Consider the following 56985-nt stretch of genomic DNA (forward strand, 5'->3'; position numbering starts at 1 on the left):
CAATCGGGTTGCGTTTTAACCATTAGACCGGACCAGATTTTAAGGACACCACTTTCGGGGGCGCGTGAAATAAAGGGAGGGGCATAGCCTTTAAGCTGGGGTGGCGAGTTTTTGTCGAAATGATCTGAAAAACCCGGATATTGTGCGGCTTCTAACGGAAGCCAACTATCCATATCCCCAAATTGCCAAAATATTTCTGAACCATTCCAAAGCACAGAAAAGTCCATGGGAGGAAATATGTACCAACCGAAAGCAGAAGCCGTTGTCATCGGTTCACAGTATCGGAATGCTCGGGTTGGGATTAATCCACCTGCCGATCTGTCTGCCCTTTGAGGTTTAGGAGTGTCCTCGATCATACGGTAAAATTTGATGATCGGCGAAGGTGACACCAGCGCGGAACTCCGCGCTAGGTCACTTTTTTCAATACCCTTTTGGATACCCATAATGTTTTTGATTAAACGCGAAAGGCAGGGCTCATATTTCCAAGGCGCACCTTGGCATTATCTTTTGTTTTTGTTTCTGAGATGTCAATTTTAAACACCGGGCTCATGTTCCCAAGGCGGACTTTTGCGCTATCTTTTACTTCTGTGTCAGATGTTTCTATTTTGAATGCAGGACTCATATTCCCCAGACGAACTGCTCCGGTGTCTTTTGTCTTGGCGTTGGATGTTTCAACTTTAAACGCCGGGCTCATATTTCCCAGTTGAACATTTTTTTTATCACTAACCTCTGCTTTCGCACTTTCAATCTTGAATGCAGGGCTCATATTGCCAAGGCGAACAGAACCACAATCTTTAGTGGAAGTTTTATTGGTTGAAACAGAGAAGGTACGAGTAAACATTTTAATATCCTCATCTAATACATATAAATACAGTTACTGCCCCCAAAACCGAGAGAGTGTTTTTTCTATTCCCATTTATCCATGATCTGGGAATAAAATAGACGTCAAAGTAGTGTTTGGTGACGTTCTGTGATTAACCGTAATTTTGAAGATCAGGATTGTAAAGTTGGGTGGCGCAATGGTTGTTTAGCCGAAATTTTAACAAAGAAAAATCAAACGTTTTTTTGGATCAAGTTTATTAACAGGTTGAAATAAAATATAAAAATTTGAACTGATTATAATTAAAGAGAGAAATATATATTTATTACTCTCTAATATAAAAGGGTGTCAAAAGATTTCATTAAGGTTAATTTCTGATGGCGGTTAACTATAATATATTGAAGATTAACAAGAATTAAATTCGTTTTTTAAGAGTTTTGTAATGAATAAAATTTTCGGATTATTTTAATAAAATTTGATTTAACGTATAATGTGATACACTAATGTAACAACCCTCACTAGTAGTATTTAAAATTGTTTTAATCTTATTGAGTTCGTAAGTTCAGATGAAAATGATGGAATTTCTTTCCTAATTGAGCGGGAATACTGCATTTCTCTAATTAGGCAGGGTCTTATAACCCAAAAAAACGATAAATATATTTTATTGCCGAGGAGAGGGAAAATGCCCGAATTCGCAGAATCACAGGCATTTCAATAGAACGGCAAACGTATTTAGAGTGAGGAATATTGAGAAAGAGTTGAAGCAAATAATTGTTGGTCCACATTACCACCGGATAATACGGCAACAACAACTTTTCCATTCACATCGATTTTGCGTTGGAGAAGGGCTGCAAAAGCGACAGCGCCACCGGGCTCAACTACCAACTTGAAATAATGGAATGCGGCCCAGATTGCTTGTTTTGCCTCCTCATCTGAAACTGTAACTCCGCTTGCTTTGCACGATTGTAGGATTGGAAATGTTAATTCTCCGGGCATGGGAGTGACAATTGCATCGCAAATGCTTTTATGTTCCGTTCCATTTTCTAATCGTTTTCCTGCGATCAAAGATCTGGTTGTATCATCAAAATTCTCAGGCTCCGCTGCGTATATCCGTGTATCCGGTACAAGGGTCTGTGCGGCGAGCGATATACCACTTAACAAACCACCCCCGCCACAAGGCGCCACTATAGCGTCAGCTTCAAGGTTCAGTCGTTTCAGTTGTTGAATAATCTCAATTCCAGTTGTGCCTTGCCCAGAAATGACATGGGGATTGTCATATGGTTTGATTAAAGTAAGGTTTTCCTGAGCCGCAATTTTAGCACCTATTTCTTCACGGGATTGCGTATAGCGATTGTAGGTTATGACCTTAGCCCCATATCCTTTAGTGTTGTTGAGTTTGATTTCGGGAGTGTCTTCGGGCATGAGAATTGTCGCTTTGATACCATGCATTTGAGCCGCCAAAGCGACTCCTTGAGCGTGATTTCCACTAGAGTAGGCGAAAATACCTCGATTTTTTTGATCCGTTGACAGCGAAGAGATAGCGTTAAAAGCACCTCTGAATTTAAAAGAACCTGTTTTTTGAAGCGTTTCCGCTTTTACAAACAGCCGACAACCCAGAAATTCATTAAGAGCTGGTGATTCCAGCAAGGGTGTTTTAACAGCCACAGATTTAATTGCTGTAGCTGCCTTTAAAATAGTCTCATATGTAGGTGTCATTTTAGTCCAGGTTATCCAGAAACGTTTTTATTGTGTTGATACAGGCGGGCTCTGTTAAAGTGGGGACGTGCCCTCGGTTGGGCAATGTCAGGGTCTGCATATGGGGTAATACAGTTTGCATTTTTTGAAAAGTCTCTTCACTTAACACATCAGATAATTCACCTCGAATGGCAAGCACTGGTTTGGAGTTGAGGGATTCAAAAAACGGCCACAAATCTACGGGATCTTTTTTGTCAAGCTGTTCACGTAACGCTTTTCCCAATGTCAGGTCATAATTTGCACGGTAGTTTCGGTCTTTTTCATCGAACACAAATCCAATACCAGCTGTTTCAAGCCAATATTCTTCTTCAACGTCAGGGTAAGCGGACCGATACATTTCTTTTTGCGCCAAGGCTGCATCTTCAAGGTTATTAAAACGAATATCTTTTCCAACATAATCGGCGATACGCGAGCTACCCTCTTCGGAGACTTCCGGCCCGATATCGTTCAGGATCAAAGCCTTTACAAATTGCGGGGCTAGTCCGGCCAGAGCGATACTGAGGATGCCGCCAAGTGATGTCCCTATGAAAATTGCATTCTTGATGCCCGCATGTGACAGAAATGTCAGGACGTCTGCAAGATAGGTTTGAGGGTCATAATTTTTATAGTTGCTATCCCAATCTGATTGACCCCGCCCGCGATAGTCCAGAGTGAAAATCTGCCGATCATTTGCAAACTCGGCTGCAAATCCTTCAAAGTCACCTGAGTTGCGTGTAAGACCAGAAAGACACACCACCGGTAAACGGTCACTAGTGGCACCATATTGACGGTAATAGAGATTCAGATCATCGTTAGATTTGTAAAAATGCTCAGTGTAGCTCATAGTCTCTGCCAAATTATGTTACTCCGACTATGGGGAACATTTGTGTCAGATTTTTGATCTGGCAATCAGGTGAAGAGGGCAGGCGCTCTGCCGCCTGATCGAACCGGTTACACCAAATTGTATTAAATCCGAAATCTTTTGCTGAATATGCGTCCCATCCATTGGAACTTTGAAAAGAAATATGCCGTGCATCCACACCAAGACGATCCACAGCCAATTCGTATACTTTGGGGTGTGGTTTAAAGACTTTTACTTCCGCTACCGAGTAGACTCCATCCAGCAAGCTTGAAATTCCAGCATTTTCGACCGCTGCTTCGAGCATCTGCGGTGAACCATTGGAAAGGATGGCGCATTTGATGCCGGCCTCCTTCAGTTTTTTGAGTGTTTGAGGAACTTCCTCATAGGCGGACAAAGTCAGGTAAAGATCCATCAATCGTGCTTTGAGGGCTTTGTCATTTAGATTTTCCGCCTCCATTGCAAAATCAAGGGCATCTTCCGTGATTTTCCAGAAATCCGTGTAATTTCCTTGCAGGCTCCTCAACCATGTATATTGGAGTTGTTTCAGCCTCCAAATGTCGGAAAGAGTTTTCCAGTTTTCGCCCAAGCGGTCTTTTTCCTGACGAGCAGCAGCATCTACATCGAATAAGGTTCCATAGGCGTCAAAAACACAGGCTTTGATGTCAGGGAAGCGGGTATCAGTCATAAATATTCCTAATTTTAAGGCGCCCCGTATTAGATTGGCAGGATAGAGCATTCCCCTGCCTGCCGACCAGTCAAAAATTCAGTTTGTTGGGTTTCCTCTCAAAAGGTCATCTCCCATTTGGACGATCTTGATCTCATCTTCGTTCAGGAGTTGACGATAAACCTGCAGGTTCTCCATAACACGCTGAACGTAATTCCGTGTTTCATTGAAAGGAATAAGTTCAATCCAGTCCAATGTATCAATCTCGTTCAGTCTTGGATCGCCCCATTCTTCAATCCAGTTTCTTATCCGGGAACTACCCGCGTTATATGAAGCGATTGCCAGTATGTAGGAGCCATCAAACCTGTCGATCAGGCTACCAAGATACGTGCTTCCAAGGAGTGTGTTATAGGCAGGATCATTTATCAGCTTTGATTTTCCGTAACTGACTTTGAGCTTGCGTGAAACAGCGCGCGCTGTTCTGGGCATGAGCTGCATTAAACCCCTTGCTCCAGCGGGAGAGATAGCGTCACTTGCAAAGGCACTTTCCTGTCTGGTAATCGCAAGAATAAGGGGTTTTTCAATAGGTGGATTTTCAGGAAAATAGGTATGAGTTGGCCAACTGATATCCGGTAACTCCGTTCCAAGTTGTGACGCTCTTTTTGCGACGGCGACCCCAAAATCTGGTCGGTTTATATCGCTTGCTAGTTTACCTAAATACACATAATCCTGCGGATTGGTTGCATCTTCAGTGAGTTTGAGCAAAAACGGTCTGGCATACCGACTTCGGTCAAGCTCCGCCAAATGCCGAACGATCATTACGAGTTCGTTTTTATCCAAGCGTTGTCGGGTTTCCCTGTTGAACGATGATTTTTTCTTGAGCTCGGGGGCTGATTCCAGGCCCAGTTCACTCATGGCGACCTGACCATAAAATGTGGAGCTATAGCGAGTTGCCTCCTCGAACCAGTATTTTGCAGATTTCTCATCTTTCATCGCGGCATAAGCGCGCGCTATCCAGTATGCACCGCGGGCACGGCTAATTGGATAACTGACATTTTCATACAAACGCGTGAAATGAACGAGCGCTTCGTCATATTCATGCAGGAAGCGCAAGGCTATCCATCCTGCAAGCCATTCAGCAGAAGCAAATTTGCCACCAGTTTTAAGGCCATGATACCGCGACAGGTTGTAAGCTTCGGTAATATGTCCAAGCCGCAAAAGCTTTCGAGCCTGAATTTCGCGCTCCGGCCACCAGATCTCGGGGTGGGGCACATCTTCTCCCATTTTGAGGAGCAGCTCTCTTGCTTCTTCGTGGCGGCCTTTTCTTCTGCGCCATTTGGTTCTGTCAAAGATAAGCCCCGGGTCGTTCATCAACTCTTGTGGTACCTGCCGTAGGCCAGCGTCAACATTTCGAGACATGCGCATCAGCGAATTCGGGCGATTGCAAGTTTTTTCTTGTCTGATGATACCCGATCAAGCATTCGGATCGCGTAAACTGCATCTTTTCTCCATAACAGGTTATCAAGGCGAATTTCATGATCAAGCTGACTTAAAAGGTTTTTGTGGCTCCTGATGAATTTTTTCTCCAGCCCTTCACTGAAACTTCCTTCATGCCAGGCGCGGCGGATCCACTCTGTTCCTTTCTCTATTTTGCCTTTTTGAAGTAAGCTTCGCCAAGACGCCACATTCCCATCCCGGTAAGAGGGGTGTGGTCTGTAAACCAAGCCAGTGTCCTTTCAGGTGAGATCGGGTTTACCAGTGCTTCCTCTGCCCGGCGCATCAGTGTTTCCCGGTAAGGCCAATGAGGATTATCAATTACAAAATTTGCAATCTGTTCAAAACTGGCCCCACCTTTATAAGCCCTTAACCAACGCCAATAGATGTATTTCGCGGGGAGTTGATAGGTCGCTTTTTCAGCATCCGCGATTGCACTCTTCCACTGAAAACGTGAAAGATGCTCAAAAGCTCTCTTATAATGGGCTCGATCAGTGTTGGAAATTAGGCCTGTCGCGAAAGGCGGAGGCGGGAGTTCAATACCTGTCGGCCTTGTTTTTGGTAGAGGAATGGAAGTCAGGTTGATTTTTTCTGCGGCAACAGGGCTGCTGGTATTTTCTTTGCGTCTTGGCTTGGGTGGGGTGGTAGCCGACACAGGAGTTATCTGTATGAGCTGTTTCTGACGGGGCAGAGGGATATATGCTTCTGCAGGAGCATTCATTGCTTTGTTAGCAGGTTGACGATCAATCTCGTCATCCTCCAGCGTCAGCAATTCATTGGCATAGACCGTCTGGCTGCAGACAAACAGGACCGCCACCCATTTTAGTAAATGGCGAATTGTAAAACCAGATATAGGGGGCAATTTAGCCAACATTGCTGCGTTCAACTTTCTAAAACCAATGACCTTGATAACATGTATTGCGTGAAAACAGCGTTAATTAACTCCTTCAAATTTAACCATCTCCCAAACTCTTGCTCGCCATTTCATATACGTCGTTGGAAATATTTTCGGTGTTTAATATGGCTTTCAATGCGTCTTTCATTTTGGTTTGACGATCATCATCATAGCGGCGCCATTGACCCAGCGGGCTTACAAGTCTTGCTGCAATTTGTGGGTTTATGCCGTTGAGTTTAATAATTGCATCTGTCAGAAACTGGTAACCCGCTCCTGTTCGGGAGTGAAAATGACGCGGATTAGCAGACGCAAATGCAGCAATTAACGACCTTACACGATTTGGGTTTGTATAGGTAAAGGCTGGATGGCCTAATAGCTTGCTCACATCTTCCAGTGCAGCATCACGGGAGGAAGTAGCCTGCAGAGTGAACCACTTATCTATCACGAGAGAGTCATTTTCCCATCGATTGTAAAAATCCTCCAGACATTCATCGCGGGCTGGGTGGTTTGTTACAACCAGACGTGACAGAGCAGAAATGCGATCTGTCATATTGGTGGCAGTTAAATATTGTTCTCGGGCCATTTTCAAAATTGATGGATCCTCAGTGCCACTCAAATAGAGAAGCGCCATATTTTTGAGCGACCTGTCCCCGTTATGGTCTTGGTTCTGATGCTGTTCATAAATGGCCATTAATTCATCTGAATAGGTTGCGCCGATTGTCTTGATTGCCTCTTTTCGGGCATTGTGAATGCCGTCAACATCAACCACGCTCATTTGCTGCCCGATAAACTGCTCCCCTGGCAGAGACATAGTAATGGCTTTGTAGGCCGGCTCAAGAGAGGCATCTGCAAGCAGGTCTCCAAATGCTCCAATGAAATCTTCGGCCAGACGATTTGCACCTTTTTCGGTTATGAGTTGCAACAGGCGTTGGGTCGCGAGGCGTTGTCCCGCTTCCCATCGGTTAAACAGATCCGTATCATTTTTAAAAAGCGTCACAAGTTTATCGTCCGCGGGACTAGCCCTTAGACGAACCGGCGCAGAAAAACCACGAAACAGGGACGGGGTTGGCCTTTCTTTTAACCCGTGAAATGAAATCTCTTCGACTTCCTTTTTCAGATTAATCAATTCCGTGCCACTTCCATCTAAACCTGGGATAAGATCCTCTCCGTTACTACCAAGCAGGCCAATTTTAAGTGGAATATGTAACGGCGGTGCATTTTTACCGGCCTTGGGATTATCCTGTCTGATCCGCAGGGTGTAACTACCTGATTTTTCGTCATAGTCGTCAGTTATGGAAATTTCAGGCGTTCCTGCTTGAATATACCAGTTCCTGAACTGGGAAAGGTCGGTTTCACTACCGTCCTCTAGTGCTTTTATAAATTCCTCTGTCGTGACCGCTTGGCCATCATGTCGTTCAAAATACAGGTCCATTCCTTTGCGAAAGTTCTCTTCGCCGAGGATAGTATGTGCCATTCGAATGACTTCAGCCCCTTTTTCGTAAACAGTAGCTGTGTAGAAATTATTTATTTCAACATAGCTTTGAGGCTGAATTGGGTGGGCGAGAGGGCCTGCATCTTCTGGAAACTGGGCGGCCCGAAGGCGTTGAACATCTTCTATGCGCTTTACCGCGGCACTGTTCATGTCAGCGGAAAACTGTTGGTCCCGAAATACTGTGAGCCCTTCTTTGAGTGTGAGTTGGAACCAGTCGCGACAGGTAATGCGATTGCCGGTCCAGTTGTGGAAATATTCATGGGCGATTACGCTTTCAATTCCGTCAAAATCTGCATCTGTTGCTGTTTCTTTTGAGGCAAGAACATATTTCGAGTTAAATACGTTAAGTCCTTTGTTTTCCATCGCACCCATGTTGAAGTCGCTGACGGCAACAATCATAAAGATATCAAGATCATATTCGCGGCCATATTTTTCTTCGTCCCATTTCATTGATTTTTTAAGCGAAGTCATGGCGTGATCACATTTATCTTCGTTTCCTTTCTCCACAAAAATCTGCAGTTTGATCTGCCGTCCTGACTGAGTGACGAAATGATCTTCAACTACCGCGAGGTCGCCAGCTACAAGAGCAAACAGGTAAGCAGGTTTTGGGAATGGATCGACCCAAAGATTATATTGCCGACCATCATCCAGATGACCGCTTTCCATGAGGTTTCCATTAGACAGCTTAACTGGATATTTAGTGCCATCTCCCACGATTTTAGTGGTAAAGCGGGCCATGACATCCGGACGATCCATGTAATAAGTGATTTTTCGAAAGCCTTCCGCCTCGCATTGTGTGCAGAAGTTGCCACTGGATTTGTACAGACCTTCCAGTTCGGTATTATCCTGAGGCTTGATCAGCGTAACAATTTCGACCGTAAACTCGTCTGCAGGCGCAGCAAAAGTGAGGCCAGTACTTGATAAAGTGTAATTTTGCTGATCAAGCAGTGTTCCATCAAGAGTGATGCTTTGTAGATCGAGTTTCTCACCGTCCAGATAAACAAGGTTACCGTTATCAGTTTGTCGTTTGATTTTCAGGCTTGAGCTGACCTTAGTGACATGTTCATCCAATTCAATAACAAGGTCGACATGTGTAATAGTGAAAGCCGGAGGTGTGTAGTCCTTCAGATAGATCGTTTTCGGTGCAGCTTTTGACAGTGACATGGTTTTCCTTTGCTAGACGTTCCTTACAAGGATAAACAGAAAAATAGTGGTTTCAAGGGGGGGACGAAACAGATAAAGCAACTAAACAGCCTGTCTCAAACATTGAACCATATGCGAGGAAATGCAAGTTACATCTTGCCAAGTCTGAAAGTCTGCCTATAACTCTGATTTCCGGCTTAAAGCATATGGAATAAGGAAAGCCGGTTCAGATCAATATTAATTTTAAGGATACTGTCATGTTTAGAGGATCAATCACTGCGCTCGTAACACCATTTAACGGTGAGAGTGTGGATGAAAAGGCGTTCCAATCTTTCGTGGACTGGCAGATAAAATCCGGAACAAAGGGGCTAGTCCCGGTAGGAACTACTGGCGAGTCGCCAACACTAAGTCATCCAGAACATGATCGGGTGGTGGAGCTCTGCATTGAGGCTGCTGACAAGCGTGTTCCTGTTATGGCGGGAGCAGGTTCCAATAACACATCAGAGGCCATACGTCTGAGCCAACATGCGCAAAAAGCTGGTGCAGATGCTGTTCTGGTCGCGATGCCCTATTACAACAAACCTTCGCAAGAAGGCATGTATGCTCATTATAAAGCAATTAATGATGCAATCGATATTCCCATTTACATCTATAACATACCGGGACGTAGCATTGTTGATATGACCCCTGAAACAATGGGTGAGCTTGCGAAGCTCAAAAATATTGTGGGTGTGAAGGATGCAACCGGCGATGTTTCACGCGTTTCACTTCAGCGGCATTTTTGCGGAGAAGATTTTATTCAGATTTCTGGCGAAGATGCAACGGCGATTGGGTTCAATGCACAAGGGGGTGTGGGTTGCATTTCAGTGACATCAAATGTTGCTCCCGCGCTCGTCTCTCAGATGCAGGAAGCAACATTGAGTGGCGATTTTGCCAAAGCTGTTGAAATTCAGGAAAAACTGATTCTTTTGCATAGTGCGATGTTCATGTATCCAAGTCCAGCACCTGCAAAATATGCGCTTTCACTGCTTGGACATTGCAAGGAAGATGTGCGTTTGCCTCTTGTATCTGTGCCTGAAAATACAAAATCAGTAATTCGCGCGGCAATGAAGCATACTGGATTAATTGACTAGGGGTATTTGAATACAGCAAATGGCTGATAAATTTATCGCAGAAAACAGGAAAGCCCGGCATAATTACTTCATTGAGGATGATTTCGAAGCCGGGATCATGCTGCTGGGTACGGAGGTCAAAAGCCTTCGTGCCGGCGGTGCCAATATTCAAGAGAGTTATGCTTCTTTTGAAAATGATGGCCTGTATCTGGTGAATGCTCATATTGCTGAATATGGTTATGGCAACCGCAATAACCACGAGCCGTCCAGACCGCGTAAATTGTTGATGCATAAACGCGAACTTGCAAAGCTGCATCAGCAAATTCAACGTGCTGGAAAAACACTCGTTCCACTTTCGCTTTATTTTAATGAGCGCGGTAAGGTGAAGGTCAAGTTAGGCCTTGCTGCGGGCAAGAAGAAGCATGACAAGCGGGAGACGGAAAAGAAACGTGACTGGAACCGGGAAAAACAACGCCTGATGAAAAACAGTCACCATTAAATACGGGGCTACTGCAGCGTGTAACCTTCTGGGAAATGAATCTGCGCCAGATTGACATCTTTTGTGAACGCGACCCCAATTGACTGATCCTTTTTCCAGACAATACGCCCGGTATACTCCGTTTCTGACAAGACTGAAGAGCGGAGCGTTACCTGCGTTCCAACAGGTTTATCCAACTGTAGCCAAACTCTCGCACCTCCTTCGCTGAAATCAATCACATTGCCGTTATAACGGCTCTGATCAACAAGAAGCGTTGCGGGGCAATTGACAGGGTGGCGGTCATGCCGTCTGCTGGACTTATGCAAGCTGTCCTGATCCAATGCGATCAATAGGCTGTTTGGAGGCAGACTTTCCAAAGCACGCGGTACATAGTCGGGATCTTTTTTCTGTTTTTCCAAAATTGAGTAATGCAGTTTTTCTGTTCCGGGAATTTGACTGCGGGAAAGATGCGTGTCAGCGCGGCCAATTTTTCGTAAATAGTCGCCGCCTCCCAATTTTGTGAAAACTCTATCGAGGAAATTGGCTTCCTGTAATAGCCCGTGCGCATCAGGTGTGCTCAGATCGTCAACTTTCTGGGTGTCAAACTGCAATCCTTCTTCACTCGCTTTGTTGAGCATCCAGCGAAAGGCAATATCGGAAAGGCGGCTGTCGCGTTGACCGCCGGTTATATTGGCATGTTTTCCTGCAAACCAGACCTGTTCAAGTCGTCGCAATTGTCCTGGTTTCACACCGATCCAGATATGCGGTTTATAGGCCGGGTTTGTCTCATCAATTGCCAGTGCGTGATAGGCTGATTGAACTGCGGGACTAACATTTTCAGAGAGATATTCTCCCCAAAGCATTGAAAAATGACGCAGTCCTCGCACAGGGACGCCATGTGAGCCTACAGTGTCCCAGCACCCCAAAAAGCGTATTGGGACTTCACGTGCTTCAAAGCTTTCCCGAAGATTCTGTCCTGAAGCCCCGCCGAGCCGTGCCCACCAGGCGGCTATATGTGTAGGCATTTTTAATTTGCGGGAGACTTTCTACGTGCAAAAGGCCGCAAACACTGATCATATAGGCCACATATTGCAACGCAAATGCACCTCTACCAGAACCAATAAGATAAATTTCATCGCCAGGCATGTAAGTGCGGGCTAAGAACTCGTATGCGTCAAAAATTTCCTGCCGAAGACCAAAGCCAAAGGTTCTGTTTAACCACCTTTTGGGCGCAAGGGTGTTCTGGTAGTCATTCTGCAGAAGGCTTATTTGTCGTTCACCACTTGAAGTCTGTTCAAGAAGGCATCGTTCCGCAAGAGTTGCGTTACCTGAGACAGGGCGACGCTTGCTGCGAAATTGTGGCCGTTGCCAACTATGATCATTAAAAACAACCAGCTTGCGCATGAACATTTATTCTCCCTTATTGGGATTCCCGACCAATATATTAGCATATTGTGAGCGGATTATCATCTCATATAGGAGAGCGGGAATTAATTAACAAATTGTAAACGCAAAAATGGTTCTAAAAAGTTACGCGGCAGTTTGTTATGGTTTTGTTTTCATTGACAAAATTCGTTTTCAAAAATGTCAGGCTCTCTCTTCGAGTTCTTCCAGTTCCTCAAAATCTTCTTCGTAATAATCATCTGCACGAGAATTGTTCGCACGATTGGTGAAGGAAGTCATGTCATTCAGGTCCATGAAGAAATCCGCCTGACGGCGTAACTCATCAGCTATCATCGGCGGGTTGGTTTTAACAGAGCTGACGACAGTCACGCGCACCCCTTTGCGCTGAACCGCTTCAACCAGCCTTCTGAAATCTCCGTCTCCGGAAAACAGGACGGCATGGTCGATTGAACTGCTAAGCTCAAGCATATCAATTGCCAGTTCAATATCCATATTCCCTTTGACCTTGCGGCGTCCCGCAGGATCGGTGAATTCTTTCGCAGGCTTGGTGACGAGAGTGTATCCGTTGTAATCGAGCCAGTCGATCAGGGGGCGAATGGGGGAATATTCCTGATCTTCAACCATGGCTGTGTAATAAAAGGCTCTAACCAGCCGTCCTTTGGCTGAAAATGCCTCCAATAGTTTTTTGTAATCAATTTCCAGATTGAGGGCTCTGGCGGAGGAATACAGATTGGAGCCATCAATAAACAGGGCAATTCGCTCTTCGGTATAAAAGGCCATAAGTAATCCAATAGTTTGTTTTTTATTCTTATCCCTTTAATCTACAGATAATTTGCTTGTAATGGCTAGTATTTTTCCATAATCCGGCGATAATTTTGCCATGACGTAACTGCAGTATGGAAAGTTATATGATCTTTATCGCCCTTGGCGCAAATTTGAACCACCCCCTATATGGTGATCCGCTAAATACTCTGCGTGCAGCTATTGAAGAGATCGAGCAAAGTGGTCTTGAAGTGGTCGCCAAATCAAGTTGGTACAAAACTGCACCGGTTCCCATTTCAGACCAGCCATGGTTTGTAAATGCCGTCATTCAGGTTCGGACTGCTTTGCCCGCTAAGGAGCTGTTAGCACTTTTACACACAATAGAACGTAAGTTTGGTCGAGTGCGGGAGATCCAGTGGGAAGCGAGAGTTCTGGATCTGGATTTGTTGGCATATGGTGATAGTGTTACGCAAAATCAGGATCAGCAGCTCGGGAAGGTTATTCCGCATCCCAGGATGCATGAGCGACGTTTTGTAATGGCACCATTGAGCGAAATATCACCCGATTGGCTGCATCCTGTAATCGGTAAAACGGCCAAACAAATATGTGATGGTTTGCCCTGTGATAGCGAAGTTAAGATACTGAAACAGGGTTAATGACCAGCATATGTAGCTGGACAGGAAAAAAAGTGAAAAAAATATAGAGTTTCTCTTGCTTATTGAGGCGCAAGCGAATATCTAGAGGGGCTAAACACAGACTATGGAGTATTGTTGATGGCTCGCGTCACCGTTGAAGATTGCGTATTGAAAGTTCCTAACCGCTTTGAGCTTGTGCTGTTAGCTGCTCGTCGCGCTCGGACAATTGCAGCAGGCTCAATGCTTACTGTCGATCGGGACAACGACAAGAACCCGGTTGTAGCACTTCGTGAGATTGCTGAAGATACTATCAGCACCGGAGAGCTGAAAGACAGCCTGATTGGTACATTGCAGCGTCGTGTTGAGGTGGATGAGCCTGAAGAAGACAACATGGCCGCTTTGATGAGCTCAAGCAGTGAATGGGCTGGTGTTGTTCAAGAAGACGCTCATGAGGAAACTTTTTCTGCTGAAGAAGTTGGCGCCTCTGACGGAACGGCTGCACCGAAATCCGATGATATGCCGGAAGATCCGTTTGCATAAAAATCCGCAACAGAATTAAAAAAAAGAGGGGCACTGGACATAATTGAATGTTGGTGCCCCTTTTTTTATATATACTCAACTGCCTATTCTGAATTGTCTGTTCCCGGGTTGGTAAATGTTACGTCAGGTTGAACTTGTTGAGCGAGTATTAAGCTATGATCCTCATGCGGATGAGGATCTATTGAACCGTGCGTATGTATTTACGATAAAAGCTCATGGTAGTCAGACACGGGCATCAGGCGATCCTTACTTTTCTCACCCGATTGAAGTCGCTGGTATCCTTACCGAGTTGAAACTCGATATGGCATCCATCATTACGGCGTTGCTGCATGATACAATTGAAGACACAGTCGCAACGAAAGAAGAAATTGAGGAAATTTTCGGTCAGGAAATAGCTGTTCTTGTTGATGGGGTGACAAAACTTTCGCAGCTGGAGCTGCAATCTGATCGCACCAAGCAGGCAGAAAATTTCTCCAAGCTGTTGTTGGCAATGTCCAATGATATTCGGGTCCTGTTGGTGAAGTTGGCTGATCGTCTGCATAACATGCGGACACTTCATTTCATCAAAAAGCCGGAAAAACGCAAACGCATTGCCACTGAAACCATGGAGATTTATGCGCCCCTTGCGGAGCGTATTGGTATTCAGAGTTTTCGCGACGAGCTTGAAGATCTCGCATTTGTCGAGCTGAACAACGAGGCGCGTAAATCCATTTTGAGGCGATTGGAGTATTTGCGGGCGGAAGGTGAAGACCTAGTAGATCGTATCGTTAATAAGCTCAAAGATGATTTGCACGAGGCAGGCTTGCAGGCGGAAGTTTCCGGACGCGAAAAACGGCCTTATTCCATCTGGCGCAAGATGGAGCAAAAGAATGTCACATTTGAACAGCTTTCAGACATTATCGCCTTTCGGGTTGTCGTCTCGAACGTGGAACAGTGTTATCATGTTCTGGGTAACCTTCATGCAAAATACTCAATGGTACCGGGGCGATTTAAGGATTACATATCCACGCCCAAGCGCAATAATTACCAGTCCATACATACGACTATAATAGGACCGGAGCGACAGCGTATTGAAGTGCAGATCCGTACGCGTGAGATGCATGAGACCAATGAATTTGGTGTGGCGGCGCACTGGCAATACAAACAGCAGATTGGCGAAAAAGTTCAGGACGGCCAGCAGTATCGTTGGTTGAGAGAACTTCTTGAAATTCTGGAAGAGGCGTCTGATCCAGATGAGTTTCTTGAGCATACCAAGCTGAATATGTATCAGGATCAGGTGTTCTGTTTCTCTCCGAAGGGGGATTTGATCTCTCTGCCTGCTGGAAGTACACCTGTGGATTTTGCTTATGCTGTGCATACGCGGGTAGGAGATACCTGCGTGGGATCCAAGGTGAACGGTCGTCTTGCACCACTTCGCACTATTTTGAAAAATGGTGATCAGGTGGAGATTCTCCGCTCTAAAAACCAGACCCCATCGCCAACATGGGAAAGCTTTGTTGTCAGTGGTAAGGCACGATCAGCTATTCGCCGTTTCATTCGACAGCAGCAGCGGGACCAGTATATTGAGTTGGGCAAGTCAATTGCTGAAAAATCCTTCAGAATGGATGGAAAGCCATTCACTGAAAAGGCATTGGCACCGGTTCTGAAAGTCTGGGATCTGGAAAATATCGAGGATCTGTATTATTCCTTGGGAGATGGTACCCATACGGGGCGTCAATTGCTGGAAGTTATTTTTCCCGGCGAAAAAAGCAAGGATGCGGACGAGAATGTCGTTCCCATTCACAGAAAGAAACAGACTGGCAAGCACAAGCATGAGCATGCAGTCCCTATCCGGGGTTTGATACCCGGAATGGCAATGCATTTTGCCGGTTGTTGTCATCCCTTACCTGGCGATCGTATTGTGGGTATTGTCATGACAGGGCGGGGCGTAACAATTCACACAATTGACTGCGACACTCTGGAGCAATATTCCGAAGTTCCTGAAAGGTGGCTGGATGTGTCATGGGACACAGACCAGCAAAATGAAACCTTGCAGGTGGGCCGGATCGGCATCGTCATGGCGAACGAGCCGGGGCGCTTTCAAGTGTGACTTCAACAATTGCCGCCAATAAAGGGAATATCAATAATCTTGTCATATCAAATCGCAGTCAGGATTTTTTCGAAATGCGAGTTGATATCGAAGTTCGGGATGTTCGCCATCTCACCAATATCATTGCAGCTTTGCGGGCGGATCCCGTGATAAGTTCTGTAGAACGTTCTAGCGGATAAGGATAGAAATACAAATGAAACCGGAAGAAGTGCTCGCTCATTTTCGCGAAACTGACGCCTTGCTGGAGGGACATTTTCTGCTGAGTTCAGGAATGCACTCAGACAGATATCTTCAATGCGCGAAAGTACTGATGCATCCGCAACGGGCAGCCATATTGTGTCAGGCACTGGCAAAAAAAGTTCATGATGCCCTTGGGAAAGGTGCGGTTGATCTGGTTGTCGCGCCGGCAATGGGTGGTGTTGTTGTCGGTTACGAGATGGCGCGCCAATTGGGTGTGCCGGGTATGTTTACGGAACGGGTAGAAGGACAGTTCACTTTCAGGCGTGGATTTGAGGTTCCAAAAGGTGCAAAAGTAATTATGTCAGAGGATATTGTGACGACCGGAAAGTCCAGCCGCGAATGCATCGAAGTGATTAAAGAGGCAGGCGGTGAGGTCGTGGGAGCCACCTGCCTTATTGATCGCTCAAACGGAACTGCAGATGTGGGCGTTCCTCTGTTTTCATTGATGCAGATGAACGTGAAAATCTATCCTGCAGATAAATTGCCGCCCGAGCTGCAGGCAATTCCGGCGGTCAAGCCGGGGAGCCGTAACCTGAAATAAAGATGATTTTTTGATGTTTAAGCGCCGCGAAAAACCCGGCATTTTCCGTCGGGTCCTTGATTTCTTCTGGCCCTCGATCGGATTCTCCAGATCCACTCGATATCTGGGATACCGTTTGGCCAGACTACCCGGAACGCCTTATTCGCTGGCGGCGGGATTTGCATTTGGCGCGGCAATTTCATTTACGCCTTTTGTCGGGTTGCACTTTATTCTGGGGGGACTGCTCGCGTGGGCATTCAGGGCCAATATCCTTGCTTCGGCGATAGGCACGGCTGTTGGCAATCCATGGACTTTTCCCTTCATCTGGGCATCCAGCTATCATTTGGGTTATTGGATGCTTGGGAGAAAAACTGGTAACGACAGTGGTTTCTCAGCAGGCACAATGGATCAGTTCTTTCACAACCTTATGGAAGATGGCTGGCAAAGTGTAACGGAAATTTTTTCAAACGTGATTTTTCCCATGTTGATTGGATCAATTCCGCTATCTATTGTGGTCTGGTTAGTTTTTTATTACCCGTTGAGCATTTTGATCCGTAATTTCCACCTTCGCCGTGCAGAAGCCTTACAGGCTGGAGCGCAGCGCCAAAGGAAAGCTGCTGAAATGAGTATGCTTCAGGTTTCAAAAAATAAGGATAACAGATGAGCTACCTGCGTTTGGGTGTAAACATAGATCACGTTGCAACAATTCGAAATGCAAGGGGAGGGATCCATCCAGACCCTCTTAGAGCAGCCGAAATCGCTGAACAGGCTGGTGCGGACGGTATTACTGCGCATTTGCGGGAAGATCGCAGACATATCGCTGATAAAGATATCAAGTTGCTGGCCGAGAATTTGACAATTCCGCTTAATTTTGAAATGGCGGCGACCGACGAAATGCTGGGTATAGCTTTAACTCATGAACCGCACGCCAGTTGCCTAGTACCAGAAAAACGTGAAGAGAGAACAACCGAAGGCGGATTGGACGTAGCAGGCTCTCACAACAAGCTCATGTATTTTGTAGATAGCCTAAAAGAAAAGAATATTCGGGTCTCTTTGTTTGTTGAACCAGATACCAAACAGATTGAGGCTGCCCGTAAACTTGGGGCAGACATTATCGAGATACATGTTGGCCGATATTGCGATCTGGAAAGTGGGGATCTTCGTGCCAAAGAGTTTGCGAGAATCCAGTCAGCAGCAAAACTGGCTGAAGAGTTGGATATTGAATGTCACGCCGGACACGGTTTGACTTATGATACGGTTGCGCCAATTGCTGCAATTCCCAATATGAAAGAGCTTAACATTGGTCACTTTTTGATAGGGGAAGCCATATTCGTTGGGCTCGATACCGCAATTCGCAAGATGCGGAAGCTGATGGACGAAGCAAGGGCGAGTTGAGTGATGATTATTGGGATTGGAAATGACATTATTGACATCCGACGTATTGAAAAAACGCTGCTCCGTTTTGGAGACCGTTTTATCAACAGAATATACACGGATGTAGAAATCGCAAAAGCAGAGCGACGCAGAAACCGCGTAGAGACCTATGCAAAAAGATATGCTGCCAAAGAAGCCTGTTCCAAGGCATTGGGAACCGGGTTTCGAAAGGGTGTGTTCTGGCGAGATATGGGTGTCGTTAATATGCCAAGTGGACGCCCGACGTTTAAATTAACGGGCGGGGCACTTATGCGATTGCAAGAATTGACGCCAGAAGGTATGGATGCGGTTATTCACCTTACGATTACAGATGAACCACCGCAGGCACAGGCAATCGTAATGATTGAGGCAATTCCTCGTAATTAGCAGATAAAAATTTGATTTTTCTTCACGCAGTTTGTGAGGATATTAGGGTAGGCAATTGAATATGAGTGATAAAGTGGAGAAGAAAGAAAGCTGGTTTGGCGAAACAGGCAAGACCATAATCTATGCGATCCTGATTGCAGTTGTCATCAGAACCTTTGCTTTTGAGCCATTCAAGATTCCTTCTGAATCCATGCTGCCAACTTTGAAAATTGGAGATTATCTTTTTGTCTCCAAATATTCATATGGTTTTAGCAAGCATTCCTTTCCCTTTAGCGCAGGACCATTTGAGGGACGTATTTTAGAAGATATGCCTGAGCGCGGTGATGTTGCCGTTTTCAAAAAACCAATTGGCGAACCTATTGACTATATTAAAAGGATTGTCGGGTTGCCGGGTGATAAATTGCAGATGATCAATGGTGTTCTATATATCAATGGCGAAGCCGTTGTAAAAGAGCGGATTGATGATTATGTGGACCGGGACTATTACGGTAATGTCCGACGTATCCGTCGACACAAAGAAACACTACCCGGGGGAAAAAGTTATATCACGATTGACATGAACCCGTCTGGTTCAGCCGACAATACCGAAGTGTATACCGTCCCTGAAGGGCATGTTTTTGCCATGGGCGATAACCGGGACAATTCAACAGACAGCCGGTTTTTGTCTCAGGTTGGATATATACCTTTAGAAAATCTGGTTGGCCGTGCAGAAGTTATTTTCTTCTCAGTGGAGGGGGATGTCTCCATTTGGGAAATCTGGAAGTTACCTTTTGCAACCCGATGGGAACGTCTATTCAATCTGTTATCATAAAATGGATATCGAAACCGATTTCAAGCCCCTGATGAAAAGTCTGGGGCACCGTTTCAAGAATGAAAGTCTATTGCATCAGGCGCTGACACATGGGTCCCTGATCAAGGGAAAGGGGAAGAAGAAGCGTCTTGCTGATTATGAGCGACTGGAATTTCTGGGCGACAGGGTATTAGGTATTCTAATCGCTGAGGAACTCTATAAACGCTATAAAGATGCTGAAGCAGGTCAGTTGTCCCGGCGATTTAATGCGCAGGTTCAAAAATCCACATTGGCAGATATCGCGAAACAGATAGACCTTCATAAGTATGTTCTGATTTCAGAAGAGTTGCGGGCATCTGGCGGAGCAAATAATCCATCATTGTTGGAAGACTGTATTGAAGCGCTGATTGCAGCGCTCTATCTGGATGGTGGCTTGAAAGCAGCGAAGACATTCGTTGTTAAATACTGGTGGCCCCGATTTGATGCTGAACATGCGGCGCGGAAAGATCCAAAGTCGGCGCTGCAGGAGTGGGCTGCAAAGGGTGGACGCGGGGTTCCCTCTTATGTAGTCGTTGAGGAAAAAGGACCGGATCACGATCCGGAATTTACAGTTGAAGTCAGTGTCGAGGGCTGCAAAAGCCAGACAGCTACCGGACCCTCCAAAAGACAGGCTGAAAAACTGGCGGCAAAGTTGATGTTGAAAGAAGTGAGTAATGGATAAGACAGACGCAGTCAGTGCAGAGACAAAATGCGGGTATGTTACGCTGATTGGAGCGCCTAACGCCGGGAAGTCTACCTTGCTGAATCAGCTGGTTGGGGCGAAAATCGCGATTGTCTCTCCTAAGGTTCAGACAACGCGCGCCCGTGTCACAGCTATCGCTATTGAAGGCAATGCCCAAATTATATTTGTGGATACCCCCGGTATTTTTAATCCGTCCCGAAAACTGGAAACGGCGATGGTCAATGCCGCATGGGAAGGGGCGAATGATGCAGATGTGTTGGCCCTTCTTGTTGATGCTAATCGGGGTGTGACTAAGGATGTCGAGCGTATTCTGGATGGGCTTGAAGCTTCTGGCAAGAAAGCGCATTTAATTCTCAACAAGATTGATATGATCAAGCGGGATAAACTGCTTGGCCTTGCGCAATCTCTGACTGATCGGGGACTGTTCAATGAAGTGTTCATGATATCTGCACTGAACGGGGACGGGGTTGACTATCTGCGGGAGCATCTGGCTACACAGGTGCCGGATGGCCCATGGCTTTACCCCGAAGATCAGTTGGCGATTGCTCCAATGCGTCAATTGGCTGCTGAAATAACTCGCGAAAAGCTGTTTTTGCGTATGAACCAGGAACTCCCTTATTCCCTGACTGTAGAGACGGAGAATTGGGAGGAGAGAAAAGATGGTTCCGTTAAAATTGATCAGGTCATCTATGTGTCTCGGGCCAATCACAAACCCATGATCCTTGGCAAAGGTGGGCAGACTATTAAGAAAATTGGGGCGATGGCACGCGAAGAGCTTGAAGAGGCGATGGAGCGCAGGGTGCATCTGTTTCTGTTCGTTAAAGTACGTGAAAAGTGGTTGGATGATCCGGAACGTTACAAAGAAATGGGCCTCGATTTTCCTAAATAATAGAAGATCACAGTTTACGCTTGTGCAGGGAATGAACCGCCCCATATAGTATTTGGAATGAATATTCCAATTAATGGCCTTCGCAGTAAGGAGACCTGCACATGATTGACCTGTACTTTTGGCCAACTCCAAATGGCTGGAAAACTTCCATTATGCTCGAAGAGCTGGGCATCCCCTATAACGTCATACCGGTCAATATTGGCAAAGGGGATCAGTTCAAGCCTGATTTTCTGAAAATTTCTCCCAATAATCGAATGCCAGCCATTGTGGACCATGACCCCTTGGACGGTGGCCCCGCGCAGTCTGTGTTTGAATCCGCAGCTATTTTACTTTATCTGGCGCGTAAATATGGAAAATTCCTCCCCAAGGATCCGCGCGCAGAAATATCGGTAATGGAATGGCTGTTCTGGCAGATGGGAGGACTGGGTCCAATGGCAGGGCAGGCGCATCATTTCCGGCTGTATGCGCCAGAGAAAATTCCATATGCCATTGATCGCTATGTGAATGAATGTAACCGCTTATATGGAGTGCTGAACAAGCAACTGGAAGGTCGGGATTACATCGCAGGTGAGTATTCTATTGCAGATATTGCCTGTTGGCCGTGGATTGCACGGCACGAACGCCAATTGCAGGATTTGAATGATTTTCCGAACCTGAAAGCCTGGTTCGAAAGGGTCGGTGAGCGTCCTGCTGTGAAACGGGGCTTTAACCTCAATGCGGAATTACAGCAACAAACCAGCCTTACCTCTGAAGATAGTCAAAAGATTCTGTTTAATCAAAAGGCAACCTAGGTATTTTTCGTTTCTATTGGCTGCTTTTATGTTCACAAGAGCCACGAATTTTTCAATTATTTCAAGATTGGCATTTTAAAAATTAGAAAAAAATAATTCAGGAAAGATTTTTTTAAGGATTTACTCCCCATCATAAACTTCTAGCAAGGGTTCAAAGTGACCAAACTAGGCGTTTATCTGGATGCTGTAACGAATGGAGGAGTATCATGGCAGAGCTGGATAGAGACTATTTATCAAAACTAACTGCGAAAGCTGACGCAGGCTCTCCTGAAGAGCAGTATCGCGCAGGACTACGTTTTGCGATGGGTGATGGGGTTCCTGTGGATCTTGTGACAGCGCATAAATGGCTGAACCTGGCCGCGATGAACGGTGTGGTGGAAGCCCGCGAGAGCCGCGCTGAAATTTCCATGGATATGTCTCCTCAGGAAATAGCAGTCGCACAGAAGCTTGCGCGTGAATGGTATCTCACTCACTAAGTTACTCTGACTGAATTTTGAAAATTTCGTTTCAGTGGCGTGATCAGGAAGCAATATCCTGATGCGCCAAAACTGTTCTTGAAGCTGGAAATTCTACGCGAACCGTTGTGCCTTTGTTGGCCATGCTTGTCACATTGATTTGAGCGCCATGGGCATCGCAAAACCGCTTTACCAGTGTTAATCCAAGCCCTGTTCCTTCACTTTTCAGATTTTGCGCAATCCGACTTCTTTTAAAGGCTGAAAGAGCTCTGGAATAAATTCCTGCTCAATTCCAACGCCATCATCTTTCACTTCCAGAATGATACGCCCCCGGCTACAGCTCCAGCTAATGTGTACATTGCCACCGTGATTGGAAAATTTGACCGCATTCCCCGCTAGATTAACCAATATCTGTTTCAATCTGATCGGATCAGCCTGAATATAAAGCTCGGCTGGTACAACAGATGTATGTACATTTATGTTCCGCTCACTCGCACGCGCGGTGAGCATCGTTTTGCAGGACTGCGTAATTTGGAAAAGGTCTGTCTTTTGCTCATTTAACTGGATTGCACCAGCTTCGATTTTAGCAAGGTCCAGCAATTCATTAATTAGGCTCAAAAGGTGGGATCCCGCGCCTTCAATATCCGCGGCATATTCCTTGTAGCGTTTGTCGGAATGCTCGCCGTAAACTTCAGTTGAGAGCAAGGAGCAAAGCCGATAATTGCATTTAGGGGGGTGCGAAGCTCGTGGCTCATATTGGCCATGAAATCCGACTTTGCCCTGTTGGCAAGTTCGGCATGCTCTTTGGCTTGTAAGAGCAGTGCTTCTTTCTCTTTCATGTCGGTAATGTCACTCTGGATTGACACTAAGCCACCGTTTGATGTGCGGCGATCAGTCGTTTTGATCCAACGTCCATCTTTGAGCTGAAAGGTAAATGATCCTTTCAACGTCTGACGATATTCCTCTTTTCGTTTGAGGTATTCTTTATCTGAACCAAATTCGTCACGGACGCGAACATTTCCGCGACTAATGTCAAACTCAACCAGTTCTTTGAAATGAACGCCAGGTTTTGCTTCTTCTTTGGAATAGCCGTAGAGTTTGCGAAACTTGTCATTGCAGGTAACAAGAAACCCATCTTTGTCATAAATAACGAAAGCTTCCGAGATATTATCGAGCGCGTCCAGCAGGATTTCCTCGAACTCAAGACTTTCACGCATAAACTTACCCCCCGAGGTAAACATATTTGGTGCTCTGGATACCCTGCCAAAGCGATAAAAATTGCGCTGAAACTCTACTTAGGTATGTTCACATTATTCTAATGTTTAAGTCTTAACACTTGATTAAGATTTAGATAAAATTAATTGTGTTAAGGTTTTAAATGCACCTTATAGTTGCTGTAATAAAGAATGTAAATTCAAGAATAATTGAAGGTGAGATTGGATTTAATCTTGAGCATGACTATCTTTGATCAAACAAAGAGCTCAAGGCCGCCATTTGCAAAGAGAATTATTGGGCGTTTCGGAAAAATTTATATTTTCCAAAAAAGGGGTTGCAACCAAAACAAAATCTGCCATATTTGCGCGCGACGGTGAAGTGGCCGAGTGGCTGAAGGCGCTCCCCTGCTAAGGGAGTATGGGGTTAATAGCTCCATCGTGGGTTCGAATCCCACCTTCACCGCCATTAATTACAGTTCTCTGTAAAGCGTTGAAAAATAAACAAAAATCAAAACGCCATTTTTTCAAATTTTTCCAAAACCGTACAAAAAACCGTACAAAATACAGTACATAGTTTGTTTGTGTTTGTCGCGGCAAATTTGTTCACTATATCAAGTTAGCGCAAGTCAAAAAGTTTGATGTCTTCGAGATATGCGAGGTTGGCTGATTTGCATAGAGCTTCGAGTGCTCTTTCGAGGTCCTTGAAACCAATGTTAGCGCTGATCCACCAGCCACTTTTTGTCTTTACTGTTTTTAGGTCAGGACGACCTGGATGAATTTTTTCCTGATTTCGCGAAACATATTGACGCGTTCGCGCTTTCTCAATTGCCAGTTTCTGCAGATATTCCGGTTTGGTTGTTGCTAGGTGATCAATGAGTTGACCGAAAATTGTTGGTAGGGAATTGTCATGAAAATGTGTACCCAGAAAAGTCAATTTGTACTTACTTTTTTTCTCATTGTTCAGTTGCGCTGTTGAAACAAATTTTGTTTTTGCCAATCTGTAGATAATTTCGTCTAGTGTTTGGTGCTTGCTTTGTTGATGCGTGAATAAAAGTTTTACAGTTTCTTCTTTGAGGTAAACGGCGACAGTTGATGGTTCGAGGCCGCAGGTCATTTTGTATCTCTTTCTTTTCTAAGCATCTGCTTTTGGTCTTCTTGTTGGGAGTGGTAACAGGTCACCACCGTTTCGTTGGCAATGACTATTCTTTTGCCTTTTAGTCTCTCTAGTTTCTGAATTTCGCGCTTTCGACGATTGATTTCACGTCGGACGTCTTTTCGGCTAAGGAAATAGCTGCCATCACACATTTCTGATGCGCAGCTGAAGATGAGATCCAGGTCGGAGCGTCTTAGTCCTCGTTGTTGCATGCGGGTAGAGGCATGATTTGATATGATAAGACCACTCATTAGCTGATTTCCTTGTTGTCATCGTATGTGAGGTCGATGGAGTCTAGGAAGTCGTGGGTAAATAGGTTCCTCTCATTTTCTGGGATTTGCTCCTTTAGCCATTGCACTCTTTTCGCTACAGCGTCGTCGGACCATAGCTCGTCAGGAATGTCACCGATCCGAGCGTGTCCACGTGTCAATGCATATGATGCTTCTGCGCAGCCTCCTGAAATCTGTTCCAAGTCATCAGCACAAATTTCAAAGATCGGGAAGTTTTCAAGTGGTCCATATGCTAGCTCGGTGTCGTCAATATCGACTATGCCTGGAGAATTGATTTCTCTTGAGTATTTGCGGAGAAAATCGGCAAATGGATTATTTTTGGTTTGATCGTATCCAAAATCAAAACTGTCTTCACTAACTTTTGTGCCAAACAAATCATTGTTTTGGATGGAGGCTTCTTCGCCTTTAACACCGTCTTCAATTCGACTAGCCGCTAGTGTAAAGGAGAGGTTCCCAACGCCTAATTTACTGAGTTGTTCTGCAGCTTCTTTAATGTCTTGTACTTTTTTTGTGCGTGACAAAGTGCTGTCCTCGGCTAACAAAGTGAATAAAAGAGGGGCTGCATTGAATAATGTTGTTGGATTTACTCCGTACCGCCGTTTAACGAGCGCGTAAGCTAAGCGTACTTCGGGCAAAAGCTGTGCGCTCACTTGTACCCTCTTTCCTGTTTCCATGCAGGCCCCGACTTTAGGTTTTGGCATGGGTAACTCATTCAGTAGAACGCCAGGTTCCACATTCAGTGCCTTTGCTAGTTTGTATAAAGTTCCCTCACGAACTGAGCGTGAAGTTTTTTCTAGGCGGCTAATTTGTCTCGGTGACATATCAGCGGCTTTAGCAAGAGTTTGGTGGGTAAGTTTTCTAAGTTTGCGAAGCTCGCGTAGTCGATTTGAGTTGATTTGCATAGCTAACTCTTTTCCAAATAAAAACGATAAAAGTAGTATGGTATTAAAAAATACATTTTAAAAGACGACAAAAATAGAAAATTTATAAGAAAATCTTGTTTTAAAATATATTATGTCATTTAATGTCTATTAAATGGTTAGTTGGGCTCTTTTTTGGGCGCTATTTTATATAACTTGCATGACATTAGAAGGCGGAGAGCCGTCTTAGAGTTGGAAGTGGTGGCAACTCAATCAAATTGTTGTGGATGATTCATATTCATGTAGTGTCTGATTGCTACCAAGTTTTAGCTATACGCTTCCTCAGGAGAGAAACCGAATTCAGTTGCGAGGTCATTCGCTGGTGTATGGCTTACAAATTTCAGAATTTGAATACCAATCGGGATCAGAGCTAGCCCTTTAAAGTCGCCTGTTTTGTAGCACAGCAATTCCGCGGCAACATTGCATAGGCTTTCATGTCCTGGCGCCTCAGATAATATTTTTTTACAATCTGAGCTTATAAATTGTGGGCTGCAATCCACAACCGACCCATCCAGCCTTGTATAATTAAGCGCACGAAGCTTGAACGTTACTTGATCCTCTTTTTCTTGGACGAATTTCTCTCTCCGGCACCAGAGCTTTGACAGAGCCAGAGGACTGATAGCTCCATGGCGCTCTTTCGCGACTTCCCCTATTTCTTTTACTTTGAGTTCTGCTTTTGACAAGGGGAGAGCCACATCGCACCGGTAAACTCCATTTGGAAACACAGAGCGATCAGGCTCTGAAAGTTGCGGTGAGATAAGCTTGCAGTGTTCAAATTTTATTTGGTGCATTTTATAAGTCAATTCTTCCTGATTGTTAGTCACCTGTCTAATATGAGAAAAAAAATAAAAAATAAAAATGAGGAAGAAAAAACCGGTATTTGGCGTCTCCTAATATAGATTCATGCGCGTATAGGAAAAAAATATATTTTTCCAACAACTTTATTTTACCTCAACTCGGAGGATTTTTTTTCATTTCTCCCAAATACCTAAAGAGAGACCAATAAACATAGAAGGAAACTCTTTAGTGAAAAATTATTTAAGTATGTTCTTTAAGTGGCCGCTTAGTGTGGGATTGTCTGCGCAAAAGCTAAAACAGATACAAACGGAAGCGGCAAACGATAACTGTAGCACCCTTCTTGCAAAACCGGAGGAGGGGCAGAGGAATGATAAATAATATTATTTTTATCGTCGTTGCCAGGGACCCCATTGTGCGCACTGATCATCAATTTTTTACGACATTCAGTCGTAGAAAAATTGGATCAGTCCTCCCAATGGACCTGGCCAAAGGGGGCCGAGCCCCCCTTGGAACCCCCCACGCATGTGCATGCGGAGGTGCCTGTGATGAGTGAAAAATACACAGAACGCCTCTTTGTTAAAGTTCGCCCTTCTGAGAAACAGCGCATCCAAACACGAGCCAAACTCGCGGGGATGAGTCTTTCAGATTTTTTGAGGCACACAGCCGTAACGTCGATAATTCGGCCACGTCGTGACTATGAGCGATTGATCCGCGCTGTGAATGCGGTTGGGAATAATCTCAATCAGCTCGTGAAGCATTGCAATGCGCACTCATACGACCCGTTTTCCCGTCCTATCGCCATCAGTGCGTATCATATTGAAGAAATGCTCCGGCGGCTTGTCTCACATATTGAGAAGAGAGGATGACACAATGCTTGTAAAACATCTTCGAAATGGACGCGGGCCCTCCTTAGAAATCTTAAACTACTTGCTGTCAATTTATGATGCAAAAGGGCAGCTTCGGGTGCCTGCACCGAAACTGGTGCATGGGAATCCGCATCTCGTAGGTGCCTATATCGACGCCTCCCCGCATCAGCTCAAATACACTTCGATGGTTCTGAGTTTCGCGCCAGGGGATAAGGTGCAGAAGCACGAATTGATTGAGCTTATTGAGGAAACTGAAAACCTGGCTTTTGCCGGTATTCCTGAGGAGTGGCGGCCGCCAGGTGTCTGGGTGCGACATACTCACACTGGAAGCGAGCGAGAAGAATACCATTTCGTTTATCCGCGGCGATTGATGGATCCAAAGGAGCGCTCCTACAACATCTATCCGCCCGGAGAGCATGATCCTTGAAACGCTTTTCGGGATTATTTCAACCATAAAAATGGTTGGGCTTCTCCGATGGAGCCAGGTCGGCGGCGGCTTTTCAAGCAACCTGACTATTTGCGCCACCTGTCTCCCGATAAAATCCCCCAAAGAGAGCAGCTTAGAAGCGAAATCCATCAAGGGATTTACGAGCTGGTTGTTGCGGGAGAAATTAATAATGTTGATGACGTAGTAGAAAGATTAAACGATGCCGGATTGGACATCACAAGACGCACAAAACGGACGATCTCAGTCCGACCACCAAACACAAAACAAAGCATTTGGCTCCAGGGCGCCGTTTTCGAAGAACAGTTCCGATCTCTCGAGCGCATTGCGGAGCCGCTCGACCGACCGAGAAGAGATGCAAAGGATAATCTCCGAACATTTCATGAGCTTCGAAAAACGCTTGAACAGCACATTGCAGCAAGAGCTGAAAGAAATCAGAAGCGCTATGGAGCCCGAAAACAAAATTCCACCGTTCTTCAGCCCGGACAGAGAGAAAAAGAAGCCGAAGAGAGAATTGTTTCCGAGCCTCAAATGGGGAGCGCTGATCTGTACCTTAGTTGGGATGCTGTCCGTCAGTGTTTGGAAGAGCCATCAAATGGTAATGACATCAGAGATGCAAATAGAGAGCCTGAAGGCAGAGATGGATCAGCTTCTGACAGCGAAGGAGATGACGACAATCATGTCCGACACCGCGAACATCCAGTACAGGATAGTGTTTGGGAAGACGTGGGTGCAAGTAGAGAGCAAGGATTCCTTGAGCAGGATGAGGGGCGAGCAGGGGTGGTGGATACCACTAGCGAGGAGATAGGGCATGGGCAAAATAGTCGAAGTGACAACACCTATTCAGGAGCAATTGCTCGAGCAGAACGACAGGTTGATCTCCGATATGGATTTGCGCCTGAGACAGCTGGAAGATTGTATCGACAAATTGATGAGTTGTGTCAACGTGTCAGAGGCGCGAATAGAAAATATGCAGACTTCACTCAACAACTGGATGAGGCATCAGGAGCAAGCGCTCGACGGTTTGAAGAACTCCATCAGTTCTTCGGTCGATGCATTGACAGAGCCAAGCAGATCCGAGCGCGCGCCCTCAGAGCTGTTCAAAGAGTTGGGGAATTCCGGTCAAACAACCGACGAAGAGCTCGAGAAAATCAACAGGTTCATGAACAGCCGCATCAGCTACGAAATCCCAAAGGAACAGAAATAACCGCACCTTCTGTGAAAAAGGAGCAGAAGAGGCAAATGCCCAAAAGGCGCGATTTAGGACCAGAGCTGTAGAAGAGGGGAGTGAGGAGAGGTTGGGCTGTGGTTTGTCTGTCCGGTGGACGGTTGTCCGGACAGACAAACCACAGCCAACTCAAAAAAAGGAAATTAACATGGTTATCGACCGTCAAGGTTTTACAGACGTTATCTATTTCAGCAGTCAGCCGCCTTCATACTTTATCGAAGCACTTAGAGGTGGTGACGTCACCCTTCAGCAATCCGAAAGCGCTTGGGAATTCTATCAGGAGCATAAGCGATTGATGAGGCCAAAGGGGATGTATCTCAGGAACATGCTATCAAGGCCGTTACTCACCGGAATGGTTTTGGACCTGTCATTATTTCGCGTCGTTTAGACGAACTTCTCACTCTCCCGCCAGCCCTTAACTAAAATGGAGTTCCCAATGACCCAGCAAATTTCTGTGAACAACACAAAACCGCTTTTTATTCTTCACTGCTTTACCAAGGAGCCCCCTGCCATCGTCAGGCGGGGGTTTTGTGATTTTGATAAAATGACACCGTCGGAGTTTGAAGAGGCCTCGGAGTTCAAAAGGTTATATGGCTTTGAGCTCACGGTAGATCGAGAAATATCCAAGGAAGAGATTATCAAGCTCTCGGGAGAAGCGGGTGGCGTCGACACCGTCATCGTTCAAAGTTTTTGTGACTATGTGGTGGAAAGGCAGCATTGAAGCTCGATGTTTGCAAGAAAGCAAGTGTCTGGCGCGAATGGGCTACGGAACAATATCAAGGTCTTGGGCTAATTCTTTCGGCTTTTACCGGTGATGTTCATATTTAGTGAATGGCGAGCCTACAAAGATATAGAGGCTTAACTTTTAAAGAATTTGGTCGCTGGGGGTGACCTCAGCGACCAAATTCTTTAAGTTTGTTCGAGAAGGAGGCTTATCAACATACTTGCTAGATATCTATCTAATTTCTGTTCCTGACTAAGCTTAAATATTCCGGTTGTTAAGCATTGTCGATACTCTTTGAGGTACGTATTTTCAGGGGCGTAGACTGTTAGTCTAGATATAGAGCTTTTCGTATTATTGCGTGGAATAAGATTTTCAATGTTAGTATTGCCATGTGTTAATGAAATCTTCTGTACCCTGCATTTGATCCGCCTAATTCCCTTGAAGATTTTGCCATTTTTTAAGTTATAAGCGGACGTAGAGTTCTTTTCGCATGAGGGTCTTGTTTGTAAATGTGGCCGCTTGTGCATGGGATGACGTAGATTGAAGTAAAAATTGAATTGTGTAACATCAATTCAACCCACTTGCTGGCGGTCGAAATAGCCTTTATGGTTGAAAGTGTATAAATAGTGCCGGGGCTAGTAACAACACGATGTTCGAACAAACTTTCAAAAATATTGATGATATTCTGCGGAAAGAGGCGGGCTGCGCGTCTGAGCTGGATTATACGGAGCAGACCTCTTGGCTTCTGTTCTTGAAGTATCTGGATACGCTGGAAACTGAACGCGCGATGGATGCAGAGCTTATCGGCGGCAGCTATACACGCATTATTGATCCTGAGCATAGCTGGTCTGTTTGGGCCGCACCCAAGAAAGCAGATGGAAAATTTGATCATGACAATGCGCTTGTCGGTGATGATCTGATCAAATACGTGGATGAAGAGCTGTTCCCCTACCTGAAAGGCTTCCGCGAGCGTACCGGCGATCCCAACACCATCGATTATAAAATCGGCGAGATTTTTGGGGAGATCAAAAACAAATTTCAAAGCGGATATTCCTTGCGTGATGTCGTCGAGGAAATGGATAGCCTCAGCTTTAACAGCAGCGATGAAAAGCACGAGCTTTCCCACCTTTATGAAGCCAAGATTAAGAATATGGGCAATGCGGGCCGGAACGGGGGGGAGTATTACACACCCCGGGCGCTGATCCGTTCTATGGTGAAAGTCGTTGATCCGAAAATTGGCGAAACCATTTATGACGGTGCGGTTGGCTCTGCGGGTTTCCTGTGTGAAGCGTTTGAATATTTACGCCCCAAAGCGACCAAAGCCGCGGATCTTGAAACGCTGCAAAAACGGACTTTTTACGGCAAGGAGAAGAAAAGCCTCGCCTATGTAATCGCGATCATGAATATGATCCTGCATGGGATTGAGGCGCCAAATATCATCCACACCAATACGCTTTCTGAAAATATTATGGATTTGCAGGAAAAAGACCGTTTTGATGTGGTTCTTGCCAACCCGCCCTTTGGTGGGAAAGAACGCCCAGAGGTGCAGCAAAACTTCCCCATTAAAACCAGCGAAACCGCCTTTCTATTTTTGCAACATTTCATCAAAAGCCTGAAGGCGGGTGGCCGCGGTGCAGTTGTTATTAAAAACACGTTTCTAAGCAACGGCGATAATGCAGCAATAGGCTTGCGCAAAGAGCTTTTGGAAAGCTGTAACCTGCATACGGTTCTCGATTGCCCTGCAAAGACGTTTCTGGGGGCCGGGGTGAAAACGGTCGTGCTGTTTTTTGAAAAGGGAAAACCCACTGAAATGACATGGTTCTACGCCCTTGATCCGGGCCGCAGCCTTGGTAAAACCAATCCACTGAATGATAAGGATCTCGCAGAATTTGTGGAACTGCAAAAAACCTTTGCAGAGGGTGAAAAGTCATGGGTGATAAACCGTGCTGATTTAGATGAAGCCACATTTGACCTTTCCGTCAAAAACCCAAATACACCCGAAGAAGCTCCATTACGCGATCCAGCAGAGATCATCGCTGAAATCGCGGCGCTGGATGCTGAAGGCGCCAAAATCCTGAGTGAAATTCGGGAGATGCTGTGATGTGGTCAGAGGTAAAACTCGGAGATGTAGCCGAAGTCACAGCCGGTAATCCAGCTCCCAAGAAGGATAAATTGTCAGTTAATGGTGATTGCTCCTTTGTCAGAACCTCGGACGTTGGGCAAATTCGTTTTGGTGTGATAAATAGTTCTCGAGATAGGATAAATCACAGCAGCGCTGAGGCTCTGTCGCTCAAAGCTGCAGGAACAATACTGCTTCCAAAAAGTGGGGCATCGACTTTTCTCAATCATCGAGTAATGCTGGGCCAAGATGCTTATGTCGCAAGTCATTTGGCTACGATTAAAGCATACAGGGAAAAGCTTTCCGACAAATTTCTCCTATACTTACTTTCAGTAATTAAAGCCCAAGACCTAGTTCAAGATCACGACTACCCCTCTTTAAGGCTTTCTGATCTAGAAGAAATTCAGATTTCTATACCTTTAATCGATGAACAAAAGCGGATTGTGGCGATATTGGATAAGGCCTTTGCGGGGATTGATCAGGCCATCGCCAACACCGAAAAAAACATCCAAAACGCCAAAGACCTGTTCGAAAGCTACCTGAACAACATCTTCTCTAAGCATAATGATCAAGCCACATTATTAACAGTTGCGGAGTTGGCGAAAGAAGAAAAAGGTTCGATAAGAACAGGCCCTTTTGGCAGCCAGCTCCTCCACAATGAATTTGTCGATAAAGGTATCGCTGTTCTAGGTATCGACAATGCTGTTAAAAATACTTTCCAATGGGGCAAACGACGTTATATTGCAGAAGAAAAATATAAAGAGTTGTCGCGATATACTGTTAAGCCTGGTGATGTTTTGATCACGATAATGGGTACCTGTGGTAGATGTGCCGTCGTACCCGAAGACATCCCGCTTGCCATCAATACCAAACATTTATGTTGCATCTCCTTAGATACCAACAAGTGTCTACCTGATTTTCTTCATATCTATTTTTTGCATCACCCTACAGCTATTCAATTTTTATCTAGCAGAGCGAAGGGAAGCATAATGGCAGGATTGAACATGGGTATCATTAAGGAACTACCTGTACTTTTACCTTCGATGGTTGTGCAAAGCGAAATAATAAACGCTTTCAAGGGTGCAGAATACAAAACACGAGCACTTTCAAAAATACACCAACAAAAGCTTTCCGCTCTTAAAGAACTCAAACAATCCCTACTGCAAAAAGCCTTTGCGGGTGAGCTGACCTCTGACATGCAGGAGGTGGCATGACGTCTTCATTCAAGATGTTGCAAGATTGCATAGACGATATTGATGGACTCCCAGAAATGGGGACGAGAACTCCATATTCCTATTCAGAGTACATTGATGCTGCTTGGTTTGACAGGATAAATAATAACCAAGAAACAAATAATAAAGAGGATTTGTTTCGACTAGCTAGAGATATGGCTTCGGAACCTACAAAAGATATTTGTTTAAGAATACTGGCGTGGGGCGGAATGCGTGCAACGTTTCTTGGAAGGGTATTTAGAGACGCAAAAGAAACAAAGTGGCTTGAATTAGCGCATAAAATAAGGTCAGGGCAGTATTCGAGAAAAGAAGCCTACAGAAAATTTGTAGAATTGCGCTCAGCTAAAGATGATCCGCTAAAAGGAATGGGGCCTGCTTATTTCACAAAGTTGATATTTTTCTTAATGCCGGAAAATGTTGATAACCCTAGAGGCTATATAATGGATCAATGGGTTGCTAGCTCTGTGAATTTACTGTTCGAACAGAATGTTGTCTTAATGGACAAAACCTGTAAATGGGGTCCAAATAAACAAATTGAAGTAGGCCTTACTGTATCGGGTGTAAATGACGAAGTTAATTACGAGAATTTTTGCCTGAAAATTGAATGTATAGCCGCTAAAATTGGAAAAACGCCTGAGCAGACGGAACGGATATTGATGTCAGAAGGTGGCAAAAAACCGCATACTTGGCGGAAATATGTTCGCGACAATCGCAAGGTCTTTGATGCCTAGAAATGAAGCTCAAACCCGAATGGATTTGATTGATCCTGCCATTAGGGCGGCAGGTTGGGGCGACGTTGAAGGCAGCCGTATTGTTGTTGAACATAAAATCACCGACGGCCGCTTGGTCGGCGGCGGCAAACGGGCACGATCCTTATCAGCAGATTTTGTTCTGGTTTATCGTAATAAAAAATTGGCGGTGATTGAGGCCAAAGCAGAAAAATATTCGGTATCAGAAGGCCGCGCGCAGGCCATTGATTACGCCGAACGATTGCAGGTGCGTTTTACCTATAGCACCAATGGCAAAGGCCTATATGAGATTGATACCAACACAGGCAAAGAACGGGAACTGAGTATCGGTGACGTGCCGAGCCCGGATGAGCTGTGGGCGCGCACCTTTATGGCCGAAAATGCCTGGCGGGATCGATTTGCGGCCATCCCCTTTGAAGATCGCGCCGGCACGTGGCAGCCGCGCTATTACCAAGATAACGCGATCGAGCGGGCGCTGGACGCCGTGGCGGCGGGTAAAGAGCGGATCTTACTTACACTTGCGACGGGTACAGGCAAGACAGCCATTGCCTTTCAGCTTTCATGGAAGCTATTTCATAGTCGCTGGAATTTGTCGCGAGAGCCGAACCGCCGTCCGCGTATTTTATTCCTCGCCGATCGTAATATCCTCGCCGATCAGGCTTATAATAGCTTTTCGGCCTTTAACGAAGATGCGCTCGCGCGTATTGATCCAAAAGACATCAAGAAAAAGGGGCGTGTGCCCAAAAATGCCAGTGTCTTTTTCACGATCTTTCAAACCTTTATGTCGGGCCCGAATGAAAGCCCGTACTTTGGCGAATATCCCGAAGATTTCTTTGATTTTATCATCATTGATGAGTGCCATCGGGGCGGGGCGAGGGATGAAAGCGCTTGGCGTGACATCCTCGAATATTTCTCTCCTGCGGTGCAGCTGGGGTTAACCGCGACACCCAAACGCAAAAATAACGTGGATACATACAGCTATTTCGGACTGCCTGTTTACGAATATTCCCTCAAAGAAGGGATTAATGATGCTTCCTAACGCCGTTTCGCGTGCGCCAGATTGCCACCACGATGGATGAGTATGTCTATACCGCAGGCGATACCGTGTTGGAGGGGGAGCCGGAGGAAGGCAAGCGGTATACCGAAAGCGATTTTAACCGCTCTGGCGGTATTGTTATCAAGGAGCGCGAGGCCAAGCGGGTTGAGATTTACTTAGATGAAGCCAATCAAAAAGAAAAAGCCATTGTCTTTTGTAAGGGGCAACCTCACGCGGCGCTCATCCGGGATTTGATAAATCAGATGAAGGATAGTGACGATCTTCATTATTGCGAGCGGGTAGGGGCCGCCGATGGCGCTGGGGGCGAGAAGTGGCTGCGCGTCTTTCAAGACAATGAAAAGACCATCCCAACCATTTTGACCACAAGCACCAAACTTTCAACAGGTGTGGATGCCCGAAATGTCCGCAACGTGGTGTTGATGAAGCCTGTCAAAAACATGATCGAGTTTAAACAGATTGTCGGGCGCGGCACCCGTATGTTTGATGGCAAAGATTATTTCACCATTTATGATTTTTGCAAAAACTATGAAATGTTTGAAGATCCGGAATGGGATGGTGAGCCAATAGAGCCCACAGACGGCCCGGACCGCCCGCCAAAACCCGAAGACGGTGAGGGCGATGATCCAAACGAGCCTAATGGCGGAGATGATTGGGAAGACGAGGAAGAGACAAAGAAAACCCTCGTCATTAAGCTGGCCGATGGTTCATCCCGTAACATTCAGCATATGGCCTCGACCAGTTTTTGGGGGCCAGATGGAAAACCCATTTCACCGGCGCAGTTTATTAAGCGGTTATTTGGGGATCTGCCAGCTTGTTTCAGGATGAGGATGAACTGCGGGAGCTTTGGGGGAAGCCGGATACGCGAAAAACGTTGCTTCAGGGCTTGGCAGAGCGTGGCTATGGGGATGATGAACTTAACGAGATCGCAAAACTGATTGAAGCGGAAAATAGCGACCTCTTTGATGTGCTCGCCTACATCGCTTATGCCCAATCGCCAATCACAAGACTAGAGCGTGTGGAGACCCATAAAGAACAAATTCTTGAAGGACATGACGACAAGCTGCAGGCCTTTATTGAATTCGTTTTAGGACAGTACGAAACCGAAGGCGTCAGCGAGTTGGACCAATCTAAACTACCAAGTTTGTTAGAGCTGAAATACCACTCCACTGCCGATGCCGCGGCGATATTGGGCGGTATTCCAAGAATACGCGACGCCTTCGTTGGTTTTCAGAAGTATTTATATGAATAAGGCTTGGTTAAGCTAAGGCTTGTGTGAAAGTTTTATTTTGGTCGCCGTCTTTGCTAAGAGGGCGTAATCGGTATTTCTTATGGTCATTAGTAAGCGACCTAGAACATTTCTGCCTCTTCCTTCGCATTCTCCCCAAAAAGTATCGTTCCAATCGTTTCCTTCTATTAAATACTTGTCTCCTGTATTTTTTAAACGGTCGTAGAGTGTTTTTTGTGAAAATTTTTGTATCAATAAATCAGTCATGATATCAATTTTTACATTGTCCCAGTCTTTCCTTACGTAACCAAGTATGCGTAGTTGGTTAGCGGCAACTTTAGAGGTTCCAGCGGTTAGGGATGGATCTGTAAAGAGCGTAGGTAATGATGCATGTGAAATAGAGGTGTTTCTTTTTTGTAGATGATGATTGATATGTTCAATATGCTCATCAGATACTGATTCCAGCACTCCATCTTCAAATTTCATTGCTTGGTAAGCGTGTTCTACTGAGCTGAAATGTTCCTTTCTATAAAACACCTCAACCTCATGAAAGTTAGATAGAAAAGTCTTCCGAAAACTACGGATAGTATCACTGTCTTTTAGTTTATCTAACATAGCTTCAGTCCGATTATTAATTAGATCAATATAGACGGCTCCGACTAATGATTTGGGAACACTGTTAAAGTATCGTGACTTTATGCATCTGATCATTTTTTTCTTTTCAAACAGTTCTCTTAAGTCTGTTTTTGGATATCTAGATTTTGATACAGGTAATATATTTACCGAATATTTATAGCACTCCGTCGTTGCTATATTTGGTCTATTATTATCATTTTTTGCAATAAAACTCCTAATAACATCAGCCTCAGCAATCGCAACCTCAATATTATTTGGTTTTTGAAGTAATATCGCTTTATTTACCATTTCTACTGTTGTGCCGGTCGAGCTATTGTCATCGATGATAACTACGTTTTTATCTTTGAAACTCTTAACATGGTGTTTTGTAAACCTTGATAAGTCTTTCGGTTTTGCACTCTGGTTATCAAAATCGTGTTTTATTGAATGAAGTGAAACAGGAAATAGAAGAACGTTACAGAGCCTACGGCTGATTAAGCGTTGCGCTGTAGCATGCGCAAATGATAATTCAGTCGATCCTGCAGGTAACCCCACAATTGTGTCAGGCGGAGTTTCACAATTCAAAGCATATCTAATAGCTGCAGAGGAAATTACAAGAGGATGAGCAGCTTCTGGCCTTGTAATATGTCTTGAAGAAAAAGTACCTTTTTCATACTCTGAAAGAATGTGGTGAAGTAGTTTATCAAATGTCCCAGTGCGTTCAGATATAGCACGAAAGCCGTCATTAGATAACTGTTGTGCCTTGCAAATTAACCCATAGAAAAAATCTACTGCAGCTTGAGCTATAATTTGACCTTCTTTTCTTAAAGCCTGGTAAGTCAAATTTTCAAACTTGTATTTTCCAACTTTCTCCTCATACAAGAAACTATTGTAGAGTGTTAAAATAGCGTTCTTTATATAGTCAGCAATTGCAATCTGGAATTTGTGAGAATTTGTATTCTTTATAGCGTCCAAGCCGTCATAAAAATCTTCTTTGAAGGTATCCAGCTTTTGTCGTAGTTCAAATGTAGGGTTAGCAGAAATAGTGTAACGTACACCTCTTAAATGATACTTTCCCCTGAAATAGACTGCCCGACGAGACTTTTTGAAATAGTCGGGTGTAGTATTTGTAAACTCTTCGTTACTTGAAATAACGGAGCCATCTAAGGAGAAAAAGCCTTTTGTTAATACCGCCCCCAATTGTCTGGAAAATATCGTATTTGCATATTGCTCAGTGTTGTTTCGTGCGCTTGCAACTTGTTTTCTAATGTGATCAAAATCAAAGCATGGGTCGTCCGTATTTAATAAGCTTTTGTCTGCTGAGTAGAGATGATTAGTAGAAGTTTTTTTCATGCGCTTTTCGTAGAGGTGGTTGGGATTTTAAAAGAGAAAACAAGTTGTTTAAGATATACTGAAGTAGATATTTTTAAAAGTACAATTCTATTACAGAGAGTGTTTTTGCAATGCCTCTGCTTAAAAGAATATCTTTTTGCAAGGAGTATCAGTAATTCACTTTCTCTATCCAAGCTAAGCGGTCCTTAGTTTTCGCTGGGTCCGCATATAAGCCATAAGTAATGCCAAGCTTTTTGTTGTTGTTCCGCTCGTGCCCAAGGATATCCGCAGCTATGCCTTCCGGGCAGCCTGCGCGTTCCAGTTTTCCTGCGACCGTTGCGCGGAACGAGTGAAAGTCGCAAACTCTATTTGATGTCCCTACGATATCAAGCTTTTGCCTTAGGCGGTTAAACCGTTTGCCAATATTTTTACTTCGGGAATGTCCTTCAATTCGCTCACCATTCACGTTCAGCGCGCTCCAGGTGAGATTGTCGAGCAGGTATTCATTCTTTGATGTTTCCATCAGTTTCCGGACGAGCGGTTCAATCGCGCTCACAATTGGCAGATGGCGAATGCCTGCCTGAGTTTTGGACACATCGACGAGCATCGTCATTGTTTCCAAGTCCACATGCTCTTTCTTGATCCGGGAAATTTCCTCAATTCGGGCACCTGTATACATTCCCAGAATGGTGAGGTGTTTGAGGATCGGATCTCGTTCAGGGATATGTTGAAGAAGTTTTTCTACTTCTTCATTTGTAAATTCACGATGAGGTTTTTCGGTGTTTTTCTCTTTGTTTGGGGATTTAGGAAGCTCTACCAACGCAAATGGATTATCCATTTTCTCAACAAGGCCACGCTTGATTGCCCAGGCGAAGAATTGCCGAAGTGCCGTACGCCATCTTTTAATTGTGGCCGGCGATTTATTTTCCTCGATGATCGGTTTCACCAGGAAATTTGACGCGTCCTTGAGAGTAACTTCCTCCATGACAGGATTGAGAGCGGCAAAGTCATTTAAGGTTGCCAGATAGGCTTGCATGGTTTTTGGCGCTAGATCTTGGTGCTCTTGCACAAACTGATCTTTAAGCGACAGAATTTCGGTCGCTTGATTATGCGCTTGTTTATAGAGGGTTTGGGCTTTTGCTGCGGCTATACTGGTTGGACGGTGTGGGGGATTAACGGCGTCCACCATATCAAGCAGAGCCTCTTGAGCCGCCCTATAATCTTCATCATTAGCAGCTGTCTTAAGAGCTGTTCTGATTTTAGGTAGTTGGGGGGTATGCACTGTTCCATTCTCAAGTTCTTGAAACTGCTTCTTGAAGCTGGCGGCTAGCAGTAAAGCTTTTGGACGTGCGACTTCCTCACTGTCAGTTCTTAGAGCCTTGGTGATCTCTTTCTTGCCATCATAGTAACTTTGAAATTCGCTCGGGATCGAGATCGTGAAATAGAATTTCTTTCCTCGAAGCTTCAGATAATTCGCCATTTTCGCCCTAAAACCGTACAAAAAACCGTACAAAAACCAGTACATATTTTGTATATAATCCGAAAAATAATAATTAAAACAAATGACTATGAAGAAATGGGGAGGAATCCCACCTTCACCGCCATTAATTACAGTTCTCTGTAAGGCGTTGAAAAATAAACAAAAATCAAAACGCCAATTTTTCAAGTTTTCCCAAAACCGTACACTTCAATCTAGGTATTGGCTATTACCCAGCTATGTAACTTCTAGTAAATATACTCCTTTTATTTTATTTGTGGCTATGGCCAAAAACTGAATAATGTTTTAGACGGCATGACACTTAATTAATTAACAAAGTTAATTGGACCAAATGTTGTCAGTTATATCGAGTTTTCACAGTGAGTTTTCGGTGTTTCATTTCTGACTTCATGTTAAACTTTTTAGAAAATTGTTAGGTAGAAAAGATCTTGCAATTAGTATTACTGCCGGGAATGGATGGTACAGGAAACCTTTTCCCAAAATCGCTTGCGGGGATACCCGATGTTAAAATAAGCATCTTGGAACTCCCCAAAGAAGGGGGGCAGTCATATGAAGATTTGGCAGCCAAGATTATCGAACAATTACCGAAACAGAAATTTGTTCTCCTTGCAGAGTCGTTTTCTGGCCCCTTAGCTGCGCTCATCGCGTCACATAAATCCAATCGGATTTCAGGAGTAATATTTGTAGCGACTTTCCTGACTTCACCGGGCCGTATTAGGCTCAGCTTTGCATCAAAACTTCCTTTAAAGGCATTTCTAGGAGTTCCTTTTTTGCAAAGGATATGCAGGTGGTTACTTTTCGGAAGTAATACTGACCAAGAGTTATTCAAACAATTTTTAGCTACAATAGATAGGATGCCTCAAGAGCTCTTGGTAAAGAGACTGAAAGCTATGCAATCAATACCGGTCTTCGATGAGAAACTTAATATCCCAGCCCTTTATTTGAGAGCCACTGGTGATAAGTTGGTTCCGGCTACCAAATGCGAGGAGTTTCTTGATTTGTTTCCGCAAGTCAAATTGGACAACATATCTGGACCGCATTTTTTATTGCAGGTAAATCCAGACCAATGCAGAGATCGAATAGTCGAATTTATCGAAAGACTGTAAATTCGTGGTTCAATTTATTGATTTGGCTTCCAATTAATCAGGATTGGTCCCGCAATTGCCAAAGTTAATCCGATGAGGAACAGTTTGGAAAGTTCTTCATCTAACAAAATGGCTCCAAACGCACTCGCTGCGACCGGGGCTAGAGGTACGTAAATAGCTGCTTTTGAAGGGCTGAGCTGTTGTAATCCCCAGTTAAATAGAAAAAGGCTCAACGCGGCGGCAGGACCTGCGAGATACAGGATCCAAATCCAGATTTCGATTGAGAAGTTTTGCGTAACGGAAGGAAAACCCTCCGCAAAAGAAAAGAGAAGAATAAAGGCAGAACCAGCGCTCATTCCAATAATCGTTGAATAAACGATTGAGTGGACTTTGAATAAGCCAGATGAAAAGGCGTTGTAAGTTGCCCCGCAGCAGACGGCCAAGAAGAAGAGGATTTCCCCGCTCCAGCTATGGGAGCCAGTCTGGTCCTGAAACGCCTTTTCGCCAATCGCTAGTGATACGCCGATGATTGAGAGGGTGGCTGCAAACAGGTTGATGGGGGTTAATCTATCTCGTCCAACCATTGACGCTATGACCATCGTCATGATGGGAATAAGTGAGAAGATGACCGCACCACGAGAAGCAGGGATCTCTTCCAGTGCAGTATTTACAAATAGATGGAAAAATCCAAACTGTATTATTCCCAGCCCGATGAGAACAAAGATAATTTTAAGGGGTGGAATAGGGCGCCTGACAAAGAATAGCAAAGGAAATAGCATTAGAACCGCGAGGCCATATCTCAAGAACCCCAAAGTAGCGGGGGTTGAATGCTGATCCATGATGATCCGGATTGCAACAAATGACATTCCCAGCATTATAGATGCACCACTCAAGGCTAAATGCGGAAAAGTTGCAGCAAAAGGTGGGTTCTTATTCAAGCTTCTGTCCATGGCCATTTGGTAGGTTTCTTGAACCTAGCAAACTTCCTCAGTTGTTGTGATGAATATATTTTGAACCTGCCTCGCTAGAACCGTTAGTGCAACAGACTGATCGTCGATGCTTCGTCGTTTCTTTGCTTACAATCGGACCGGAGTTTCAAGTCGCAATCGAAGAACTTTTTTAGCTGTTCAGCGTGTTTTTTTAACTTCCATGCCGTGAAATTGCTAAGGGCGTAAAGCGTTCTGGTTTGGTTTTAATGATATATCCCCTTTGATCGACAAATGTACTCAGATGGGGAAATCCGTTGGAGCCTAAACTTTTTCTTTTCGTGTTTATGGGTTGCCAATTCTTGTCAAGGTCCAGCGCGGCCTGAATTTTCTCCACATCAGAGGCATTCATATTTTCTGTCTCGGTTGCCTCTATGACCTCCTGCTTCCAATCCTCATCCATCCCTAAGAATATTATGCAAATTTTGGGGTAGTAGATGCGAGTATTTTTGTTGCGGTTCGCTTTATCAAGTTGTGAAGTGTATTTATATCGTCGGCAGCTGAGAGGTCATTTTGTTCCAATTCAGTTGCGATTGAGAGGAGGTCATAATATCCGCGTAGTTGTTTTTTATCATCTGGAAGAAGTGGGTTTTCCTGTAAAACCAAGCCAGCATTGTGAATACTTGCTTCTGTTTTCAGGAAAAATGTGGGGAGATCATCACCCGCCATCTCAAGGCACATTTTTAGTTTGAAGCCAACTTCATCTATCTGCGGGTGTTTATTTTCGCGCTGCTTCAAACCTTCCCTGCAGATATCAATCATGCTTTGGTTTTTATCGGAGTTCTCGTCAGCCCCGGGGAAATATTTTTCTTTTCCTAGCGGAGCATAGGAATTGGCGAAGACAATGATGTTTTTGACTTCGCGCTCTAACAAAGATACCAAGCCTAAATTATCTTCATGGCCACCATCTCCATGTGTCCATTCTTTCTCATACATTTCTCCGTCTTTTGCAGACCACCCCAACTGTTTCGGAACGACCTTATTGGTTGGAACATAATGTTCAGGAAATCCCATATTGGAAAACAGCAGGTTAAGTAAAGGTATTGAAATGATCGTTTCAACAGGCGCAGCCCCTGAGATTGCAGCAACGTTGGAAAGTGAAAAATTAAGCCGCGAACGATCTGTCAGGTTTCCGATAATTGGGTCGCGAAGAGTAAGGGTTTTAATCTTGTCATCTCCATCAACCGCATCTGTAATATAGTCATATCCGTAGGACTCAACAAATCCACCCCCCAATGGAATTTTTGCGGTATTTTTTTGATTAGGACCAACCTTCCAGGGAACACCCGTATATAGCGGTGTCATTTCCAGCAGAAATTTTTCTTTTGGCTTCGGATTAATACGCTTTACTAACACTGTACCTCCGACAATTAAATAAGGACGCTTGCGCTCCACATAATGAATTTCCGTGTTTGAAAAACGCGCATTATTTTCTCGAATTCTGTCGCGGTCTTTACTGCGCCATGTAAACAAACTGTCAGGATCCCCGACACTGGTTCGGCCCAGCCCGAAGGATTTCAGATAAATTTTTGAGAGTGCCTCCGAATAGGCTTCATCCATACGAAGCCCGACAAGTGCCGCCAGATAGTTAGCTGTAATCGCGGCGTCTTCCATCGCCCCTAACATTGAACCTTCGTGAAATTCTGGCGATAAAATCCCCTCAATCATAGACGGCAATCTTTTCGCTACAACTTTGGGGTCATGGAACCGGCCCAAGAACACGTCCTCATTATAGGTTCGTTTTAAATATGTATACGGGATAGAGGTCCAGGAACCGCCGGAGATAGCAGAAATATATCTGACCTTATCAATCCACTCCAAATGGTGCAGAGCTCTCAATTGCCCGAGTGCAGCAGGTGCGGCTCGGTTGCCGCCTCCCTGAAAAGCAACACCGAAGGACGGCCTGTTTCTGATCTGTGGATCCTGTAGTTCAGGATAGCCCGTTTTCTCCTGCGGGGTTGGCCAATACCGGGCGTTAAATTTTTCTGGTGTACTGCAGGCCGATAAAATGATTAGCCCCAATAACAGGCCAAGATATCTGAAGGATCTTTGGTGAAATGAAAAAAACATCTTCTTGCTTATCCTGTTATTGGTCTGGTTTCGGGAAAAACGGGTCAAACGATTTGAAAATTGGAATAGGGCGCAATGTGACATCAGGATCATTATCCAAAAATTTTTGAAACCAGCGCAGGACACGATCCAATCGCTCGTAAAAGGGGATATCCAAAGTGGGATTTGTGGGGTCAAGAACGCCTGTCATTGTGTCCCAATGGACTGGAATAACCCATTTGGCATTGCTGGCAAGCACAGTATTGTTCCAGTATTGTTGCGCTTTCTCCTCACTGGAAAATCCTAAAGCGCCAATTCCTAAAAATATGGTATCTGCTTCAAAACGTTTATCCCGAAACTCATCGGTAATTTTACCTGCCGTTGGCACGATTAAAATGGAGCCCTGTCGCAGTTTTAAATGGGCGGCGACACTAAGCCCTTCTTTCATTTGGCTGATTTTTGTAGGAAAGGTCCAGTCTGGATCATAAGAAGCGTTTTCAAGAAGTTTAGAGGCAATGTTCTCTGAATGATTAACTTTTTTCAATGTCACGCTGATTGACTGGTAATCAAAAGCATATTCGGATGACTTTCCATCCAGAAACCTATGCTCAATATGTTGGCAAATCTCCGGAAAAAATCGTTTTGTTCGATCCGCTATTTGAGAGAGAACTGGCCCCCCAATCAATGTTGCACCTGTCAGACAAGCGATTAGTGGGCTATCAAGTGCGTGATCAAAATGACCATGCATTGAAAAAACAGCATCAAGATGACTTTTGTTTGGTTTGTCAGCAGTGCATTTCGCGTTCAGCTTAATGTTCAATGCGCATAAGGTAGCTTCAATCTGTACAGGGTTTGGCGCAATCGGTTGGACCATAATATTGTCGGGCCGGCTTATATAACCATCAATCATAATTGACGTATCACCATCATTGACTAGAAAGCTTGAAACTCCCAGAAAATGAACCGAGGCGCCTTCATATGGTGGCTTGATTTCAGGGGTTGCATAGGATGGGTCTTCCCAAAATTCACGGAAATCACCACTGCAACTGGTCAAAAATATCAACAAGACTGCAGAGAATAGTAATTCCGTCGGCCATGTATTCCGCAGCCTCATAACCATGTTGTGCAAACCTTTTCAACTTTGCTTTGAGTGCAAGTTCGTATTTATAGAAGTATCAGTCTAATTAAGTTTAACTAAAATTACGATGACGTCCATTAGTTAAGCTGCAAAAAAGAGAGAAAAACTGACTGTTTCGTTTAGATAAAAGAGTTTGTAGCCGCTCAGATTCTCTAGAATGTTAGTGTGACATTTATTGAAACCGTATTTTTGCGTCAGGGGAAGTGTAGCGGACTGCAGCATCACAAATATGGCGAGAATTTAGCTGCAGAGCCTAGCTTGTTTCTCTGAACTAATTTCGTTAAAGTTGAGTGAAGTTGCCGAAAGGCCTATTTTTAAAAGTCATTCATCTTTAAAAAAGCGAAAAATAATATGAAGAAAGCCCTCTTAGCGATTTCCCTCTTGTTAATTCTTGCCAGTTGCAAAACTGCTCATCAAAGAGAATCCGCTGCTGTACATCAAGATATGCGTACCATTCACAACGCTTTTGAATATGAGGACTATGCGTTAGTCAAGAGAACGGCCACTCTTTATGCTGATCGTGGAACCAGGTTTGTCTTTGCTCATTACTTTCTAGGACGCTTATATCTCGAAGGGTTAGGTGTAAAGCAAGATACCGCTAGAGGCCTTGAGTATTTGGAAACAGCTTCAGACAAAGGTCAAATGCATGCTGACTATTATTTAGGTATGTATTACCTGTTTTCGGATGAAAAAGATCGAGACTACGTAAAAGCCGTGAGCATTTGGAGCAAGTGCTAGCAAATAAGAGCAGCAAATGGTTCAAATATAATGACCAAATTCGCCATCCAACGATGTTCCTTATCGGGTATATTTACGAAAATGGATTAGGATTAGAGGGCAAGGATCAAAAAACAGCATTTGAATGGTACCTGCGTGCAGCGAATAGTGGATATTCATTCGCACAGTATAAAATTGGTGAGGCATACTATTTTGGTCACGTGTATGAAGTGAATCATACTTTTGCAGAGAGTTGGCTAAAACTGGCTGCGGATAAAGAGGTTGCTGACGCCATGCTGCTGCTTGCCGAAATGTATAACGCTGGCCATGGTGAAGAAGCTGATAAGGCATTAGCTGAAAGCTATATCGAAAGAGCTAGAATGTCGAAAAATAAGATTTCAACAATTCTTCGGTACCAAGGGGCTATAAGTAACGATTAGGATTAACAGGTAGATCGCACATAAAAGAAGCTTAGTGGCCATAGATTTTAACCTATCGGACAGTTTGCATCTGCAAAAATGTGAAGGGCTTCTTAAAGCATTAAGTCTGTAACCTTAGCTCTATTACTACTCTGAGTTAAAGGATTTAGGCTTGTTTACGAGTCTATTGGTGTGAATTTGATTGTTTTAAAACGTTCTAACATAGTGTTCATTTCACTCTGAGATGCAGGCCAAGTTGAAGGGGTATCGAAATCAAAATGTTGCCCACGCCATTCTTGGTATACCTTAAGCATTGTGGTTCCGATTTTTGCAAAATGATAAAGTCCGATTTGTCCTACATTGGGGCCATAATTTAGTTGTTTAGGGGCGTATGGTGTTGATTTGCAAACGATTGTTAGGGTGGTCTGTCCAGGCTGTGCAGGATGCCTAATGATTTTTGTGTTTTCTTTCCCGCAGGCCATTTCTTGGGCCTCTATGCTTTTTGAAACAAATATGTCTAAAGGAACGAGTGGCGTGGGGAATTTGAGTCCTGACACGGCATATAATTTGGTCCAAGCTTCGAAAGTTTCTTTTTCTGGAATTTGCTCAAACACAAATGAGGGACCAGATTGATTTCTGTAGTATCGGCTCTGTACAGGCTTGCCGCCAATTTCAAACCAGCTGGGTTCAGGAAAACTTACTACTGCGTCATATATCTTAATGATATGGTTTACTTTTTCGGCATTTGTTGCCACATTTTTATTGTTAGTTGTCGTGGTTGAAGCATGCTGTTGCTGACTGGTGGTATTGCATGAGCTCATTAATAAAATTGAACAAATTCCAAGTAAAATTCTACGAAAACCTTGCACCACCCACACTCCAATTTAGTGTTCCTTATCTTTTTCAACCACTATAGCTAATAGCGAATGGAAAACAAGTTTATAATAAATTTAATGGTGTGCTTCCGCTTGAATTGACTGTGGTTATAACTTACGAAGTTTTCGTTGTATTGAAGGAAATAATAACGAAATTATTTCTTTCAATTCAGACTGGATTTCAAGGACAAGATTGTAATTTGACAATAGTTAGAGGTTGAAACTGTGTGAATAGCCGATGAACGGCATTTTTTCGTAGGCCTAAAATTTGAAGACAGCGTTACGTAAAACCACTTTTGCTACTGGCTTGTTATTACGAATTTCACTTACCTATGGCTGTAGCTGCAGTGACGTGATAACACTTGCGCTGCGTTATGATAATCCTGTGTGAAAACGGGTTTGAAAAAATTAGAGTGGTGAGAAGAGTATGGGAAGTTTTGATTATTTTGAGGATGTTTCTTTATTAGAAGGTAAAGATGAGACCGAGGCCCTTAATTTGTTGAAAAGGCCAACTCTTTTTAAGGTTAACGGGCAGGATAACTCACGGGCTGTTCTGGTCTCCACATTAATTCATGGAAGCGAGCCTTGTGGTTTTCGGGCATTTCTCGAAGAAATTAATCGCGGTCGCAGCTATCCTTTCGATGTCTATTTCCTCGTTGGTAATGTCGCCGCGGCGAAAATTGCTCCGCAGTTTTCTCACCGAAATATTCCTGACGGCCGCAATTTTAATCGTATCTGGTGCGTTGATGCACCTGAGGGTGAGGAAGAGCTGTGTATTGCCGAGTTGGAGAAATTCATCTGCTCGCTACCTCTGATCGGTGTTCTGGATTTACATTCTTTCATGGCGAAAGGGGTAAGCCCACATAGTTTTGTTGTCTCAATTGATGATGAGACATTGGGGTATGCTAAAAAGTTTACGCCCTATGTTTTAAAAATTGAAGCAGGGATGGGTGCCCTGATTGAAGCGACGAGTAAGTTATGTCCTTCATTTGTTGTAGAGTGCGGGACCCACAATACTCCTGAGGCGGATGCATTTGCGGGCGAGGTGCTCGATAAGTTCTTTAAGGAATTTGGTGTTCTGGACGGGTCAGCAGGGGAGCCCCTGACACAGTATGTTTACGTCAATATGACGAATTTCAAAGTGGCACCTTCAAAAAGAGTTGTTTGGGCGGAGGAGGAAGATACCTCAGCAGACGCGACCTTACGCCCTGATTGCGAGAGCTTGAACTTGTCAAAGGTTGAAGCTGGTGAGTTTTGGGGATGGGCATCTTCTTTGGATTTCCTTAAGGCATGGAAAGGAAAGACCGCTGTCGATGTTGCTGACTATTTTTATATCGAAGATGGAAAGCTTTATCTCAAACACTCCTGCGTGCCAAATTTAATGAGCGCAAATGAGTTTATTGCAAAAGAAAGCGGCTTTTATTTATTTGAGAAAAAAGAAGCGTGAACGCAATTATAAAACACGCTTGGTCGTTTTTCTCTTTGGAGCACAAAAAACCCTCGCAAAAGCGAGGGTTTTTTAGTGTTGGTTTTGCTTTGCTATCTAGTTCAGGCATTCAGTCAGAATGATGTCGAAGATATGGCTCCTCAAAATTTACTGATAAGTGTATGGACGGCTACTAGTGACAGAAATTTTCTAATGTAGTAGTGTTTAATGAACTAATTATAGGTCGTTGAAAGCAGGCTGCCCGGATGGAGAAAACTCTGGAAGGTATTAGTGACAGCTCAATAATCAAAACAACTAGCTATCATGAAACATGTTCAAGGATTTGTAACGGATTGCTGATTGCGCTTTCTGTTTTAGCCGTTCCAGCATTAATTACATCCGTTTCACGAGTGAACGATTTAGGTTGGCAACCTGTAATGTCTGTTCATGTTGTTTCCGCATTTGTATTGTGGATTGTGACATTTTATCGTCGAAAATTAAGTTTTAACATCCGCGCGAGTATAGTCTGTGTGCTTATATATATGTCTGGGTTTGCTGGATTATATAGTCTGGGTCGCTTGTCCGCGGGGGAGGTCTGGTTCGTAATCTTTCCCACAGTTGTTACTGTTTTTTTCGGCCTCCGTTATGGCGTCATTGCAATATTTTTAACGGCCATTGGAGGAATATTAATCGCCTATTTGTATGTATCTGGCATAAAAGAAGTCCCGATAATTTCATCTGATTATCTTGCCAGCCCATTTGGGTGGTGGTCATTAATTTTCGGTATTCTGATTAGTACGAGCACGGCAACGGTCGCAATCGGGATGTTAAGTATTTCGTTGGTTCGCTCGATTAAAGAATCCGACCACCAATTAGTTGAAAATCAAAAAGAAATAAGCAGACGAAAGAGCCTTGAGGATGCGCTGCGTCAGAGTGAGGCAAGGATTAGAGCGCTTATTGAACACGCACCAGAAGCAATTACGCTGATTGATGCCAGCACCGGCCATTATGTTTATGTAAATCCAACTGCAGAAAAACTTCATGGTCTCTCCAAACAAGAGCTTGTGGGCAAAATGGGACCAGCTGCAATCAGCCCGAAGTATCAAGCAGACGGTCAGCTTTCAAAAGATATTGCTTTAAAATATCTGCAGAAAGCACTTGATGGAAATTGCCAAAGATTTGAATGGTTGCATGTGAAGCCCGATGGTACTGAGTTTCCATGTGAAGTGAGCCTTTCTCGTTTGCCAGATCCCAATCTTGATCTAATTCGTGCATGTATTATTGATATTACTGAACGAAAAAAAGCGGAGAACGACCGTGCGGTACTGGAAGCGGAACTGTTTCAGGCCCATAAGATGGAAACGGTTGGGCAACTGACAGCTGGTATGGCGCATGACTTTAATAATCTGCTTACCATAGTCTTGGGAAATGCGGAAATACTCCAGATGACTGTAGGCGAAGACAATAAGCAATTAAATACAATACTCAATAGAGTGGATTTGGGGGCAAAATCGGTTCAGCGTTTGCTTGCCTTTTCTAGGAAGCAAGAGCTTAAACCTTCAATTCTAGATGTAAATTCACTTCTTTCCGATGTCAAAGATGCAGTCGTAGAACAACTCCCCACTAATGTTGAATTTAAGATGAATTTGGATCCTGCGCTTTGGTCATGTGAGGTGGACTCAACACATCTGGAAAACGCCATTATTAATCTGGTCGTCAACGCAAAGGACGCCATGCCCGATGGTGGTATGCTAACAATTGAAACTACAAATGTTGACTTGAGGAAAGAGCATCTCGCTAAAAAATTTGGTTTGGGTTTGGGACAGTATATTGAAATAAGCGTAAATGATACGGGTACCGGAATGCCTGAGTCTATACAAAAAAAGGTACTTGAGCCATTCTTTACAACGAAAGAAGTAGGTGCAGGCACAGGCCTTGGGTTAAGTATGGTGTATGGCTTCACTCAACAGTCTGGTGGTAATACTGTTATTGAAAGTGAGCAGGGAATAGGGACAAGTATCAAGTTGCTACTTCCCAAGGGATAAAGAAACATCCGTCAGTGCTCACGCAACTGAAATATTTTAACTGTCAAAGAACTGTCTGTAAAATATTTGCTTCGGCACCGAGTTTGTTGCAGTTTAGTATGAGAGACTTTCTACCTACACAAAAAAACCTCGCAAAAGCGAGGGTTTTTTTTAGTGTTGGTTTTGTTTTGCTATCCAGTTCTGACATGTTCAACGAAATCAGCAACCTGACCCCGTAAATGCTCTGCCTGCTTGGAAAGTTCCTTGGACGCTTCTAGCACGTCATTGGATGCACTATCGGACATTGAAGCTGCCGATGTAACACGTTCGATGGAGGCAGAGACTTCTTGTGTGCCAACGGCTGCTTTTTGAACGCTGGAGGAGATTTCCTGCGTGGCTGCGCCCTGTTCTTCAACTGCAGTGGTAATTGCCGAAGCAATACCATCCACTTTTTCGATAGTTTCAGTAATTCCCTGAATTGCTTCCACCGCATCAGTGGTTGAACCCTGGACTTTAGAAATCTGACTTGAAATTTGTTCTGTCGCTTTCGCAGTTTGTGACGCAAGGTTTTTAACCTCCGAAGCCACAACAGCGAAACCTTTACCAGCATCACCAGCACGTGCAGCCTCAATGGTAGCATTCAAAGCAAGCAGGTTTGTCTGTTCAGCGATATCCTGAATGAGTGAGACAACTTCACCAATGCTTTGGGCTCCTTCATCCAGACCCTGAATAAGTTCGTTTGCTCTGCCAGCTTCTTGAACTGCTTGACTGGTAATTGAGGAGGATTGAGAAACCTGTGTGCTGATTTCGCGAATTGATGCGGATAACTCTTCCGCTGCGGATGCTACAGCCTGCACATTTTGCGTGGCACTTGCAGACGCTCTGGAAACTGCGGTTGCCTGCTCTGTTGTCTGGCGTGAATTGGTGGACATACCTTCTGCAGTTGCCTGCATTTCTGTCGCTGCGGAAGCAACACCGTCAACGATACCGCCCACAGAATTTTCAAATTTGCTGACCAAAGAAAAAAGAGCATCTTTCTTTTCCTGTTCAGCCTGTTGTTTGTCCAGCTCCTGCTGGCGAGCCCTTTCCTCTTTCCGTTTTTCAGCTTCAATACGTTCCTGTTCAGCCTGAGCCTGAGCCGCTTTCTGTTCCTGCTCAAGATCCCGTTTCCGAAGCGCATCTTCTTTAAACACCTGAATGGCTTTGGCCATATTCCCGATCTGGTCATCACGTTGCAGATAGCGAAGTTCGACTTCCAGATTACCTGATGCGAGCTCTTGCATCTGCCCAGCCATTCGCCCTAATGGGACCGTAAGTTTTCGAAATGAAACGATCACCACAGAGGACAAGGCAAACAGAATGATCAGGGCAGTTACAATTGCTGAAAGTGTTGAATTCAGCAATTGACTGTTAATTTGCTGGTTGGAAAGGTACAGGATCAGAGTGCCAATTTTCTCCCTCTCGTCACCGTCAATATGCACAATTTCTCTCTGACTTTGGGTTACATCCGCCCCTTCAGTCAGTTCACCATGTGTATACAGGATCCCTCCATCAGGATCCTGGACTTCCACATATTGGAAGTCCTCATCCTGCGCGAGATCAGCGAGAAGACTATTGGCGCCATCATCATCAAGGTCCCACATTGGACGGGCGATCGCCGCTGCTTGAAGTGCTGTAATTATGTTAGCCCGATGCTGTATCTGGGATTTCTGGTTGTTTTGAAACACATATATACCAAGGGTTGCAGCAATCAGCAGCACGAATAGGGTCAGCCCAATCACCGAAGACAAAATCCTTGCCTGCAGTGAAAGCCGCCTTTTTTTGGATTTGATAGTTTTGGCGTCTGTCATGCCTGTACCTGTACTCATTTTAAAATTAAGGGAATAACAAATTTATTCCTGAACATATTTGGCGATAATTGCATCATATTCACCATTCGCTTGATCTCTTTAAGGCCGGCGTTAAAGTCATCGCGTAGGCTCGCGTCTTTGAAAGCAACATGATAGTTTGTAGGTTCAAAAACTTGATGGAATGTCACTTCCTTCAGTTCTACCTGACCTTCGATCTGCTTGTTGTAGTATTTGAAAATGCGAATATCACCGACAACAGCTTCGGTTCGACCTGTCATCAACAATTTATTTTGTGTGACTTGGTCAGCGACTTCGCGATAGTTTTTGTTACCTTCGGCCATTTTTGCGAACTCATCGCCCAAGAAGATCGAAGCTTTTGCAAAAGCAACGACCTTATGATTACCCAAATCAGCAATCGATGAAATGTTCAGGCCTTTTTCTTTTAGTGTTGTTGCCACATTCTGATAGGCGATATGGCTGTCTGAATATTCCGCTTTGACACCAGAGCCGGTGTGAGGGTGTTGGCCGCGTCAATTTTACCATCTTCCAAATCTTTTCCAACACGGCCAAAGGGCACAAATCGGACGGTCACGGTATGGCCTTTTTTCGCCAATGCCGCTCTTACGATATCAACTTCAATCCCACCATCTTGTTCCTTTATGCCGTAGGGCGGGAGTATTCCCTGTCCAAGTCGAACTTCCGCTGCCTGCAAGGCACCGATGGCGCCGAAAAAAACAGTTGCTGAAAGTGAGGCAAAGGTAATTTTTTTGAGGGTAGTTAGCATTTGAATATTCTTTCCGTCGAAATGAGAATGTCAGAATAAAAGAATATTAGGTATTTGCTTAATAAAAGCTAAACTTCGCCTAAAATGATACAAAAGTTCACTTCACGCGTACAAGAATAGTTGAAACCATTTGCACTCTTTTAAGTTTGCAAAGTTGGAAACGAGCTGAATTAGTGAGAGTTGGTTAGAACATGGTTGAAAATGTGGCAATTATAGGTGCTTCAGGTGCGCTCGGGGCGGCATTTACTTCTATCCTGGCGGAAAAGCATGAAAATGCTGTCATTCACGCTATTTCAAGACAGAAAATATCAATTGAGCGCACAAATATTGAGACACATCAGATTGACTATTCCGATGAAAGTGAATTGAAGGAACTTGCAAGTCGGATATCCGCGCAAAAACCGCTTGATTTGGTCGTTGTTGCAACCGGGATTCTGCATACGGAAACCTTAAAACCTGAAAAATCGCTTAGAAATCTGTCAGAAGATAAATTTCGCCAGATTTTCGAAGCGAACACAATTCGTCCTGCCTTGTTCATGAAGTATTTTTTACCGACTCTGGGCAGGGATCGCCGATCGGTTTTCGCGGCTCTGTCAGCACGGGTTGGCAGCATATCTGATAACCATTTGGGGGGATGGTATGGTTACCGTGCATCGAAATCAGCTCTGAATATGCTCATTCGGTGCGCTGCCATTGAGATGGGGCGGACACATCCAAAATCAATCATAGTTGGATTGCATCCGGGAACGGTTGATAGTGACTTGTCGAAACCTTTTCAGTCGGGCGTTCCGAAGGGTAAATTATTTACACCTCATTATTCTGCAGCCTGCTTGACTGATGTGTTGGCAGAGGCAACGCCAACTCAAAGTGGTCAATGTCTGGCGTATGACGGAAGTGAGGTCAAACCCTGATGCCACGACTAAAGAATGGAATTTATAATAGTAGTGAAGGGGGGAGCAGTGGCTAATCTGATATTGATACTGGGGGATCAGTTATCACCAACAATTTCCAGTCTTGCTGATTGTGATAAATCGTCTGACTCCATTTTCATGTGTGAAGTCAGTGAAGAAGCCCGCTACGTCAAGCATCACCGAAAAAAGATCGCATTTCTATTCTCCGCCATGCGCCATTTCGCAAAGGAGCTGGAAGATGAAGGGTATCGCGTGGTTTACCGAAAATTTGAGGATTCTGAAAATAAGGGATCGATTGAGGCAGAAATCAGGCGGCAAATGGCCGATGGGAATTATGAAAAACTCCTGGTTACGCACCCTGGGGAATATAGGGTTCTGGAAAATCTGAGTAAGCTGAAAAGTGACTACGGGATTTCATTGGATATCCTTGAGGATGATCGGTTTTTTTGCTCAACCGATGAGTTTTCTCGTTGGGTGAAAGGCAGAAAACAGCTCAGGATGGAGTATTTCTATCGAGATATGCGGCGACGGTTTTCCATCCTGACGGAAGGTGGCGCGCCAATAGGTGGAAGCTGGAACTACGATAGTGAAAACCGTAAATTTCCTGATGATGATGTCAAGACACCGCAAACAGCCAAGTTTGATACCGATAAAATTACAGAAGATGTTTTGAAATTGGTGGCTGACAAATTTCCAGACCATTTTGGAGAAATAGAACCTTTTGATTTTGCCGTAACGCGAGCAGATGCGCTCAAAGCCCTTAATGACTTTGTTCGATGCAGGCTTGAAACATTCGGTGATTATCAGGATGCCATGCGTGAGGGCGACCCGTGGATGTTTCACGCCCATATCAGTTTTTATCTGAACTGTGGGCTACTCAATCCGCGTGAATGTGTGGCGGCGGCAGTGGATGCTTATGAGCGCGGTGAAGCACCCATTAATGCGGTGGAAGGGTTCATTCGGCAAATTATCGGCTGGCGGGAGTTCATTAGGGGCATCTATTGGATGATGATGCCCGGTTACGAGGCACTTAATTTTTTCGATAGCAAACGGGCGCTTCCTGACTTTTACTGGTCAGGTGATACAATGATGAATTGTATCAAGGATTGTATCCATTCGACAAAAAATTATGCTTATGCACATCATATTCAGCGCCTTATGGTACTTGGAAATTTCGCTCTGCTGACCGGGATCAATCCGAAAGAAGTGAGTGACTGGTTTTTGAGTGTATATGCCGATGCATATGAATGGGTGGAGCTTCCCAATGTTATCGGGATGGCGCTTTTTGCTGATGGGGGAAAATTGGCAAGTAAACCTTATGCATCTGGTGGTAATTACATCAACAAGATGTCCAATTATTGCAAAAGCTGTCATTATAAAGTTTCGAAGAAAAGCGGGGAGGGGGCGTGTCCGTTTAACTATCTTTATTGGGATTTTCTGGCCCGCAACAGAACTAAACTGGAGGGTAATCCCCGCATCGGAATGCTTTACAAGACCTATGATCGAATGAGTGAGGAGAAAAAGGCAGCCATCGCGAAATCCAGCGCTGATTTTTTAAAGGAGCTTGATTAAGTGGCACTTTAATTCTGTTTTCGCCGGACACGCTCACGCCAGAATGTAAAGAGCCCGGCCGCAATAATCAGTCCAGCACCAACAATTACATTTATGCGCAAGGTTTCCCCAAAAATAGTAAGACCGATGGCAGAGGCAAAAACCAGTTGCAGATAGGCGAATGGCTGGATTGCAGAGGCTTCGGCTACTTCATACGCTTTGATCATGGTGTAGTGCCCTGCAGCGCCAGTAATGCAAAGCAGTAGCATCAGGGCCCAATCCCATCCCTGTAGGGGCTCCCAATAAAAAACACCAATGGCGGTGGACACTATTGCGCCGACAACACCCGTCCAGAAAAAGCTGGTCGCTGTATCATCTAGCCGTGCGACATATCGGTTTAACAGGCCATATACAGCAAACATTAATGCTGCCAGAAAGGGAATGGCGGCATATGGTGAGAATACGCTACTTCCTGGTTGCAGAATAATAATGACCCCGACAAAACCAACCGCGATTGCGGTCCATCGGCGCCAACCTACTTTTTCTCCAAGTACGGGACCTGATAAAGCGCCAATCAGAAGTGGGTAAACGGCGAAAACGGCGTGACTTTCCACTAATCCCAAATAGACAAATGCAAGCACCATGACCATGATTTCAAGGGCGAGCAGGGCGCCGCGAAATGCCTGTACCAAAGGTTGAGAGGTTGCGGCGGCTGCACGGATGGACCCTTTTTGACGACGGGCAATTGAAATCACGAACAATGCAAAGAACCAATAGCGGATCATGACAATCATCGGAGTGTTCGCGGCTTCTGCCAGATGACGCGAAAGACCATCCTGAGATGCAAAAATGAAGGTTGTGACAACCATCAGCCAAATTCCGCGTTTTGTCTCGTTTTGGATCACATCGGTTTCCTTTAGTTTTTGGCAAAACCGCGACTTTTCTAATTGATGTTCGAAAAGACCTGATATTCTGTTTTGATCTGTTAAATGTAGGCTTGGCGATCGCCTGAGGGCGTGAATTTCACCCGGCAACTTGCAAGAATTGAAACTCCAACAATATTTTTACGGATTGGTTCGATATCGTCAATGGACGATATGCCTGTAAAGTTTTAGAGTAATAGCAGGTTATAAGAACAGCGTTAGTTTGCTGTGGCATTTATCGATGGTAGCGAGATTATGGATTTATTTGCAGCGGCAGATATGCAAACGCGCAACTTGTTACCTATTGACGGAGAAGCTACTATTTCGGCCAGATTATATCGCCGGAAGAGGCTGATCATTATTATGAAATTTTGCAAAAATCGATTGATTGGCGTCATGACGAAGCCTTTATATTCGGGCGAACCATTACA

At 44.6% G+C, this 56985-nt stretch carries 58 protein-coding genes, 1 tRNA gene and 3 pseudogenes (2 of these 62 running past the window's edge); 32 read left to right on the forward strand and 30 right to left on the reverse strand.

From position 1 onward, the window contains the following. From JCM23214_RS09465 to pepN, 9 genes are all read right to left on the reverse strand, one after another. A protein-coding gene (locus JCM23214_RS09465) for a DUF6065 family protein (RefSeq protein ID WP_148301830.1) crosses the window boundary here: on the reverse strand, positions 1 to 173 show its 5' end (the start). It extends 352 nt beyond the left edge of the window; 173 of the gene's 525 nt are visible here — the first part of the coding sequence; its start codon is at positions 171 to 173; the stop codon falls past the left edge of the window. Positions 174 to 454: 281 nt separating this feature from the next. Beyond that, positions 455 to 841, reverse strand: a complete 387-nt coding sequence (locus JCM23214_RS09470; RefSeq protein ID WP_025898738.1) for a hypothetical protein — start codon at positions 839 to 841, stop codon at positions 455 to 457. Between the two features lie 711 nt (positions 842 to 1552). Next, positions 1553 to 2536 carry a threonine ammonia-lyase gene (locus JCM23214_RS09475; RefSeq protein WP_025898739.1) on the reverse strand — a complete coding sequence of 328 codons (984 nt, stop codon included), beginning with the start codon at positions 2534 to 2536 and terminating at the stop codon, positions 1553 to 1555. Between the two features lies 1 nt (position 2537). Further along, a complete protein-coding gene (locus JCM23214_RS09480; RefSeq protein ID WP_025898740.1) occupies positions 2538 to 3398 on the reverse strand; it encodes an alpha/beta fold hydrolase in 861 nt (286 codons plus the stop codon). 13 nt (positions 3399 to 3411) lie between these two features. After that, the gene (locus tag JCM23214_RS09485) at positions 3412 to 4101 is read right to left on the reverse strand and encodes a haloacid dehalogenase type II (protein ID WP_025898741.1); all 690 of its coding nucleotides are present in this window, start codon (positions 4099 to 4101) and stop codon (positions 3412 to 3414) included. 78 nt (positions 4102 to 4179) lie between these two features. Next, the gene (locus JCM23214_RS20045) at positions 4180 to 5499 is read right to left on the reverse strand and encodes a lytic transglycosylase domain-containing protein (RefSeq protein ID WP_159104330.1); all 1320 of its coding nucleotides are present in this window, start codon (positions 5497 to 5499) and stop codon (positions 4180 to 4182) included. A 5-nt stretch (positions 5500 to 5504) separates the two neighbouring features. After that, a complete protein-coding gene (locus JCM23214_RS20050) occupies positions 5505 to 5765 on the reverse strand; it encodes a hypothetical protein (RefSeq protein WP_037493216.1) in 261 nt (86 codons plus the stop codon). Further along, positions 5726 to 6448, reverse strand: a complete 723-nt coding sequence (locus tag JCM23214_RS20055) for a hypothetical protein (RefSeq protein ID WP_037493219.1) — start codon at positions 6446 to 6448, stop codon at positions 5726 to 5728. Before JCM23214_RS20055 ends, JCM23214_RS20050 begins: the two co-directional genes overlap by 40 nt. Positions 6449 to 6527: 79 nt before the next feature. Further along, on the reverse strand, positions 6528 to 9125 hold the full coding sequence (pepN, locus tag JCM23214_RS09495) for an aminopeptidase N (RefSeq protein ID WP_037493221.1): 2598 nt from the start codon (positions 9123 to 9125) through the stop codon (positions 6528 to 6530). 236 nt (positions 9126 to 9361) lie between these two features. On the opposite strand from pepN, the gene dapA reads away from it, so the two are divergent. Further along, positions 9362 to 10237 carry a 4-hydroxy-tetrahydrodipicolinate synthase gene (gene dapA / locus JCM23214_RS09500; protein ID WP_025898743.1) on the forward strand — a complete coding sequence of 292 codons (876 nt, stop codon included), beginning with the start codon at positions 9362 to 9364 and terminating at the stop codon, positions 10235 to 10237. 19 nt (positions 10238 to 10256) lie between these two features. After that, the gene (smpB, locus tag JCM23214_RS09505; protein ID WP_025898744.1) at positions 10257 to 10715 is read left to right on the forward strand and encodes an SsrA-binding protein SmpB; all 459 of its coding nucleotides are present in this window, start codon (positions 10257 to 10259) and stop codon (positions 10713 to 10715) included. 8 nt (positions 10716 to 10723) lie between these two features. Here the strand turns inward: smpB and JCM23214_RS09510 are convergent, their stop codons facing one another. From JCM23214_RS09510 to JCM23214_RS09520, 3 genes are all read right to left on the reverse strand, one after another. Then, positions 10724 to 11719, reverse strand: coding sequence for a phospholipase effector Tle1 domain-containing protein (locus JCM23214_RS09510; RefSeq protein WP_084264710.1), 996 nt, complete (start codon positions 11717 to 11719; stop codon positions 10724 to 10726). Continuing rightward, positions 11646 to 12098 carry a T6SS phospholipase effector Tle1-like catalytic domain-containing protein gene (locus JCM23214_RS09515; protein ID WP_159104331.1) on the reverse strand — a complete coding sequence of 151 codons (453 nt, stop codon included), beginning with the start codon at positions 12096 to 12098 and terminating at the stop codon, positions 11646 to 11648. Before JCM23214_RS09515 ends, JCM23214_RS09510 begins: the two co-directional genes overlap by 74 nt. A gap of 183 nt (positions 12099 to 12281) precedes the next feature. Continuing rightward, positions 12282 to 12878 (reverse strand): LabA-like NYN domain-containing protein, encoded by a 597-nt coding sequence (locus JCM23214_RS09520; RefSeq protein ID WP_025898747.1) that lies wholly within the window; start codon positions 12876 to 12878, stop codon positions 12282 to 12284. Between the two features lie 128 nt (positions 12879 to 13006). Here JCM23214_RS09520 and folK point away from each other — a divergent pair, with 128 nt between their 5' ends. The 12 genes and pseudogenes from folK (at position 13007) to JCM23214_RS09580 (ending at position 22372) form a co-directional block, all read left to right on the forward strand. Further along, complete coding sequence (gene folK, locus JCM23214_RS09525; RefSeq protein WP_025898748.1) at positions 13007 to 13516, forward strand: 2-amino-4-hydroxy-6-hydroxymethyldihydropteridine diphosphokinase; 510 nt, start codon at positions 13007 to 13009, stop codon at positions 13514 to 13516. Between the two features lie 117 nt (positions 13517 to 13633). Next, the gene (rpoZ, locus tag JCM23214_RS09530) at positions 13634 to 14035 is read left to right on the forward strand and encodes a DNA-directed RNA polymerase subunit omega (protein ID WP_025898749.1); all 402 of its coding nucleotides are present in this window, start codon (positions 13634 to 13636) and stop codon (positions 14033 to 14035) included. Positions 14036 to 14150: 115 nt separating this feature from the next. Beyond that, a pseudogene (locus JCM23214_RS20060) lies at positions 14151 to 16303 on the forward strand (RelA/SpoT family protein). A 14-nt stretch (positions 16304 to 16317) separates the two neighbouring features. Beyond that, positions 16318 to 16905, forward strand: a complete 588-nt coding sequence (pyrE, locus tag JCM23214_RS09540) for an orotate phosphoribosyltransferase (RefSeq protein ID WP_025898750.1) — start codon at positions 16318 to 16320, stop codon at positions 16903 to 16905. Between the two features lie 13 nt (positions 16906 to 16918). Continuing rightward, positions 16919 to 17548, forward strand: a complete 630-nt coding sequence (locus JCM23214_RS09545; RefSeq protein ID WP_051548115.1) for a DUF2062 domain-containing protein — start codon at positions 16919 to 16921, stop codon at positions 17546 to 17548. After that, on the forward strand, positions 17545 to 18279 hold the full coding sequence (locus JCM23214_RS09550) for a pyridoxine 5'-phosphate synthase (protein WP_025898752.1): 735 nt from the start codon (positions 17545 to 17547) through the stop codon (positions 18277 to 18279). Before JCM23214_RS09545 ends, JCM23214_RS09550 begins: the two co-directional genes overlap by 4 nt. 3 nt (positions 18280 to 18282) lie before the next feature. Then, the gene (gene acpS / locus JCM23214_RS09555) at positions 18283 to 18684 is read left to right on the forward strand and encodes a holo-ACP synthase (RefSeq protein WP_025898753.1); all 402 of its coding nucleotides are present in this window, start codon (positions 18283 to 18285) and stop codon (positions 18682 to 18684) included. A gap of 61 nt (positions 18685 to 18745) precedes the next feature. Then, a complete protein-coding gene (lepB, locus tag JCM23214_RS09560) occupies positions 18746 to 19495 on the forward strand; it encodes a signal peptidase I (RefSeq protein ID WP_037493223.1) in 750 nt (249 codons plus the stop codon). A gap of 1 nt (position 19496) precedes the next feature. Next, positions 19497 to 20195 carry a ribonuclease III gene (rnc, locus tag JCM23214_RS09565; protein WP_025898755.1) on the forward strand — a complete coding sequence of 233 codons (699 nt, stop codon included), beginning with the start codon at positions 19497 to 19499 and terminating at the stop codon, positions 20193 to 20195. After that, on the forward strand, positions 20188 to 21105 hold the full coding sequence (gene era, locus JCM23214_RS09570; RefSeq protein ID WP_025898756.1) for a GTPase Era: 918 nt from the start codon (positions 20188 to 20190) through the stop codon (positions 21103 to 21105). Before rnc ends, era begins: the two co-directional genes overlap by 8 nt. Before the next feature lie 101 nt (positions 21106 to 21206). Further along, positions 21207 to 21896, forward strand: coding sequence for a glutathione S-transferase N-terminal domain-containing protein (locus tag JCM23214_RS09575; RefSeq protein ID WP_025898757.1), 690 nt, complete (start codon positions 21207 to 21209; stop codon positions 21894 to 21896). A gap of 206 nt (positions 21897 to 22102) precedes the next feature. Next, positions 22103 to 22372, forward strand: coding sequence for an SEL1-like repeat protein (locus JCM23214_RS09580; protein WP_025898758.1), 270 nt, complete (start codon positions 22103 to 22105; stop codon positions 22370 to 22372). A 43-nt stretch (positions 22373 to 22415) separates the two neighbouring features. On the opposite strand, the gene JCM23214_RS26645 is transcribed toward JCM23214_RS09580, so the two are convergent. Genes JCM23214_RS26645 through JCM23214_RS09590 form a run of 3 tightly spaced genes read right to left on the reverse strand, consistent with a single transcriptional unit; the run spans position 22416 to position 23568 of the window. After that, a complete protein-coding gene (locus JCM23214_RS26645; RefSeq protein WP_084264714.1) occupies positions 22416 to 22631 on the reverse strand; it encodes a sensor histidine kinase in 216 nt (71 codons plus the stop codon). Further along, positions 22577 to 22969: a sensor histidine kinase gene (locus tag JCM23214_RS09585; protein WP_025898759.1), complete on the reverse strand. Its 393-nt coding sequence runs from the start codon at positions 22967 to 22969 to the stop codon at positions 22577 to 22579. The genes JCM23214_RS26645 and JCM23214_RS09585 overlap by 55 nt, the downstream gene beginning before the upstream one ends. Continuing rightward, positions 22966 to 23568, reverse strand: a complete 603-nt coding sequence (locus tag JCM23214_RS09590; RefSeq protein WP_025898760.1) for a PAS-domain containing protein — start codon at positions 23566 to 23568, stop codon at positions 22966 to 22968. Before JCM23214_RS09590 ends, JCM23214_RS09585 begins: the two co-directional genes overlap by 4 nt. Positions 23569 to 23938: 370 nt before the next feature. Here JCM23214_RS09590 and JCM23214_RS09595 point away from each other — a divergent pair. Further along, a tRNA-Ser gene (locus JCM23214_RS09595) sits at positions 23939 to 24031 on the forward strand. A gap of 150 nt (positions 24032 to 24181) precedes the next feature. Here JCM23214_RS09595 and JCM23214_RS09600 read toward each other — a convergent pair. The 4 genes from JCM23214_RS09600 to JCM23214_RS09615 form a co-directional block, all read right to left on the reverse strand. Beyond that, a complete protein-coding gene (locus JCM23214_RS09600) occupies positions 24182 to 24679 on the reverse strand; it encodes a hypothetical protein (protein WP_025898761.1) in 498 nt (165 codons plus the stop codon). After that, positions 24676 to 24969 (reverse strand): hypothetical protein, encoded by a 294-nt coding sequence (locus JCM23214_RS09605; protein WP_025898762.1) that lies wholly within the window; start codon positions 24967 to 24969, stop codon positions 24676 to 24678. Before JCM23214_RS09605 ends, JCM23214_RS09600 begins: the two co-directional genes overlap by 4 nt. Continuing rightward, positions 24969 to 25910, reverse strand: coding sequence for a helix-turn-helix domain-containing protein (locus JCM23214_RS22405; protein WP_025898763.1), 942 nt, complete (start codon positions 25908 to 25910; stop codon positions 24969 to 24971). The genes JCM23214_RS09605 and JCM23214_RS22405 overlap by 1 nt, the downstream gene beginning before the upstream one ends. A 284-nt stretch (positions 25911 to 26194) precedes the next feature. After that, the gene (locus tag JCM23214_RS09615) at positions 26195 to 26719 is read right to left on the reverse strand and encodes a hypothetical protein (RefSeq protein ID WP_025898764.1); all 525 of its coding nucleotides are present in this window, start codon (positions 26717 to 26719) and stop codon (positions 26195 to 26197) included. 552 nt (positions 26720 to 27271) lie between these two features. Between JCM23214_RS09615 and JCM23214_RS09630 the strand changes: the two genes are divergently transcribed. The 9 genes and pseudogenes from JCM23214_RS09630 (at position 27272) to hsdR (ending at position 36395) form a co-directional block, all read left to right on the forward strand. After that, positions 27272 to 27592, forward strand: coding sequence for a plasmid mobilization protein (locus tag JCM23214_RS09630; RefSeq protein WP_025898766.1), 321 nt, complete (start codon positions 27272 to 27274; stop codon positions 27590 to 27592). Between the two features lie 4 nt (positions 27593 to 27596). After that, on the forward strand, positions 27597 to 28019 hold the full coding sequence (locus JCM23214_RS09635; protein WP_025898767.1) for a hypothetical protein: 423 nt from the start codon (positions 27597 to 27599) through the stop codon (positions 28017 to 28019). A gap of 48 nt (positions 28020 to 28067) precedes the next feature. Then, positions 28068 to 29315: a hypothetical protein gene (locus JCM23214_RS09640; protein WP_025898768.1), complete on the forward strand. Its 1248-nt coding sequence runs from the start codon at positions 28068 to 28070 to the stop codon at positions 29313 to 29315. A 98-nt stretch (positions 29316 to 29413) separates the two neighbouring features. Further along, positions 29414 to 29653, forward strand: a complete 240-nt coding sequence (locus JCM23214_RS09645) for a hypothetical protein (protein WP_148301831.1) — start codon at positions 29414 to 29416, stop codon at positions 29651 to 29653. A 48-nt stretch (positions 29654 to 29701) separates the two neighbouring features. After that, positions 29702 to 29986: a hypothetical protein gene (locus JCM23214_RS09650; protein ID WP_025898770.1), complete on the forward strand. Its 285-nt coding sequence runs from the start codon at positions 29702 to 29704 to the stop codon at positions 29984 to 29986. 652 nt (positions 29987 to 30638) lie between these two features. After that, the gene (locus JCM23214_RS09655) at positions 30639 to 32090 is read left to right on the forward strand and encodes a class I SAM-dependent DNA methyltransferase (RefSeq protein ID WP_025898771.1); all 1452 of its coding nucleotides are present in this window, start codon (positions 30639 to 30641) and stop codon (positions 32088 to 32090) included. Next, positions 32090 to 33322 (forward strand): restriction endonuclease subunit S, encoded by a 1233-nt coding sequence (locus JCM23214_RS20070; RefSeq protein WP_025898772.1) that lies wholly within the window; start codon positions 32090 to 32092, stop codon positions 33320 to 33322. Before JCM23214_RS09655 ends, JCM23214_RS20070 begins: the two co-directional genes overlap by 1 nt. Next, a complete protein-coding gene (locus tag JCM23214_RS09665) occupies positions 33319 to 34071 on the forward strand; it encodes an 8-oxoguanine DNA glycosylase OGG fold protein (protein ID WP_025898773.1) in 753 nt (250 codons plus the stop codon). Before JCM23214_RS20070 ends, JCM23214_RS09665 begins: the two co-directional genes overlap by 4 nt. Next, positions 34064 to 36395, forward strand: a pseudogene (gene hsdR / locus JCM23214_RS26650) (EcoAI/FtnUII family type I restriction enzme subunit R). Before JCM23214_RS09665 ends, hsdR begins: the two are co-directional and overlap by 8 nt. 12 nt (positions 36396 to 36407) lie before the next feature. Here hsdR and JCM23214_RS22410 read toward each other — a convergent pair. Both JCM23214_RS22410 and JCM23214_RS09680 read right to left on the reverse strand, forming a co-directional pair. Further along, positions 36408 to 38339, reverse strand: coding sequence for an NADAR domain-containing protein (locus JCM23214_RS22410; RefSeq protein ID WP_025898774.1), 1932 nt, complete (start codon positions 38337 to 38339; stop codon positions 36408 to 36410). Between the two features lie 148 nt (positions 38340 to 38487). Next, complete coding sequence (locus tag JCM23214_RS09680) at positions 38488 to 39798, reverse strand: tyrosine-type recombinase/integrase (protein ID WP_159104332.1); 1311 nt, start codon at positions 39796 to 39798, stop codon at positions 38488 to 38490. 446 nt (positions 39799 to 40244) lie between these two features. Between JCM23214_RS09680 and JCM23214_RS09685 the strand changes: the two genes are divergently transcribed. Next, positions 40245 to 40922: an alpha/beta fold hydrolase gene (locus JCM23214_RS09685; protein ID WP_148301834.1), complete on the forward strand. Its 678-nt coding sequence runs from the start codon at positions 40245 to 40247 to the stop codon at positions 40920 to 40922. Between the two features lie 14 nt (positions 40923 to 40936). Here JCM23214_RS09685 and JCM23214_RS09690 read toward each other — a convergent pair whose 3' ends face one another. The 4 genes from JCM23214_RS09690 to JCM23214_RS09705 all read right to left on the reverse strand — a co-directional run bounded on the left by JCM23214_RS09690 (position 40937) and on the right by JCM23214_RS09705 (position 44990). After that, entirely contained in the window at positions 40937 to 41857 is a 921-nt protein-coding gene (locus tag JCM23214_RS09690; RefSeq protein WP_025898777.1) for a DMT family transporter, read from the reverse strand. Between the two features lie 184 nt (positions 41858 to 42041). After that, positions 42042 to 42290 (reverse strand): hypothetical protein, encoded by a 249-nt coding sequence (locus JCM23214_RS20085; RefSeq protein ID WP_037493226.1) that lies wholly within the window; start codon positions 42288 to 42290, stop codon positions 42042 to 42044. 11 nt (positions 42291 to 42301) lie between these two features. After that, the gene (locus tag JCM23214_RS09700; RefSeq protein WP_025898779.1) at positions 42302 to 43957 is read right to left on the reverse strand and encodes a hypothetical protein; all 1656 of its coding nucleotides are present in this window, start codon (positions 43955 to 43957) and stop codon (positions 42302 to 42304) included. 16 nt (positions 43958 to 43973) lie between these two features. Beyond that, the gene (locus JCM23214_RS09705; RefSeq protein ID WP_148301835.1) at positions 43974 to 44990 is read right to left on the reverse strand and encodes an MBL fold metallo-hydrolase; all 1017 of its coding nucleotides are present in this window, start codon (positions 44988 to 44990) and stop codon (positions 43974 to 43976) included. Positions 44991 to 45425: 435 nt separating this feature from the next. Between JCM23214_RS09705 and JCM23214_RS09710 the strand changes: the two genes are divergently transcribed. Together JCM23214_RS09710 and JCM23214_RS09715 are read left to right on the forward strand one after the other, a co-directional pair. Next, on the forward strand, positions 45426 to 45812 hold the full coding sequence (locus tag JCM23214_RS09710) for a tetratricopeptide repeat protein (RefSeq protein WP_025898781.1): 387 nt from the start codon (positions 45426 to 45428) through the stop codon (positions 45810 to 45812). Next, positions 45806 to 46231, forward strand: coding sequence for a tetratricopeptide repeat protein (locus JCM23214_RS09715; protein WP_025898782.1), 426 nt, complete (start codon positions 45806 to 45808; stop codon positions 46229 to 46231). The genes JCM23214_RS09710 and JCM23214_RS09715 overlap by 7 nt, the downstream gene beginning before the upstream one ends. Positions 46232 to 46386: 155 nt before the next feature. Here the strand turns inward: JCM23214_RS09715 and JCM23214_RS09720 are convergent, their stop codons facing one another. Next, positions 46387 to 47079, reverse strand: a complete 693-nt coding sequence (locus tag JCM23214_RS09720; protein ID WP_148301836.1) for a hypothetical protein — start codon at positions 47077 to 47079, stop codon at positions 46387 to 46389. Positions 47080 to 47512: 433 nt separating this feature from the next. Between JCM23214_RS09720 and JCM23214_RS09725 the strand changes: the two genes are divergently transcribed. After that, positions 47513 to 48532, forward strand: coding sequence for a M14 family metallopeptidase (locus tag JCM23214_RS09725; RefSeq protein ID WP_025898784.1), 1020 nt, complete (start codon positions 47513 to 47515; stop codon positions 48530 to 48532). 245 nt (positions 48533 to 48777) lie between these two features. Further along, positions 48778 to 50556, forward strand: a complete 1779-nt coding sequence (locus JCM23214_RS20090) for a two-component system sensor histidine kinase NtrB (RefSeq protein ID WP_025898785.1) — start codon at positions 48778 to 48780, stop codon at positions 50554 to 50556. Between the two features lie 170 nt (positions 50557 to 50726). On the opposite strand, the gene JCM23214_RS20095 is transcribed toward JCM23214_RS20090, so the two are convergent. The 3 genes from JCM23214_RS20095 to JCM23214_RS22420 are packed head-to-tail and all read right to left on the reverse strand — an operon-like array spanning position 50727 to position 53169. After that, on the reverse strand, positions 50727 to 52385 hold the full coding sequence (locus JCM23214_RS20095) for a methyl-accepting chemotaxis protein (RefSeq protein ID WP_159104333.1): 1659 nt from the start codon (positions 52383 to 52385) through the stop codon (positions 50727 to 50729). 14 nt (positions 52386 to 52399) lie between these two features. Continuing rightward, complete coding sequence (locus tag JCM23214_RS22415; RefSeq protein WP_051548116.1) at positions 52400 to 52843, reverse strand: transporter substrate-binding domain-containing protein; 444 nt, start codon at positions 52841 to 52843, stop codon at positions 52400 to 52402. After that, a complete protein-coding gene (locus JCM23214_RS22420; RefSeq protein WP_051548117.1) occupies positions 52828 to 53169 on the reverse strand; it encodes a transporter substrate-binding domain-containing protein in 342 nt (113 codons plus the stop codon). Before JCM23214_RS22420 ends, JCM23214_RS22415 begins: the two co-directional genes overlap by 16 nt. 191 nt (positions 53170 to 53360) lie before the next feature. Here JCM23214_RS22420 and JCM23214_RS09745 point away from each other — a divergent pair, with 191 nt between their 5' ends. Together JCM23214_RS09745 and JCM23214_RS09750 are read left to right on the forward strand one after the other, a co-directional pair. Further along, positions 53361 to 54080 (forward strand): SDR family NAD(P)-dependent oxidoreductase, encoded by a 720-nt coding sequence (locus JCM23214_RS09745; protein ID WP_025898787.1) that lies wholly within the window; start codon positions 53361 to 53363, stop codon positions 54078 to 54080. A 48-nt stretch (positions 54081 to 54128) separates the two neighbouring features. Then, entirely contained in the window at positions 54129 to 55652 is a 1524-nt protein-coding gene (locus tag JCM23214_RS09750) for a cryptochrome/photolyase family protein (protein WP_025898788.1), read from the forward strand. Positions 55653 to 55660: 8 nt separating this feature from the next. On the opposite strand, the gene JCM23214_RS09755 is transcribed toward JCM23214_RS09750, so the two are convergent. Next, entirely contained in the window at positions 55661 to 56536 is an 876-nt protein-coding gene (locus JCM23214_RS09755; protein WP_025898789.1) for a DMT family transporter, read from the reverse strand. A 273-nt stretch (positions 56537 to 56809) separates the two neighbouring features. On the opposite strand from JCM23214_RS09755, the pseudogene JCM23214_RS20105 reads away from it, so the two are divergent. Then, positions 56810 to 56985 (forward strand): annotated as a pseudogene (locus JCM23214_RS20105) (alpha-ketoglutarate-dependent dioxygenase AlkB family protein) (it continues 441 nt past the right edge of the window).

Origin of the sequence: Sneathiella glossodoripedis JCM 23214, assembly GCF_000616095.1 — a bacterium.
GTDB classification, from domain to species: domain Bacteria; phylum Pseudomonadota; class Alphaproteobacteria; order Sneathiellales; family Sneathiellaceae; genus Sneathiella; species Sneathiella glossodoripedis.

Excerpts from the sequence above, each read along its gene's own strand:
- JCM23214_RS20085 (WP_037493226.1), bottom strand. The coding sequence starts at position 42,290 with ATGGATGAGGATTGGAAGCAGGAGGTCATAGAGGCAACCGAGACAGAA.
- JCM23214_RS22410 (WP_025898774.1), bottom strand. The coding sequence starts at position 38,339 with ATGAAAAAAACTTCTACTAATCATCTCTACTCAGCAGACAAAAGCTTA.
- JCM23214_RS09615 (WP_025898764.1), bottom strand. The coding sequence starts at position 26,719 with ATGCACCAAATAAAATTTGAACACTGCAAGCTTATCTCACCGCAACTT.
- JCM23214_RS20070 (WP_025898772.1), top strand. The coding sequence starts at position 32,090 with ATGTGGTCAGAGGTAAAACTCGGAGATGTAGCCGAAGTCACAGCCGGT.
- JCM23214_RS09605 (WP_025898762.1), bottom strand. The coding sequence starts at position 24,969 with ATGAGTGGTCTTATCATATCAAATCATGCCTCTACCCGCATGCAACAA.
- lepB (WP_037493223.1), top strand. The coding sequence starts at position 18,746 with ATGAGTGATAAAGTGGAGAAGAAAGAAAGCTGGTTTGGCGAAACAGGC.
- JCM23214_RS09475 (WP_025898739.1), bottom strand. The coding sequence starts at position 2,536 with ATGACACCTACATATGAGACTATTTTAAAGGCAGCTACAGCAATTAAA.
- JCM23214_RS20095 (WP_159104333.1), bottom strand. The coding sequence starts at position 52,385 with ATGACAGACGCCAAAACTATCAAATCCAAAAAAAGGCGGCTTTCACTG.
- pepN (WP_037493221.1), bottom strand. The coding sequence starts at position 9,125 with ATGTCACTGTCAAAAGCTGCACCGAAAACGATCTATCTGAAGGACTAC.
- JCM23214_RS09650 (WP_025898770.1), top strand. The coding sequence starts at position 29,702 with ATGACCCAGCAAATTTCTGTGAACAACACAAAACCGCTTTTTATTCTT.
- JCM23214_RS20045 (WP_159104330.1), bottom strand. The coding sequence starts at position 5,499 with ATGTCTCGAAATGTTGACGCTGGCCTACGGCAGGTACCACAAGAGTTG.
- JCM23214_RS09485 (WP_025898741.1), bottom strand. The coding sequence starts at position 4,101 with ATGACTGATACCCGCTTCCCTGACATCAAAGCCTGTGTTTTTGACGCC.
- JCM23214_RS09655 (WP_025898771.1), top strand. The coding sequence starts at position 30,639 with ATGTTCGAACAAACTTTCAAAAATATTGATGATATTCTGCGGAAAGAG.
- JCM23214_RS09745 (WP_025898787.1), top strand. The coding sequence starts at position 53,361 with ATGGTTGAAAATGTGGCAATTATAGGTGCTTCAGGTGCGCTCGGGGCG.
- JCM23214_RS22405 (WP_025898763.1), bottom strand. The coding sequence starts at position 25,910 with ATGCAAATCAACTCAAATCGACTACGCGAGCTTCGCAAACTTAGAAAA.
- JCM23214_RS09580 (WP_025898758.1), top strand. The coding sequence starts at position 22,103 with ATGGCAGAGCTGGATAGAGACTATTTATCAAAACTAACTGCGAAAGCT.
- era (WP_025898756.1), top strand. The coding sequence starts at position 20,188 with ATGGATAAGACAGACGCAGTCAGTGCAGAGACAAAATGCGGGTATGTT.
- JCM23214_RS20055 (WP_037493219.1), bottom strand. The coding sequence starts at position 6,448 with ATGTTGGCTAAATTGCCCCCTATATCTGGTTTTACAATTCGCCATTTA.
- JCM23214_RS09550 (WP_025898752.1), top strand. The coding sequence starts at position 17,545 with ATGAGCTACCTGCGTTTGGGTGTAAACATAGATCACGTTGCAACAATT.
- JCM23214_RS09590 (WP_025898760.1), bottom strand. The coding sequence starts at position 23,568 with ATGCGTGAAAGTCTTGAGTTCGAGGAAATCCTGCTGGACGCGCTCGAT.
- folK (WP_025898748.1), top strand. The coding sequence starts at position 13,007 with ATGATCTTTATCGCCCTTGGCGCAAATTTGAACCACCCCCTATATGGT.
- JCM23214_RS09600 (WP_025898761.1), bottom strand. The coding sequence starts at position 24,679 with ATGACCTGCGGCCTCGAACCATCAACTGTCGCCGTTTACCTCAAAGAA.
- rnc (WP_025898755.1), top strand. The coding sequence starts at position 19,497 with ATGGATATCGAAACCGATTTCAAGCCCCTGATGAAAAGTCTGGGGCAC.
- JCM23214_RS22420 (WP_051548117.1), bottom strand. The coding sequence starts at position 53,169 with ATGCTAACTACCCTCAAAAAAATTACCTTTGCCTCACTTTCAGCAACT.
- pyrE (WP_025898750.1), top strand. The coding sequence starts at position 16,318 with ATGAAACCGGAAGAAGTGCTCGCTCATTTTCGCGAAACTGACGCCTTG.
- dapA (WP_025898743.1), top strand. The coding sequence starts at position 9,362 with ATGTTTAGAGGATCAATCACTGCGCTCGTAACACCATTTAACGGTGAG.
- JCM23214_RS09520 (WP_025898747.1), bottom strand. The coding sequence starts at position 12,878 with ATGGCCTTTTATACCGAAGAGCGAATTGCCCTGTTTATTGATGGCTCC.
- JCM23214_RS09635 (WP_025898767.1), top strand. The coding sequence starts at position 27,597 with ATGCTTGTAAAACATCTTCGAAATGGACGCGGGCCCTCCTTAGAAATC.
- smpB (WP_025898744.1), top strand. The coding sequence starts at position 10,257 with ATGGCTGATAAATTTATCGCAGAAAACAGGAAAGCCCGGCATAATTAC.
- JCM23214_RS09510 (WP_084264710.1), bottom strand. The coding sequence starts at position 11,719 with ATGCCTACACATATAGCCGCCTGGTGGGCACGGCTCGGCGGGGCTTCA.
- JCM23214_RS09480 (WP_025898740.1), bottom strand. The coding sequence starts at position 3,398 with ATGAGCTACACTGAGCATTTTTACAAATCTAACGATGATCTGAATCTC.
- JCM23214_RS09515 (WP_159104331.1), bottom strand. The coding sequence starts at position 12,098 with ATGCGCAAGCTGGTTGTTTTTAATGATCATAGTTGGCAACGGCCACAA.
- acpS (WP_025898753.1), top strand. The coding sequence starts at position 18,283 with ATGATTATTGGGATTGGAAATGACATTATTGACATCCGACGTATTGAA.
- JCM23214_RS09665 (WP_025898773.1), top strand. The coding sequence starts at position 33,319 with ATGACGTCTTCATTCAAGATGTTGCAAGATTGCATAGACGATATTGAT.
- JCM23214_RS09725 (WP_025898784.1), top strand. The coding sequence starts at position 47,513 with ATGGGAAGTTTTGATTATTTTGAGGATGTTTCTTTATTAGAAGGTAAA.
- JCM23214_RS20090 (WP_025898785.1), top strand. The coding sequence starts at position 48,778 with ATGGAGAAAACTCTGGAAGGTATTAGTGACAGCTCAATAATCAAAACA.
- JCM23214_RS09575 (WP_025898757.1), top strand. The coding sequence starts at position 21,207 with ATGATTGACCTGTACTTTTGGCCAACTCCAAATGGCTGGAAAACTTCC.
- JCM23214_RS09470 (WP_025898738.1), bottom strand. The coding sequence starts at position 841 with ATGTTTACTCGTACCTTCTCTGTTTCAACCAATAAAACTTCCACTAAA.
- rpoZ (WP_025898749.1), top strand. The coding sequence starts at position 13,634 with ATGGCTCGCGTCACCGTTGAAGATTGCGTATTGAAAGTTCCTAACCGC.
- JCM23214_RS09640 (WP_025898768.1), top strand. The coding sequence starts at position 28,068 with ATGGAGCCAGGTCGGCGGCGGCTTTTCAAGCAACCTGACTATTTGCGC.
- JCM23214_RS09690 (WP_025898777.1), bottom strand. The coding sequence starts at position 41,857 with ATGGCCATGGACAGAAGCTTGAATAAGAACCCACCTTTTGCTGCAACT.
- JCM23214_RS09700 (WP_025898779.1), bottom strand. The coding sequence starts at position 43,957 with ATGTTTTTTTCATTTCACCAAAGATCCTTCAGATATCTTGGCCTGTTA.
- JCM23214_RS09680 (WP_159104332.1), bottom strand. The coding sequence starts at position 39,798 with ATGGCGAATTATCTGAAGCTTCGAGGAAAGAAATTCTATTTCACGATC.
- JCM23214_RS09630 (WP_025898766.1), top strand. The coding sequence starts at position 27,272 with ATGAGTGAAAAATACACAGAACGCCTCTTTGTTAAAGTTCGCCCTTCT.
- JCM23214_RS09545 (WP_051548115.1), top strand. The coding sequence starts at position 16,919 with ATGTTTAAGCGCCGCGAAAAACCCGGCATTTTCCGTCGGGTCCTTGAT.
- JCM23214_RS09645 (WP_148301831.1), top strand. The coding sequence starts at position 29,414 with ATGGTTATCGACCGTCAAGGTTTTACAGACGTTATCTATTTCAGCAGT.
- JCM23214_RS09710 (WP_025898781.1), top strand. The coding sequence starts at position 45,426 with ATGAAGAAAGCCCTCTTAGCGATTTCCCTCTTGTTAATTCTTGCCAGT.